General features: G+C 62.8%; 54 protein-coding genes and 1 pseudogene (2 of these 55 cut by a window edge). 26 read left to right on the top strand and 29 right to left on the bottom strand.

All coding sequences use genetic code 11. The annotated features are described in order from the left end of the window. The 6 genes from NKJ80_RS15430 to NKJ80_RS15405 all read left to right on the top strand — a co-directional run. Nucleotides 1-2,090, top strand: partial view of a GcvT family protein gene (locus tag NKJ80_RS15430; RefSeq protein ID WP_352497858.1) — the 3' portion only. It extends 472 nt beyond the left edge of the window; only the last 2,090 of its 2,562 coding nucleotides appear in the window; the start codon falls outside the window, past its left edge; its stop codon occupies nt 2,088-2,090. Nucleotides 2,091-2,228: 138 nt separating this feature from the next. Beyond that, entirely contained in the window at nt 2,229-3,053 is an 825-nt protein-coding gene (locus NKJ80_RS15425) for a M50 family metallopeptidase (protein WP_023710779.1), read from the top strand. Nucleotides 3,054-3,147: 94 nt separating this feature from the next. Continuing rightward, nucleotides 3,148-3,993, top strand: coding sequence for a DUF1194 domain-containing protein (locus NKJ80_RS15420; RefSeq protein WP_023691008.1), 846 nt, complete (start codon nt 3,148-3,150; stop codon nt 3,991-3,993). A gap of 99 nt (nt 3,994-4,092) precedes the next feature. After that, nucleotides 4,093-5,043: an ABC transporter substrate-binding protein gene (locus NKJ80_RS15415; protein WP_023670382.1), complete on the top strand. Its 951-nt coding sequence runs from the start codon at nt 4,093-4,095 to the stop codon at nt 5,041-5,043. A gap of 105 nt (nt 5,044-5,148) precedes the next feature. Beyond that, a complete protein-coding gene (locus NKJ80_RS15410; RefSeq protein WP_352497857.1) occupies nt 5,149-5,922 on the top strand; it encodes an ABC transporter permease in 774 nt (257 codons plus the stop codon). Further along, on the top strand, nt 5,919-6,716 hold the full coding sequence (locus NKJ80_RS15405) for an ABC transporter ATP-binding protein (RefSeq protein ID WP_352497856.1): 798 nt from the start codon (nt 5,919-5,921) through the stop codon (nt 6,714-6,716). The genes NKJ80_RS15410 and NKJ80_RS15405 overlap by 4 nt, the downstream gene beginning before the upstream one ends. A 13-nt stretch (nt 6,717-6,729) precedes the next feature. On the opposite strand, the gene NKJ80_RS15400 is transcribed toward NKJ80_RS15405, so the two are convergent. The 3 genes from NKJ80_RS15400 to NKJ80_RS15390 form a co-directional block, all read right to left on the bottom strand. Continuing rightward, nucleotides 6,730-7,668: a GlxA family transcriptional regulator gene (locus NKJ80_RS15400; protein ID WP_352497876.1), complete on the bottom strand. Its 939-nt coding sequence runs from the start codon at nt 7,666-7,668 to the stop codon at nt 6,730-6,732. A 349-nt stretch (nt 7,669-8,017) separates the two neighbouring features. Then, nucleotides 8,018-8,152: a hypothetical protein gene (locus NKJ80_RS15395; RefSeq protein WP_023691011.1), complete on the bottom strand. Its 135-nt coding sequence runs from the start codon at nt 8,150-8,152 to the stop codon at nt 8,018-8,020. Between the two features lie 365 nt (nt 8,153-8,517). Further along, entirely contained in the window at nt 8,518-8,703 is a 186-nt protein-coding gene (locus NKJ80_RS15390) for a hypothetical protein (protein WP_023691012.1), read from the bottom strand. A 202-nt stretch (nt 8,704-8,905) separates the two neighbouring features. On the opposite strand from NKJ80_RS15390, the gene NKJ80_RS15385 reads away from it, so the two are divergent. Beyond that, nucleotides 8,906-9,805 carry a LysR substrate-binding domain-containing protein gene (locus NKJ80_RS15385; RefSeq protein ID WP_023670389.1) on the top strand — a complete coding sequence of 300 codons (900 nt, stop codon included), beginning with the start codon at nt 8,906-8,908 and terminating at the stop codon, nt 9,803-9,805. Between the two features lies 1 nt (nt 9,806). Here NKJ80_RS15385 and NKJ80_RS15380 read toward each other — a convergent pair whose 3' ends face one another. From NKJ80_RS15380 to NKJ80_RS15335, 10 genes are all read right to left on the bottom strand, one after another. After that, the gene (locus NKJ80_RS15380; protein WP_352497855.1) at nt 9,807-10,772 is read right to left on the bottom strand and encodes an alpha/beta hydrolase; all 966 of its coding nucleotides are present in this window, start codon (nt 10,770-10,772) and stop codon (nt 9,807-9,809) included. A gap of 251 nt (nt 10,773-11,023) precedes the next feature. After that, entirely contained in the window at nt 11,024-11,191 is a 168-nt protein-coding gene (locus NKJ80_RS15375) for a hypothetical protein (protein WP_196813564.1), read from the bottom strand. A gap of 186 nt (nt 11,192-11,377) precedes the next feature. Next, the gene (locus NKJ80_RS15370) at nt 11,378-13,447 is read right to left on the bottom strand and encodes an ASKHA domain-containing protein (RefSeq protein ID WP_023710777.1); all 2,070 of its coding nucleotides are present in this window, start codon (nt 13,445-13,447) and stop codon (nt 11,378-11,380) included. A 7-nt stretch (nt 13,448-13,454) separates the two neighbouring features. Next, nucleotides 13,455-13,805 carry a hypothetical protein gene (locus NKJ80_RS15365; RefSeq protein WP_352497854.1) on the bottom strand — a complete coding sequence of 117 codons (351 nt, stop codon included), beginning with the start codon at nt 13,803-13,805 and terminating at the stop codon, nt 13,455-13,457. A gap of 22 nt (nt 13,806-13,827) precedes the next feature. Continuing rightward, nucleotides 13,828-14,808, bottom strand: coding sequence for a methyltetrahydrofolate cobalamin methyltransferase (locus tag NKJ80_RS15360; RefSeq protein ID WP_023688111.1), 981 nt, complete (start codon nt 14,806-14,808; stop codon nt 13,828-13,830). Nucleotides 14,809-14,888: 80 nt separating this feature from the next. After that, nucleotides 14,889-15,980: a methylenetetrahydrofolate reductase gene (locus NKJ80_RS15355; RefSeq protein WP_023681780.1), complete on the bottom strand. Its 1,092-nt coding sequence runs from the start codon at nt 15,978-15,980 to the stop codon at nt 14,889-14,891. Next, nucleotides 15,977-16,600 (bottom strand): methylenetetrahydrofolate reductase C-terminal domain-containing protein, encoded by a 624-nt coding sequence (locus tag NKJ80_RS15350; RefSeq protein WP_023688112.1) that lies wholly within the window; start codon nt 16,598-16,600, stop codon nt 15,977-15,979. Before NKJ80_RS15350 ends, NKJ80_RS15355 begins: the two co-directional genes overlap by 4 nt. After that, a complete protein-coding gene (locus tag NKJ80_RS15345; RefSeq protein ID WP_023670397.1) occupies nt 16,593-16,895 on the bottom strand; it encodes a virulence factor in 303 nt (100 codons plus the stop codon). The genes NKJ80_RS15350 and NKJ80_RS15345 overlap by 8 nt, the downstream gene beginning before the upstream one ends. A gap of 188 nt (nt 16,896-17,083) precedes the next feature. After that, nucleotides 17,084-17,866 (bottom strand): formyl transferase, encoded by a 783-nt coding sequence (locus NKJ80_RS15340; protein WP_352497853.1) that lies wholly within the window; start codon nt 17,864-17,866, stop codon nt 17,084-17,086. A gap of 110 nt (nt 17,867-17,976) precedes the next feature. Then, complete coding sequence (locus NKJ80_RS15335) at nt 17,977-18,552, bottom strand: DUF4893 domain-containing protein (protein ID WP_023670399.1); 576 nt, start codon at nt 18,550-18,552, stop codon at nt 17,977-17,979. Nucleotides 18,553-18,563: 11 nt separating this feature from the next. Here NKJ80_RS15335 and NKJ80_RS15330 point away from each other — a divergent pair, with 11 nt between their 5' ends. Continuing rightward, nucleotides 18,564-19,202, top strand: a complete 639-nt coding sequence (locus NKJ80_RS15330; RefSeq protein WP_023733764.1) for a hypothetical protein — start codon at nt 18,564-18,566, stop codon at nt 19,200-19,202. A gap of 15 nt (nt 19,203-19,217) precedes the next feature. Here the strand turns inward: NKJ80_RS15330 and NKJ80_RS15325 are convergent, their stop codons facing one another. Further along, complete coding sequence (locus NKJ80_RS15325) at nt 19,218-19,859, bottom strand: DUF1638 domain-containing protein (protein WP_023733763.1); 642 nt, start codon at nt 19,857-19,859, stop codon at nt 19,218-19,220. Between the two features lie 65 nt (nt 19,860-19,924). Between NKJ80_RS15325 and NKJ80_RS15320 the strand changes: the two genes are divergently transcribed. Beyond that, complete coding sequence (locus NKJ80_RS15320; RefSeq protein ID WP_023688117.1) at nt 19,925-20,065, top strand: entericidin A/B family lipoprotein; 141 nt, start codon at nt 19,925-19,927, stop codon at nt 20,063-20,065. Nucleotides 20,066-20,153: 88 nt separating this feature from the next. On the opposite strand, the gene NKJ80_RS15315 is transcribed toward NKJ80_RS15320, so the two are convergent. Beyond that, a complete protein-coding gene (locus NKJ80_RS15315) occupies nt 20,154-20,852 on the bottom strand; it encodes a cobalamin B12-binding domain-containing protein (RefSeq protein ID WP_023688118.1) in 699 nt (232 codons plus the stop codon). A gap of 259 nt (nt 20,853-21,111) precedes the next feature. On the opposite strand from NKJ80_RS15315, the gene NKJ80_RS15310 reads away from it, so the two are divergent. The 7 genes from NKJ80_RS15310 (at nt 21,112) to NKJ80_RS15280 (ending at nt 28,966) form a co-directional block, all read left to right on the top strand. Next, nucleotides 21,112-22,686 (top strand): trimethylamine methyltransferase family protein, encoded by a 1,575-nt coding sequence (locus NKJ80_RS15310; RefSeq protein ID WP_352497852.1) that lies wholly within the window; start codon nt 21,112-21,114, stop codon nt 22,684-22,686. Between the two features lie 89 nt (nt 22,687-22,775). Continuing rightward, nucleotides 22,776-23,462 (top strand): hypothetical protein, encoded by a 687-nt coding sequence (locus NKJ80_RS15305; RefSeq protein ID WP_352497851.1) that lies wholly within the window; start codon nt 22,776-22,778, stop codon nt 23,460-23,462. Between the two features lie 104 nt (nt 23,463-23,566). Continuing rightward, entirely contained in the window at nt 23,567-24,304 is a 738-nt protein-coding gene (locus NKJ80_RS15300) for a dienelactone hydrolase family protein (RefSeq protein ID WP_352497850.1), read from the top strand. A 95-nt stretch (nt 24,305-24,399) separates the two neighbouring features. After that, nucleotides 24,400-25,578: a BaiN/RdsA family NAD(P)/FAD-dependent oxidoreductase gene (locus NKJ80_RS15295; protein ID WP_352497849.1), complete on the top strand. Its 1,179-nt coding sequence runs from the start codon at nt 24,400-24,402 to the stop codon at nt 25,576-25,578. 215 nt (nt 25,579-25,793) lie between these two features. Then, nucleotides 25,794-26,354 (top strand): RNA polymerase sigma factor, encoded by a 561-nt coding sequence (locus tag NKJ80_RS15290; RefSeq protein WP_352497875.1) that lies wholly within the window; start codon nt 25,794-25,796, stop codon nt 26,352-26,354. A gap of 2 nt (nt 26,355-26,356) precedes the next feature. Further along, complete coding sequence (locus tag NKJ80_RS15285; RefSeq protein WP_352497848.1) at nt 26,357-28,459, top strand: vWA domain-containing protein; 2,103 nt, start codon at nt 26,357-26,359, stop codon at nt 28,457-28,459. Nucleotides 28,460-28,699: 240 nt separating this feature from the next. Further along, on the top strand, nt 28,700-28,966 hold the full coding sequence (locus NKJ80_RS15280) for a hypothetical protein (RefSeq protein WP_031202677.1): 267 nt from the start codon (nt 28,700-28,702) through the stop codon (nt 28,964-28,966). 8 nt (nt 28,967-28,974) lie between these two features. On the opposite strand, the gene bmt is transcribed toward NKJ80_RS15280, so the two are convergent. Then, nucleotides 28,975-29,997, bottom strand: coding sequence for a betaine--homocysteine S-methyltransferase (bmt, locus tag NKJ80_RS15275; protein ID WP_352497847.1), 1,023 nt, complete (start codon nt 29,995-29,997; stop codon nt 28,975-28,977). A 114-nt stretch (nt 29,998-30,111) separates the two neighbouring features. Continuing rightward, nucleotides 30,112-30,969 carry a helix-turn-helix domain-containing protein gene (locus NKJ80_RS15270; protein WP_023681768.1) on the bottom strand — a complete coding sequence of 286 codons (858 nt, stop codon included), beginning with the start codon at nt 30,967-30,969 and terminating at the stop codon, nt 30,112-30,114. A gap of 224 nt (nt 30,970-31,193) precedes the next feature. Here NKJ80_RS15270 and NKJ80_RS15265 point away from each other — a divergent pair, with 224 nt between their 5' ends. After that, complete coding sequence (locus tag NKJ80_RS15265) at nt 31,194-32,204, top strand: fatty acid desaturase (protein ID WP_352497846.1); 1,011 nt, start codon at nt 31,194-31,196, stop codon at nt 32,202-32,204. A 91-nt stretch (nt 32,205-32,295) separates the two neighbouring features. Beyond that, nucleotides 32,296-33,123 (top strand): phosphate/phosphite/phosphonate ABC transporter substrate-binding protein, encoded by an 828-nt coding sequence (locus NKJ80_RS15260; protein WP_352497845.1) that lies wholly within the window; start codon nt 32,296-32,298, stop codon nt 33,121-33,123. Here NKJ80_RS15260 and NKJ80_RS15255 read toward each other — a convergent pair. The 4 genes from NKJ80_RS15255 to NKJ80_RS15240 form a co-directional block, all read right to left on the bottom strand. Further along, nucleotides 33,088-34,395 carry a M24 family metallopeptidase gene (locus NKJ80_RS15255; RefSeq protein WP_352497874.1) on the bottom strand — a complete coding sequence of 436 codons (1,308 nt, stop codon included), beginning with the start codon at nt 34,393-34,395 and terminating at the stop codon, nt 33,088-33,090. The genes NKJ80_RS15260 and NKJ80_RS15255 overlap by 36 nt on opposite strands. Nucleotides 34,396-34,450: 55 nt before the next feature. Further along, complete coding sequence (locus tag NKJ80_RS15250; RefSeq protein WP_352497844.1) at nt 34,451-35,980, bottom strand: ArnT family glycosyltransferase; 1,530 nt, start codon at nt 35,978-35,980, stop codon at nt 34,451-34,453. Between the two features lie 84 nt (nt 35,981-36,064). Continuing rightward, a complete protein-coding gene (locus NKJ80_RS15245) occupies nt 36,065-38,635 on the bottom strand; it encodes a GcvT family protein (protein ID WP_023741572.1) in 2,571 nt (856 codons plus the stop codon). A gap of 73 nt (nt 38,636-38,708) precedes the next feature. Further along, complete coding sequence (locus NKJ80_RS15240) at nt 38,709-40,286, bottom strand: trimethylamine methyltransferase family protein (protein WP_352497843.1); 1,578 nt, start codon at nt 40,284-40,286, stop codon at nt 38,709-38,711. Nucleotides 40,287-40,557: 271 nt separating this feature from the next. Between NKJ80_RS15240 and NKJ80_RS15235 the strand changes: the two genes are divergently transcribed. The 5 genes from NKJ80_RS15235 to NKJ80_RS15215 all read left to right on the top strand — a co-directional run bounded on the left by NKJ80_RS15235 (nt 40,558) and on the right by NKJ80_RS15215 (nt 46,773). Next, the gene (locus tag NKJ80_RS15235) at nt 40,558-41,751 is read left to right on the top strand and encodes an MFS transporter (RefSeq protein WP_023688132.1); all 1,194 of its coding nucleotides are present in this window, start codon (nt 40,558-40,560) and stop codon (nt 41,749-41,751) included. Between the two features lie 110 nt (nt 41,752-41,861). Continuing rightward, nucleotides 41,862-43,019 (top strand): MFS transporter, encoded by a 1,158-nt coding sequence (locus NKJ80_RS15230; RefSeq protein WP_023730703.1) that lies wholly within the window; start codon nt 41,862-41,864, stop codon nt 43,017-43,019. 97 nt (nt 43,020-43,116) lie between these two features. Next, complete coding sequence (locus NKJ80_RS15225; protein ID WP_023823065.1) at nt 43,117-45,186, top strand: prolyl oligopeptidase family serine peptidase; 2,070 nt, start codon at nt 43,117-43,119, stop codon at nt 45,184-45,186. Between the two features lie 32 nt (nt 45,187-45,218). Further along, nucleotides 45,219-45,341, top strand: coding sequence for a hypothetical protein (locus tag NKJ80_RS15220; protein WP_023670422.1), 123 nt, complete (start codon nt 45,219-45,221; stop codon nt 45,339-45,341). Nucleotides 45,342-45,393: 52 nt separating this feature from the next. Further along, a complete protein-coding gene (locus tag NKJ80_RS15215) occupies nt 45,394-46,773 on the top strand; it encodes an aspartate aminotransferase family protein (protein WP_023688135.1) in 1,380 nt (459 codons plus the stop codon). A gap of 423 nt (nt 46,774-47,196) precedes the next feature. Here the strand turns inward: NKJ80_RS15215 and mmsB are convergent, their stop codons facing one another. The 3 genes from mmsB to NKJ80_RS15200 all read right to left on the bottom strand — a co-directional run bounded on the left by mmsB (nt 47,197) and on the right by NKJ80_RS15200 (nt 49,759). Continuing rightward, entirely contained in the window at nt 47,197-48,081 is an 885-nt protein-coding gene (gene mmsB, locus NKJ80_RS15210) for a 3-hydroxyisobutyrate dehydrogenase (protein ID WP_023688136.1), read from the bottom strand. A 91-nt stretch (nt 48,082-48,172) separates the two neighbouring features. Then, nucleotides 48,173-48,541, bottom strand: a complete 369-nt coding sequence (locus NKJ80_RS15205; protein ID WP_023688137.1) for a four helix bundle protein — start codon at nt 48,539-48,541, stop codon at nt 48,173-48,175. Between the two features lie 48 nt (nt 48,542-48,589). After that, a complete protein-coding gene (locus NKJ80_RS15200) occupies nt 48,590-49,759 on the bottom strand; it encodes an isobutyryl-CoA dehydrogenase (RefSeq protein WP_023688138.1) in 1,170 nt (389 codons plus the stop codon). Nucleotides 49,760-49,907: 148 nt separating this feature from the next. On the opposite strand from NKJ80_RS15200, the gene NKJ80_RS15195 reads away from it, so the two are divergent. Beyond that, entirely contained in the window at nt 49,908-50,516 is a 609-nt protein-coding gene (locus NKJ80_RS15195; RefSeq protein ID WP_023670427.1) for a dimethylsulfonioproprionate lyase family protein, read from the top strand. A 2-nt stretch (nt 50,517-50,518) separates the two neighbouring features. Further along, entirely contained in the window at nt 50,519-51,994 is a 1,476-nt protein-coding gene (locus tag NKJ80_RS15190) for a cobyric acid synthase (protein WP_286488138.1), read from the top strand. Between the two features lie 107 nt (nt 51,995-52,101). Here NKJ80_RS15190 and NKJ80_RS15185 read toward each other — a convergent pair. The 3 genes and pseudogenes from NKJ80_RS15185 to NKJ80_RS15175 all read right to left on the bottom strand — a co-directional run. After that, nucleotides 52,102-52,320: pseudogene (locus NKJ80_RS15185) on the bottom strand (AraC family transcriptional regulator); the annotation flags it as partial. Between the two features lie 99 nt (nt 52,321-52,419). After that, nucleotides 52,420-52,590 (bottom strand): hypothetical protein, encoded by a 171-nt coding sequence (locus NKJ80_RS15180; RefSeq protein WP_023670429.1) that lies wholly within the window; start codon nt 52,588-52,590, stop codon nt 52,420-52,422. 52 nt (nt 52,591-52,642) lie between these two features. After that, nucleotides 52,643-53,428 (bottom strand): TSUP family transporter, encoded by a 786-nt coding sequence (locus NKJ80_RS15175; protein WP_352497842.1) that lies wholly within the window; start codon nt 53,426-53,428, stop codon nt 52,643-52,645. 195 nt (nt 53,429-53,623) lie between these two features. On the opposite strand from NKJ80_RS15175, the gene NKJ80_RS15170 reads away from it, so the two are divergent. Further along, nucleotides 53,624-54,055, top strand: coding sequence for a TerB family tellurite resistance protein (locus NKJ80_RS15170; protein WP_023688142.1), 432 nt, complete (start codon nt 53,624-53,626; stop codon nt 54,053-54,055). A gap of 115 nt (nt 54,056-54,170) precedes the next feature. Here NKJ80_RS15170 and NKJ80_RS15165 read toward each other — a convergent pair whose 3' ends face one another. Next, nucleotides 54,171-55,793 (bottom strand): ABC transporter ATP-binding protein, encoded by a 1,623-nt coding sequence (locus tag NKJ80_RS15165; protein WP_352497841.1) that lies wholly within the window; start codon nt 55,791-55,793, stop codon nt 54,171-54,173. Then, nucleotides 55,790-55,947: the final stretch of an ABC transporter permease gene (locus NKJ80_RS15160; RefSeq protein WP_352497840.1), read on the bottom strand. Its footprint extends 712 nt past the window's final position; the window shows 158 of its 870 coding nt (coding positions 713-870); its start codon lies beyond the right edge, outside the window — the gene reads right to left on this strand; its stop codon occupies nt 55,790-55,792. Before NKJ80_RS15160 ends, NKJ80_RS15165 begins: the two co-directional genes overlap by 4 nt.

Below are 55,947 nucleotides of genomic sequence, written 5' to 3'. Positions count from 1 at the left end.
GCAAGCTGGTCGACCAGGCGGAAGCTACGGGGAAACTCAAATCCTTCGCCAACACGCCCGCCAAATCTCTCATCGTCGAGGAAGGCCGCATCAAGGGCGTCGTCACCGACCGCGGCACGATCATGGCCGATTATGCCATCGTCTGCGCCGGCATCTGGGGCCGGCTGATCGCCGAGATGGTCGGCGAGGACCTGCCGGTCATGCCGATCGACCATCCGCTGACCTTCTTCGGGCCTTACAATCAATTCGCCGGCACCGGCAAGGAGATCGGCTGGCCGCTGCTGCGCGACCAAGGCAATTCGGCCTATATGCGCGACACCGGCGATCCCAAGACCGCCGAAGGCGGCCAGATCGAATGGGGTTACTACGAAGAGACCAATCCGCGTCTTTGCCATCCGCGCGATTTGCTGGAAAAGGATCAGGCGCGGCTGTCGCCGTCGCAGCGCGATCTCGACATGGAGCAGATCCTGGCGCCGCTTGAGCGCGCCATGGAGCTGACGCCGATCCTGGGCGAACTCGGCTACAATGAAAGCCATTCCTTCAACGGCCTGTTGCAGGTGACCGCCGATGGCGGCCCGTCCATGGGCGAGAGCCAGAAGGTGAGGGGCCTCTGGTACGCCGTCGCCATCTGGGTCAAGGACGGCCCCGGCATGGGCAAGCTGATCGCCGACTGGATGACGGACGGCCGCACGGAAATCGACCATCACGCCATCGACTATGCGCGCTTCTATCCGCACCAGACGAAAGAGCAGTTCATCTGGGATCGCTGCACCGAGACGGCGATGAAGGTCTACAATCCGGCGGTGCATCCGCGCGAGCCGTTCTCCAAAGGCCGCAACATCCGCCGCTCGCCATTCTGGGAGCGCGAGAAGGAGCTTGGCGGTTATTTCATGGAGCTGGGCGGTTGGGAGCGCGCGCATGGCTATGCCGCCAACGAGCATCTGCTGGAGAAGTATGGCAACCGGGTTCCCATACGTGAGAACGAGTGGGACAATCGCCATTTCTGGCGGGTGTCCAATGCCGAGCACCTGGCGATGAGCGAGGATTGCGGCATCGTCAACCTCTCGCATTTCTCGATGTACGACATCGAAGGGCCGGATCATGTCGCGCTGCTGGAGTGGCTGTGCGCGGCCAAGATTGGTGGCGACAACAATATCGGCAAGGGTATCTACACCCACTTCCTCGACGAGGAAGGCATGGTGCGCGCCGATTTCACCGTCATCCGCATGGCCGACCGCTGCCGGCTGATCGACGGCGCCGACGCCGGTCCGCGCGACTTCCGCTACATGCAGCGCACCGCGCAGGACAAAGGCTTTGACGTCACCATCACCGACGTGACGGAAAAATATGTCACCATCGGCATCTGGGGACCGAACGCGCGGGCGACGCTGCGGAAAGTGGTCGAAAGTCCGGATGGTCTCTCGCTCGAGAACTTCCCGTTCGCGGCGATCAAGCCGGTCAGGATCGGCGGCAAGGACGTCACCGCCTTCCGCATCTCTTATGTCGGCGAGCAGGGCTGGGAACTGCATATGCGTTACGAAGACGGCCTGGCCGTTTGGGACGCGCTGCGCTCGACCGGGGTCATGCCGTTCGGCGTCGAGACCTATGCCAACACCCGGCGCATGGAAAAGAGCCTGCGCCTGCAGAACGCCGACCTGTTGACCGAGTACAATCTGCTCGAGGCCGACCTTGCCCGACCGAAGGTCAAGGAGAACGATTTCTGCGGCAAGGCAAAACATGTCGAATACCGCGCCCGCGAACACCAGCCGGCGATCCTGTGCACGCTGGTGATGACGGAAAACGTCGATTCGAAGGGTGTTGCCCGCTATCCCGTCGGCACCATGCCGGTGATGGATCCGAAGACCGGCGAAACCCTTGTCGACGAACTCGGCCGCCGCTCCTTCACCACGTCGATGGCCTATGGCCCGACCATCGGCAAGAACATCGGCCTCGCCTATCTGCCCTGGGCCCATGCCCAGGAGGGCCGCAAGTTTGCCATCGAATATTTCGGCGAGACCTACCCGGTCGAGGTGGCTGCCGTCGGCTACAAGCCGCTCTACGATCCGGAGAATTTGAAGCCGAGGAGTTGAGCGCCGTCGATTTCTCGGCAGCACCGCTCATATTGGTGTGACGCAAAACGAACAGATGAAAGCCCGGCTCCTTGCCGGGCTTTTCTCTTTGTAAGCTGGCAATTCTCGCCTACCGTCGCTTCGGGCGGAGTGAAGCACTTGCGGCGATTTGGCTGGGACAGGAAGAGCGATGCGCTGGTGTTCAGCGTGAATGGGAACATCCCCGTTCTCGTCAGCTGGACCTTTGCCATCCCGGTTGTCCTGCCCTTTCTGCACGAGTGGTCGACGCGTCCCAAAACCGCGCTGATCCACACATCGATCTTTGCCGCACTGTTTTTCGTATCGGTGTTCCTGCACGAACTGGCGCACACATGGGTTGCCCACCGGCAAGGGATCGGCACCAACAGGATTGAGCTTTATCTGTTTGGCGGGGTTGCCTACTTCAAGCGCGGCGCCACGTCGTCCTATGGTTGGGCGTGGATTGCGTTTGCCGGACCCCTGACCAACATCCTGTTGGCGGCGTTTTTCGCTGCTTCCTATTATCTGATCGCCAAACCTTTGGCGCCTGTCGAATCGGACAGCTTGTTCAGTGCGCCGCCTCCAATGCCGATGACTTATCTTGCGTGGACGCTATGGATCGGCGCCATGTTGAATGGAGTACTCGCCGTCCTCAACATTCTACCGGCATACCCTCTGGATGGTGGGGTGATCGCGCGGCATCTGCTTGCGCGGCGCTTCGGCGAGGGGCGGGCGGCGCGTATCGTCGGGTTCTGCGGTGTCGTGCTGTCGGTATTGCGTTTCGCCGTGATCCTGCCCGCCGCGATAGCAGGCATCCTGTTGTGGCTGCCGCCATCATTCAAGCCGAACTGGAGGGCGCTTCGTGGCACCGGCAGAAAGAAGTCCCGTCCAAACCCGGAAGCGGCGAAGGCCGGAGCCGACGACGTGGAATGGCGCGGCAAAGGTGGGCGACCCATCAACAAATGAGGCCGAACCGCGCCGCCGTTTCGGGGTTAGATGTAGAAGCCCTCAGTCCCGGCTTTTTGCTTTGTCAGCAGCCGGTTTTCGCTTACCTTCGGGTATGTCTGCTTTTTCTTGCGCACGACATTTCCTTTCAGGCAGCGCCGCGCTGGCGCTGGGGCTCTGGCTGGTGCCGCCGGTTCAAGCCGCCGAGCCGGTCGACGTCGAGCTGGTGCTGGCCGTCGACGTGTCGCTGTCGATGTCGCCGGGCGAACTTGAAATCCAGCGTCACGGCTATGCTGCTGCGCTGACGCACGACAATGTTCTGCAGGCCATCGCCGATGGCGCCTACGGCAAGGTCGCCGTCACCTATGTCGAATGGGCGGGAGCGACCACGCAGCAGGTCGTCGTGCCGTGGACGGTGATCGCCAGCCGGGCCGATGCCGAGCGGGTGGCCGCGCAGCTTTCCGCCCATCCGCCGGCCAGCGCCCGGCGCACCTCGATTTCCGGCGCGCTGGAATTCGGCAGCGATCTCTTCGCCGAAAGCGGTTTTCAGGGGACAAAGCGCGTCATCGATATTTCCGGCGACGGGCCCAACAACCAGGGCGCGCCCGTCGACATCACCCGCGACGCGGTGGTCAAGCAAGGCATCATCATCAACGGCCTGCCGCTGATGACGCGCGGCGGGTTCGGCGGCGCCTATGACGTCAACAATCTCGACCGCTACTACAGCGACTGCGTCATCGGCGGTCCCGGATCCTTCATGATCCCGGTCAATGACTGGACGCAGTTTCCCGAAGCCATCCGCCGCAAGCTGGTGCTGGAGCTGGCCGGCGCCGCTTCGCCGCAACGGGCGCGCGAGGAGGCCGGGCATCCGCCGGTGGTGCTGGCGCAGGACCGGCCGACCGACTGCCAGGTCGGCGAAAAGATGTGGCGCGACCGCAGCTGGATGTTCGATGCGCGTTAGCGTTCGCATCATCACGCTGCCGTGAAGGGCCGGTTTCATTGACAAGCCCATGGGCGTCTGTGACACAATTCGGCATCCGAAAAAACAAGGGGAACCGACATGAACAAGACCATCGTCGCTGCCGCGGTATTGGCGCTTGCGGCTGCAATATCCGTGCCGGCCGAGGCTGCCACATCGGTCACCATCGGCATCAGCGGATGGACCGGCTTTGCGCCGCTGACGCTCGCCAAGCAGGCCGGCATCTTCGAGAAGCATGGCCTCGACGTGACCCTGAAGAAGGTGCCGCAGGCCAGCCGGCCGCTCGCCATCGCCAGCGGCGATCTGCAATGCGCCGCCACCACGGTCGAGACCTGGCTGGTGTGGAACGCCAGCGGCGTCACCACCAAGCAGATCTTCCAGCTCGACAAATCCTATGGCGCCGACGGCATTGTCGTGCGCAACGACATCAAGACCGTCGCCGACCTCAAGGGCAAGAATGTCGCGTCCTCGGCGCCGGGCACGTCGCCCTATTTCATGCTGGCCTGGGTGCTGAACAAGAACGGCCTGTCGACCAAGGATGTGACCGTCGTCAACCTGGAACCGGATGCGGCGGCGCAAGCCTTCCTCGCCGGCCAGAACGATGCGGCGGTCACCTATGAGCCGTTCATCTCGGCGGTGCGCGACAAGTCCGATCAGGGCCACATATTGGCGACCACGCTCGACTACCCGATGGTGCTCGACACGGTCGGCTGCACGCCTGAATTCCTCACCGCCAATCCCGACGCCGCCAAGGCGTTGGCCGACAGCTATTTCGAAGCGCTCGACCTGATCAAGAGCGATCCGCAGAGATCCTACGAGATCATGGGCGCCGACGTGAAGCAGTCTGCGAAAGAATTCGAGGATTCGGCGAAATACCTGAAATGGGCCGACAAGGCGGAGAACAAGCAGTTCTTCACCAAGGAATTCCAGGACTTTTCCAAGACCGCCGGCGAGCTTCTGCTGCAGATGGGGTTGATCAAGGAAGCGCCAGATGTTGCAGCGCTTGCCGATACCAGCGCGGTGGCGAACTGATAGTCCGGCCTTTGACCATCATGCGGCGGTGCCAGCGCGCCGCCGCTTTCTACCGGGCAACGCGACTGAGCATGGGGACGATCTGACGATGCGGACGATCTGAAGATGCGCCCCTTGCATCCGGTGTCGCCGGGCATTCGAACCGTGCTTGGCATTTCCTTCTTCGTGCTGTTCGTCGCCTTCTGGGCGTGGATCACGCTTGGCGGCCACGTCAACCGCATCTTCCTCGCCGATCCGCTGTCAATGCTGCGGGATGGCTGGCGGCTGCTGGTCGAGGATCGCTTCTGGCTCGACATATTGATCACCATCTGGCGGGTCTTCGGCGGGTTCCTGCTGGCGTCGATCGTCGCCGTGCCGATCGGCATCGCCATGGGCGCCTGGAAGCCAATAGAGGCGTTTCTGGAACCGTTCGTCTCCTTCGCCCGCTACCTCCCGGCTTCGGCCTTCATTCCGCTGCTCATCCTGTGGGCCGGCATTGGCGAGCTGGAAAAGCTGCTGGTCATCTTCGTCGGCTCGGTGTTCCAGATCATCCTGATCGTCGCGGTCAAGGTCGGCGCGACGCGGCGCGACCTGGTCGAGGCGGCCTATACGCTGGGCTCGACCAACAATGGCATCGTCAAACGGGTCATCATGCCGGCCAATGCGCCCGAGATTGCCGAGACGCTGCGGCTGGTGCTCGGCTGGGCCTGGACCTATGTCATCGTCGCCGAGCTGATCGGTTCGTCCTCAGGCATCGGCTACATGATCATCAACAGCCAATCGCGGCTGGCGACAGGGCAGATCATCTTCGGCATCATCGTCATCGGGCTGATCGGATTGTTGTCCGACTTCGCCTTCAAGGCGTTCAATCGCTGGCTCTTCCCCTGGAGCCTGGCATGAGCAAGTTGCTTATCGAAGGCGTCTCGCGAACCTTCGCCGGCGTGCGTGGCGGGCAGCCGGTCAAGGCGCTGATGCCGGTCGACTTTGCGGTCGCCGCCAACGACTTCATCACCATTCTGGGGCCGTCCGGCTGCGGGAAGTCGACGCTGCTCAGGATCGTTGCCGGACTGGAAGCGCCGAGCGAAGGCCGTGTGCTGCTTGACGGCAACGCGGTGACGCAGCCGGGACCGGATCGCGGCATGGTGTTCCAGTCCTACACGCTGTTTCCGTGGCTGACGGTGGCGCAGAATATCGCCTTCGGCCTGCGCGAACGTGGCATGGCCGAAAAGGAGCGAGACGGGATCGTCGCTTCCTATGTCGACCTCGTCGGGCTGAAGGGCTTCGAGAACCATTGGCCAAAGCAGCTGTCCGGCGGCATGCAGCAGCGCACGGCGATCGCCCGGGCGCTGGCCAACGACCCCGAAATCCTGTTGCTGGACGAGCCGTTCGGTGCGCTCGACAACCAGACGCGCGGACTGATGCAGGAACTGCTGCTCGGCATCTGGGAGCGGCGCAAGAAGACAGTGCTGTTCGTCACCCACGACATCGAGGAGGCGATCTTCATGGCTTCGCGGGTGATCGTGATGAGCGCGCGGCCAGGCCGAATCAAGTCGGATGTCGCCATCGACCTGCCCCATCCACGCCACTACACGCTGAAGACCAGCCCGGAATTCTCGGCGCTCAAGGCGCAGCTGACCGAGGATATCCGCGTCGAGGCGATGCGGACGGCGCAGGCGCAGCCCGCCGAAGCCTGAGTGCGTTTTCGGATCAGGCCGCCAGCAGCTGCTTGCGGTCGACGCGCTCCTGCTGCGGCGAGCGGGCGTAGAGTTCGCGGTAGCATTTGGAGAAATGCGAGGCCGAGACGAAGCCGCAGGCGACCGCTACCTCGACCACCGGCATCGACGACTGAATCAGCAGGTGCCGGGCGCGGTCGAGGCGGATTTCCAAGTAGTAGCGGGCAGGGGATCTGCCCATCTCGGTGCGGAACAGGCGCTCGATCTGGCGGCGCGACAGGTCGACATGGTCGGCGATCTCGATCAGCGACAGCGGTTCGGAGAGATTGCCTTCCATCAGTTCGATGATGGTCAGCACCTTGGAATTCTGGACGCCCAGGCGCGCGCGCAGCGGCAGGCGCTGGCGGTCGGTCGGGCTGCGCACGCGGTCGGTCAACACCTGCTCGCAGACGCGGTTGACCAGATTGTCGTCGAAATCGTCGCCGATCAGCTTCAGCATCATGTCGAGGGCGGCGGTGCCGCCGGCGCAGGTGTAGATGTTCTGGTCGATCTCGAAGAGGTCGGCAAAGACATTGGCCTTCGGAAAAGCCTCGAAAAAGCCCGGCAGGTTTTCCCAATGGATGGCGCAGCGCTTGTTGGAGAGCAGGCCCGCGGCGGCAAGGATATGCGCGCCGGTGCACAGGCCACCGACGGCGACGCCTCTGTTATATTCCTCGCGCAGCCAGGCGAAGGCAGACCTGTTCTGGTAGCGCTCGACATTCATGCCGCTGCAGACGATGGCCATGTTCGGCCGATCCGGTCCGGCCATCTTCTTGCGCTCTTCCTCGAGCGAGGTGTTGACGGCGCATTCGACGCCGTTGGAGGCGCGCACCGGCTTGCCGTCGATGCTGGCCAAGCGCCAGCGATAGGCCTCATAGCCAAGCATGCGGTTGGCCGAGCGCAGCGGGTCGAGCGCCGTCGCAAAGGCGATCATGGTGAAGTCCGGGACAAGGAAGAATACAAACGATCGCTTGATCGGATGCTTTACGGCGTTCAAGGGAACCTCACGCAGCCATGGCGCGAACAGGATGTCGCGAACAGCACAGCGACATCAGGAAAAACCATTCCTGTCAATTGGCTAGGGGGCTAAGCGGAAACTATATTTGCGACATGGGTCGCAAATGAGCAATCGTCCGGGATGACAGGCACGGGCTGCCGACGGATTGGGCATGGTTTCGGCGGCATAGGTGCCAAAAACGAGAAACGCCGCTTCGGTCAAGCCGAAGCGGCGCTGTTATCGACTATCGGCAGCGGCAGGGAAGCGCTGAGCGCTAGCCGTTATCTCAGGCAACGAAACCGAGTCGCACCGCATTCATGGCGCCGGTCTGGCCGGGCATGGTGTTGGCAAGGCGCTGGCGCTCGAGAGCGGTCGTCAAGTTGATTTCGCGGCGGGCAAAGAGGCGGGCAAAAAGCTTCATCATCATCTCCTATCGGTTGCTCAGACGGGTCGCCTTCGCTTGATGGAGTGGGGCAGCTCGTTTGCTGGCGTCGATATAGGCCTGCGTGAGCAGAAACTAAATCGCAAATGCGAAGCGCTTGAATGGAAATGCGACATCGTTTGCGACATTATTGGGCATGGTGCCCAAAATTTACGATTACTTACAGCGTGTTACCGGCGACATTGAGGCGCCATGCAAGTGACGCATATACGCCATGCAGCGGCGACATGGCTCTGAAAATCATTTGAATGCAAATAAGTTGGAGAAAAGCCTGCGGGGTAAAATAGAGAAGGCCTGCCGGGCTGGTCTGCGCGGCAGGCCTTCAGCACAAGGTACACAATGGTTTACTTTGCTCCAGCCCAGGATCCGACGCCGCGGCGTGCACCGGTCTTGGTGTCGGCAGCTTCAGGCCAGCCGATATCCTTCTGCAGTTCGATCGGCAGCGAGCGGATCGCACGTTCGGTCTGGAAGCGGGCGCGGGCCGCGCTGAACTCGGTCGCAAGCCGACCGATGGATGACAGGATAGACATTTCATTCTCCTTTGGTTGTGGCACGTCCCGCATGAACGCGTTCCGTCGCCTGGATATTCCGCATCGAGTGCAATTCCGTGTCAGGAGCGTTGGAGCCATGGCACGTCCTGCCTTCGATGGAGTTGACTATCCTCCCAATCTGATGTTCAATCAAACGAAATGGAATGATGCTTCACATCAGAAAAATTGAAGGTCCATCCCGATGAACGCCCCACTCAATCATCCGCTGCCGCTGCTCGATCTCGACGTTTTGCGCACCTTCGTGGCCATTGCCGAGACCGGCAGTTTCACCACGGCGGCCAATGCGGTGTTCCGCACGCCGTCGGCGGTCTCCATGCAGATCAAGAAGCTCGAGGACATTCTCGGGCGCTCTGTTTTCGCGCGGGATGCGCGCTCGGTGACGCTGACCACGGATGGCGAGATGCTGCTCGGTTATGCCCGCCGGCTGTTGTCGATCAACCGCGAGGTGGTGTCGAAGTTCATCATCCCCGAGATCGTCGGCGTGGTGCGGCTCGGCTCGCCGGACGACTATGGCGAGCGCGTGTTGCCGCATGTGCTGAAGCGTTTCGCGCAGTCGCATCCGTCGATTGCCGTCGACGTCACCATCGACCAGAGCAGCAATCTGCGCCGCCGCATGGACGACCGGGCGCTCGACATCACGCTGCTGACCAATTCCTACAAGACCAGCGCACTCGGCGCCGAGGTGCTGCTCACCGAGCCGATCGTCTGGGCCGGCGCCAAGGGCGGCAGCGCGCATCTGCGCGAGCCTTTGCCGGTGTCGCTGTGGGAAGAGGGCTGCGCCTGGCGGGCCGGCGCGCTCGATGCGCTGAGCCGTGAGGGTCGCAACTATCGCATCGCCTATATGAGCGCCCACACCGCCGGCCAGCGCGCCGCCATCATGTCCGATCTCGCCGTGGCGCCACTGCCGAAGTCATTCCTCGGCAACGACATGGTCGAGCTCTGCCCGAAGGACGGCATGCCCGATATCGGCACCTATAATCTGGCGATGGTGGTGTCGCCGGACGCCAGCGCCCCGGTCAAGGCGGTCGCCGACCACATCCGCGCGACCTTCGAACTGTTCCGCGAAACCGGGAAGTTCTGATTTATTCCGCTGCTTCGGCAGGGCGCGCCGCGAGAGCGGGTCGCGCCGTGCGCCGCGCGGTTGCGCGCCGCTTGGTGGGCTCACCTTCAAGGAAGGCGACGATGCTGTCCCTGGCGCGACGCGCCTCCGGCATCTCGATCAGCGGCCAGACGTGGAACATGCCTTCCTCATAGACGACGTCGATATCGACGCCGGCAGCGCGTGCCTTTTTGGCGAAGATCAGATTGTCGGGGCTGAGCAGGTCGTGCGAGCCGGTCAGAAGCAGGGTCTTCGGCAGCACCGAGAGATCGCCATAGAGCGGGCTGATGTGCCAGTCGCTGCGATCAATGCCGGCACTGTACATGCGGATCGCTTCCAGCCCGCCGGAAATGCCGAGCCACGGATCGTTGCGTTCCGCCTCGAACACTTCGGGGTTGGACAGCGACATGTCGAGGCCGGGTGAAATCAGCACGTGGCGCGACGGCAAGGGCAGGCCTTCCTCAGCCGCCATCATGGTCAGCACGACGGCCATGTTGCCGCCCGCGGAATCGCCCATGAAGACGATGTCTTCGGCGTCCGTCTCATCCAGCATCTGCCGGTAGACGTCGCCGACCATGCCGAACATGGCGTGGAAATCATGCTCCGGCGCAATGGGATAGATCGGCACGGTGATACCGAAACCCAAGCGCTCGGCCATCTCGGCGATCAACCCCCAATGATAGGATGTGATCTGGAAGACATAGGCGCCGCCATGCATGTAGAGGATGCGCCTGCGTTCGCCCGCCTTCGGCGCAATCTCGTAGACGGGAAAGCCATCGACGCTGCGCTCGGTGATATCGAGCTGCTCCCGCAGCAATGCCGGGGGATGATGATCCTCGGTCTTGCGGGCATAGGCGATCCAGCGCTGCAGGTTTTCCGGGCTGGCAAATGCCTTCTTGCGGCTGTGCCGGAGGATGAAGGAAACGAGGTGGCTTTTGAAACTGGGCATTCGCGTACACAAGCTCGGCCGCAGCCGACTAAGAGAATTCCCCCACTGTCTCGAAGATCGTACCTCCAGCCGAAATGTCAAGATTCTGGCCCAAGCCAACACGGTTGTTTGATCAGCCAGGTCCGCTGTTTTGCGCAGCGCGGCTCAGCGCCGGGGCAGCAGCGCGGCGCGCAGCTTGACGTCGGTCGCAGCCGGGACCATGCGGCGGCCCCGGCGCTTGGTCAGCAATTTGCACTTGTCGGCGAAGGTCATCAGCGGCCCGAGCCCAGGATCAGACGCGACAGGTTGGTCTGGGCGTCGATGCGCGGCGACACGGGCCAGCCGATGTCCTTCTGGATTTCGGGTGGCAGGTTGTTCATGGCGCGCACGGCCTGTGCATTCTTCATGGCCGCACGAAAACGGCCCAGGGTCTCGAACATCTCTATTCTCCTTTGGAGCGTTGTGGCGGCGGAATAGTCCGGTCCGCCATTCGATGTCCGTTAAATGCTTCACGTCTGTATCGGACGGATTGCGCCAAAACAGCGTTTCGGTTTCCAGATCGGTGCGATCTGGAAACATTTGCATACAAATGAAATTGGGCGAATTGGCGGCTTTCGTAAGGCGGCTTATTCCCGGCTGCGCCTGGCGGCATGGCCTTCGCGCGAACGCCGGCGCGGGGCGGCGTCGCCGGCGACGCCATCCTCGCTGACGGTCTTGCGTGGCGGCAATTTCACCGCCGCCGACAGTTTCGGGAACGGATCGACCTTGTTGGGAAGCGCCATGGCGTAGACGAAATGCTCCTGGAATTTCGGCTCCAGTGCGGTCTCGATCTTCTCGATGTGGCTGACCGTGTCCTCGATCTCGCGGCGATAGCCGCGGTTGAGCAGCGCCATCCGCGCACCGGCGCCGGCGGCGTTGCCGACGGCCGAGACCTTGTCGAGGTCGCAGTCCGGGATCAGGCCGAGCACCATGGCGTATTTCGGATCGATGAACGAGCCGAAGGCGCCGGCGAAATGGATGCGGTCGACGTGTTCGGTGTTCTGCTTTTCCATCAGAAGCTTGGTGCCGGCATAGAGCGCCGCCTTGGCAAGCTGGATGGCGCGCACGTCGGTCTGCGTGATGGTGATCTTGGGTTCGCCTTCCTTCAAGACATAAGAGAAGGTGCGGCCGTTGACCGTGACGCGCGGCGACCGCTCGGCCAGCGACCCGTCGATGACGCCATCCTCGGAGATGATGCCGGCGAGGTACATTTCGGCCACGATCTCGATGATGCCGGAGCCGCAAATGCCGGTGACGCCGGTCGCCTGCACGCTATCCAGGAAGCCGGGGTCGTCGGACCAGAGTTCAGAGCCGATGACGCGGTATTTCGGCTCCAGCGTATCGGGGTCGATGCGCACGCGCTCGATTGCGCCGGGGGCAGCGCGCTGGCCGCCGGAGATTTCCGCGCCCTCGAAGGCGGGACCGGTGGGCGAGGAGGCTGCGACCACCCGCTTGCGGTTGCCAAGCACGATCTCGGCATTGGTGCCGACGTCGACGATCAGCATCATCTCGTCCTGGCGATGCGGGCCTTCCGACAGCGTCACGGCTGCGGCGTCGGCGCCGACATGGCCGGCAATGCAAGGCAGCATATAGAGGCGGGCGCCCTGGTTGAGCTTCAGGCCGATATCGGAGGCCTTGATGCGCACCGCGCCCGAGACGGCGAGTGCGAAGGGCGCGCCGCCGAGTTCGGTCGGATCGATGCCGAGGAACAGATGGTGCATGATCGGATTGCCGACAAAGACGGAATCCAGGATGTCGTTGCGCTGGACATTGCCTTCCGCGCAGACCTTGTCGACCAGGCCCGAGATCGCCTCGCGCACGGCGACCGTCATGCCTTCGCGGCCGTCCGGGTTCATCATCACATAGGAGACGCGGCTCATCAGATCCTCGCCGAAGCGGATCTGCGGGTTGGAGGTGCCCGACGAAGCGGCGACGCGGCCCGACAGCAACGACACCAGATGCATGGCGATGGTGGTCGAGCCGATGTCGCAGGCCAGTCCATAGGCCTCGTTCTTGAGGCCGGGCCAGAGTGCTATGACGCGGGCGATGTCGCTTTCGGCATCCTTGTGGATGGCCGCGGTCGCGGTCCAGTTACCCTTGCGCAGTATGCCTTGCATCTGCGGCATCAGGTAGAAGTCGAATTCGAGGTTTTTAAAGCCCCAATCCTTCATCAAGGCGATCTTGAGGCGGTCGAGATCGCCCAGCGGCTTGTGCATGTCGGGCTCTTCGATCTCGACATAGCACATGCGGATCGCCGCATCGCGGGCGATGACGCGCGTGTCGGCATCCTTGCGGATGGTCTGGGCGTTGATAACCGTGTCCTGCGGCACGTCGATGACGAGGTCGCCGAGAATCTGCGCCGAGCAGGACAGGCGGCGCCGCTCGGGCAGGCCGCGGACGCGCTCATAGCGCTCTTCCTTGGCGCCCTTGGGCGAGATGTGGTCGTTGGACGAGACGATCTTGTGCTTGGCGAAATTGCCTTCCTGCACTTCGATCTGGCAGCGACCGCAGGTGGCGCGGCCACCGCAGACGCTCTCGACATAGACGCCGAGCTGACGCGCGGCATCGAGCACCGGTGTGCCGACGGGAAACCGCCCGCGCTTGCCTGACGGCATGAACAGCACGAGCGGATCAGTAATGTTTGCAGGCGAGTTCATATTTTCATTACTCGACTAAGCCGGCACTGGGAAAAGATTTCACATATGCGAGGCTTGCCAGATAGGAAGCGATGAGCGGCAGCGGATACCATCGCAGCCAAAACATGGAGAAATTGTCCAGTCTTTGCCGGTCCAATGTCCTTGCGGGAATTGCCTCGAGCAGAAGTGGAAATGCGATCAGGACAAACATTAGAAAGGCAGTGGCGTAGATACACAGAACAAAATACCGGAGGTATTCATGACTCAGATAGCCGAAGGCATAGGACCCGGCCAAAAGCATAAATACGCTGCAAAAAGCCACTCGCAGAATTACCTGCCAGTTCGGCATTTCAGGCCTTGTGCGGTCTTGATCTGTCAAGAAAACCGTGTCCTGTCTCGCTCTATCCCCTGGCCATGCGGGCTTCACGGCCGCCGCGACGGCGACCGCCATTGCCATTGCCGCCGCCTTCGCCCGGAGCGTTAACCGCGGTGGGCGCTGCGACCGCCTGGCCGCCTTCGGCCGGCTTGTAGTCCTTGTAGGTCCTGATCCAGTTGGTGCAGTTCTCGTCGGTGCCGTTGAGCACATTGGCGCCGCGCACGGCTTCCATTTCCTGCGGGCGCACCGGGTTCATGATCGCCGAGGTCATGCCGGCGCCGATCACCATCGGGATGAAGGCGGCGTTGATGCCGTGGCGGTGCGGCAGGCCGAACGAGATGTTGGACAGGCCGCAGGTGGTGTTGACCTTGAGCTCTTCACGCAGGCGGCGCAACAGCGCGAAGACCTGGCGGCCGGCATCGCCGAGCGCGCCGATCGGCATCACCAGCGGGTCGACGACGACGTCATGCGCGGGAATGCCGAAATCGGCGCAGCGCTGCACGATCTTCTTGGCGACGGCGAAGCGCACATCCGGGTCCATCGAAATGCCGGTCTCGTCGTTGGAGATCGCGACGACCGGAACATTATACTTCTTGACCAGCGGCAGGATGGCTTCGAGCTTTTCCTCTTCGCCGGTCACGGAGTTGACCAGCGGCCGGCCCTTGGCGACCTTGAGCGCTGCCTCGATGGCGGCGGTCACCGACGAGTCGATCGACAGCGGCAGGTCGACCAGGCCCTGGACGATCTCCAGCGTCTGCACCAGCAGGCCGGGTTCGGTTTCGTTCGGATTAACGGAGGTGACGCCGGCATTGACGTCGAGCATCGTGGCGCCGCAGGCGGCCTGTTCCAGCGCATCCTTGATGACGGTCTCGAAATTGCCGGCGATCATCTCGGCGGCCAGCTTCTTGCGGCCGGTCGGGTTGATGCGCTCGCCGATGACGCAGAAAGGCTGGTCGAAGCCGATGATGATCTCTCGTGTCGCCGAGGCGACGATGGTCCGGGTCATGAAGTCTCTCCGCCTGATATAAAGATTTCTTTATATCGTTGTCTGGTTTCATTCAAGCGAATGGCTGGCCGTCCGCGCTGTCAGTGCGCGGTCTTCACCATATCCACCTGCGTTTCGGTAATGTCGTCGTGGAGTATGCTCTCGAGCCGGTCGGCGACCATCTGATCGTCGTGGCGGATCTCACGTTTCCATGGCTGGCGGCCTTTCAGCACACCCGATTCATCGACGATCTCGGCGACATATTCCTCCTGGCGATAGGCCATCACATGGATGCCGGAGACACCAGGAATTTCCTTCACCTCGTTGATGATGTCGGTGCAGAGCTGCTTGCCTTCCTTCTTCTGGTCCTGGGCGCCTTCCAGCCGCTTGATGATGGCATCGGGAATATGGATCCCGGGCACGTTGGAGCGGATCCATTTGGCCGTCTTGGCCGAAGCCAGCGGGCCGACGCCGCACAGGATGAAAACTTTTTCCGTATGCCCCAAGTCCCGCGCCCTCTGCATGAAGGTTCTGAACATCGGCACGTCGAAGCAATACTGCGTCTGCACGAACTGCGCGCCGGCGGCGATCTTTTTGCCGAGATGGATCGGGCGGAAATCGAAGGGTGGCGCGAAGGGGTTGACGGCGGCGCCGAGGAAAATTTGCGGCGGCGTCGTCAACTTGCGGCCGGACAGAAACTTGCCGTTGTCGCGCATGATGCGGCAGGTTTCCAGCAACGACATGGAATCGAGGTCGAAGACAGGCTTGGCGCCGGGCTGGTCGCCGGCCTGGACGCCGTCGCCGGTGAGGCACAGCATGTTGGCGACCCCCATGGCGGCACCGCCCAGCACGTCGCCCTGGATGGCGATGCGGTTCCTGTCGCGGCAGGCGATCTGCATGATCGGCGCGTAGCCCATGCGGGTGAGCAGCGCGCAAATGCCGACCGACGACATGTGGCAGTTGGCGCCGGAGGCATCGACGGCATTGATGGCGTCGACCCAGCCGTCGAAGATTTTCGCGCGGTTATAGACGTCTTCGGGATCGGCGCTGTCGGGCGGGTTGAGCTCGGTGGTGACCGCGAATTCGCCGCGCCGCAGCACACGCTCCAGCCGGCCACGCGAGGAGTGGCCGGGCAGCGGATCGAGCGGCAGATGGATGCCGGCCGGGTTTTCATCGCGCTGGCGGCCGATCACGCGGCCGCTCCAGTGTTGGCTTTGGCCGCTGCTTCACGGGCCGCTGCCGACTGGGCCGTCACCCGCAGCCAGGCCGAGGTTTCGCGCAGCGACTGGTCGACCGGCTTCTGCACGGTCAGGATCCTGTCGCCATGCTCCATGTTCCGCGAGCCTTCCCAGGCCTTAACCCAGACGCAAGGCATATCGGGCTCGACCTCGCAATTGCCGTTGGCGCGCACACCGCCGCAAGGGCCGTTGCGCAGCTGTTTGGGGCAGTTCATCGGGCACGACATGCCGGTCGAGGACAGGATGCACTGGCCGCACATGCGGCAGTCGAACATGAAGCCCTTGACGCGCCTTTCGACAAACTTGATCGGCGCCTCGACGCGCCCATAGCCGAGGCCTTTCCAAAGCGGATGAAGAAGCAGGAACATGTCGGCGAACCTGGAGTAGAACCATTCGAGCAATCGCGAGTGCCGGATGGACCACAGCCTGATGGCAAACGACCGCTGCACGCGCCGCTGCGGCGACACGTCGGCCGGCTTGTAGTCGGATTTCGGCGCTGCTTTCTTGACCTGAGTGGCCTGGGTAACCGGCTGGGTAACCCTTGGCCCCTCTTTGGCAGGAGTGGTTTCAGACATTTTCTTTCCCGCCCGCCTTGACCAGAGCGACCAGCCGCTCGCGGTCGTATTTCGCGTCGATGTCGCTGAATGCCTTCTCGACCTCGGCTTCGAGGTCGTCGCCGACCGGGATTGGATCGGCCTTGCGCCATTCGGCGAGGTAATCGTCGGTGCCGCCGGCGCCGGTGCGCATGGCGCACATATCGATCGCCTCGGTGAAGCGCAGCGGCAGTTCGCGCTTGGCGTTCTGCCGGCCCTTCTTGACGATGACCTGGGCGGGGATGTCGCGCCAATAGACGACAATCAGATCGGCCATGAATTCTCTCACTCCCTGTAGAGCGCCGTGCGTCCATGAGGGAAACGACGTTCCACCACTTTATCCAGCTGGTGTGAGCATTGCCGGATGCGCAGTGGGGCTGCTTGTTATGGGACGACGCGCGCGCATTCAAAAGCGACGCTATTGAGAGTCGCAAAAAGAAAGGCGAGATTCCGAGGGAAGGCTGGCTACCAAACCCGCTTGGTCAGGCCAGTCCAGAGATAGAACCAGATCGTCGGGTGGTACCATTGTTTCGAGGGCAGGTCCGGCTTGATCGTGGCCAACTTTCCGTCCAAGGCACCGCGGACCGCCTCGACGCAGATGTCACGCGAGAACGCCGCCTGGCGCAACGCATAGCTCGAAATAGTGTCGCCGGGCTCCGGCTTGCCGCGCGCCTGTTTCAACACGCCGCCGGTGTCGCCGCCGGCGTCGACCAGATGCACGGTGGTGCCGAAATTCTGGAGATCGCCGGAGGCCAGCGCCCAGTAGCCGCCATTCATGCCGCGGTATTTCGGCGCGATGCCGGCGTGGTAGTTGAGCACCGGGCAGGGCATTTGCGCCAGCGTCTGCCGGGACAAGAGCCGGCAGCCGGCGAGCAGCACCACGCCCGGGCGGATGTCGGCGATCGCCTGCAGGCAATCGGCTGCGTTGGCGGAGGAGACGTGGATGATCTTTTGTCCCGGCTTCGGCTCGGTCTCAAGCTTCTGATCGGCGATGAGCCGCTCTGCGTGGCCAGCGAAGAAGCGCTTGCCGAGCCTCGTCAACACCATCGTGCCAAGCTGGCCGATGGCCGAAAACAAGCCCTGGCGGCGCGCCCGGCCGAGCAGCAATTGTTTTTTGGATTCAGGGCTTTCGAGGATGACGCTGACAGGACCGAACTGGTCGGCGATGGCGTTGACGATGGCCCAGATGTGCGGTCCGCCTTCGGTGACGATGACGATCGCAGCACTTTTTTCAACCGCTGATGCCATGGCACGCTTTCTTGCCGGCGCGCAACCATTTGCCGTGCGCTGCCCGGCTCAATTCTGTGCCGGGCGAGGTTAAATCTTGATGACCGCCCGGCCAGCGAGAGACCAACGGATCAGCGCTTGAACTCGATGATGTCGAGTTTCGATTCGTAGTAGGGCGCCGGGAATTCGATGCGCCATTCATTGGCGCTGGTGCGGAAGGCATAGCCGACCTGGTCGCTTTCCGGGCCGCTGCCATAGGGTTTTGGCTTGTTGTCATTGACATAGCCGGAGCCGAGATAGATCGCGCGTTTTTCGCTATCGTCGAAGAAACGGCCCTTGGTGCGTTGCGAGCCGCTGACCTTTTCCAGCTGCCAGCCGGAGCCATCGTCCGTGACCTTGCACTTGAACCAGCCATAGATGACCAGCGGGCCGGTCAGGCCCACCTTGATGGTTCGGCATTGCCAGTTGCCGCTCAGGTCCTTGTCGGAAAAGGCCACTATCGGCTTTGCCAGCAGCGCGTCGAGTTGGCTGACCTCAGCCGGGTCTCCCGCTTTTGCCTCGGCCAGCGCCGCCTTGCGGGTCTCGCCATATTTGTCGAGGCGAACCTTGTCGGCAGGCGTGATGATCTTCTGCACCTCGCCGTCGGCGCGAGCGGGCAAGACGAGGCAGAGGAGGCCAAGGGCGGCAAGCAGGACGCGAGGGGTCATCGGTGGTATCCATGTTGGCGCGGCTGGAGCAGCCGATTCTATCTTCCAGTGCACACTTACCCATTCGCGGCGGCCTGTCATCCGTGCTTAAACAGCGGTATGTTCCGCGGGAGGTGCGCGTGGGGGTTACAATCCATTTTGAGGGACAACTGCGCGGAGAGGAACAATATGTTGCGCTGTTGCAGGAAGTTGAAGCGCTTGCCATCGCTCGAGACTGGCGATTTCGGCCGATAGACGAGGCCGAAATGGTTCTCAACCGGGTCATCGACGAACGCAGCGTTGACTATATCGGCCCGGTCTTGGGGATAGAATGCCAGCCGCATCCCAAGTCGGATCGCCTAAGGTTCGAGTTCGACAGGGACCTCTTCATGCAGCAATATTGCAAGACCCAGTTTGCGGGGTCGGAGGCGCATATCGAGATCATCGAGTTGCTTCGCAAAGTTGCTCCTTTTTTCGACAAGTTCGACGTCTTCGATGAAGGCGAGTACTGGGAACTGGGCGACCGCACAATTCTGCAGGTCAATCTCGACACAGTCGACGCTCTGCTTGCAGAGGCTTTGCGCAAGGATCCAACTGCAAGAGGGCCGATCCGGTTAGACAACGGCCGCGTTGTCGATTTCGTGTCGGATCCGCAACCGGAGAGCAAATAATCCGAAGTCGGGCGCCTAACGCAATTCTTCTGGATGTGCCGCCACCCGCGCCAATTCAGCCGTCAGGTCGCCATAGCCGGTCGAGCGGCGCTCATAGGCGAGGCCAAGCATCTTCGCGGCCTTCTCGGCGACCTTGTCGAGTTCCGGATCGTCGGTCTGGGCGATGTAGATCAGCTTCTGGTAGTTGCCGAAATAGTCCTTGATCAGCTCCGGGTGCTTGTCGAGGCCGAGCGGCTTCATGAAGAAGGCGTCGAACTGGCGGCACAGGAAATCGGTCATGTAGAACGACATCATGTCGTCGTCGGCGACCTTCGCATAGGCGTCCATGCCCTGGTAGAAGGCAAAGCAGTGCGGCCCGGCCATGCGCTCGACGCCGTGCTTCTCCAGGACCCGGTCGAGCATGCCGCCGGTACCGCAATCGGCATAGCCAACGAAGATGTTGCTATAGCCTTCCGCCTTGGCCTTTTCGATCGCCTTGTCCATCGCCGGTGCGATGCGGTCGGGGTAGAAATGGAACTCCGCCGGCAGGCAGGTCAGGTCGAGATGGTCGAGCTTGAGCTGCTCCTTGACGGCCAAAACTTCGCGCGCAATCATTCCGCAGGCGATGACTAGCAGCCTGTCGTCCTGATTCGGTTTCGTTTTTTGCATTCTGGCCATAGAACCCGGTCGAAGCGGCCTTCGTTGCTGTGGGGCGAATCTATCGAGAGAGGGATAAACCGTCCATGAAACTGTTACGCGTTGCGCCGATTGCAATCCTTGCCTGCATCCTGGCGCTTACGGCCTGTGCCAACACCGTCCGTGGTGTCGGCCGGGATATCAAATCGACTGCGAAAGCCGTCGACGACACCGTCACCAAACCCTGACGCAGCCATCCGTTCCAATAGCTGGAACAAAAAAGCCGCGCTGCAAGGCGCGGCTTTCGATTGTGGCCCAGACGCCTTGCGGAACAGATCAGGCTGAAGCGCGCACGTTATGCTTGCGCTTCATGAAGTCCTTGGCGGTCTCGACCGCCACAGCCGCGTCGCGGCAATAGGCATCGGCGCCGACGGCCTTGCCGAATTCCTCGTTTAGCGGCGCGCCGCCGACCAGGACGACATAGTCGTCGCGGATGCCCTTTTCCTTCATCGTGTCGATGACGACCTTCATGTAAGGCATGGTCGTGGTCAAAAGCGCCGACATGCCGATAATGTCGGGCTGGTGCTGCTCGATGGCGTCGAGGTATTTTTCCACCGCATTGTTGATGCCGAGATCGATGACGTCGAAGCCGGCACCTTCCATCATCATGCCGACGAGGTTCTTGCCGATGTCGTGGATGTCGCCCTTGACGGTGCCGATCACCATCTTGCCCTGCTTCGGCGCGCCGGTGGCGGCCAGCAGCGGGCGCAGGATGAACATGCCGGCTTTCATCGCGTTGGCCGACAGCAGCACCTCGGGAACGAACAGGATGCCGTCGCGAAAGTCCTCGCCGACGATGCGCATGCCTTCGACCAGAGCTTCGGTCAGCACCTTGTAGGGCACCCAGCCGCGCTCGAGCAGGATGTTGGTGCCTTCCTCGATCTCTTCCTTCAGTCCGTCATAGAGATCGTCGTGCATCTGCTGCACCAACTCGTCGTCGGAAAGCTCGGAGAGGATGATCTCGTCGTCGGCCATTTTTCTCGGGCTCCTTGCCGCGCGGATGCGATCACGGCGGCTTAAAATAATCGCGTCAATACCTAACCCGGCGGGGGCAGGTATCCATAGCTGATTTGCGACTTCCCGCAAAAGGAAAGCGACCGCAAATCTATTGGAATTCTTGTCGATTTTGCGACAGGCGTTGGCGCTGGCGGGCCGTTTCGAATAGGGTGCATGGCTACGATCCGGGCGAGAAGCCGCCTACGCGGCCGCAAACGGTTTTTAGGGAAAAACGATCATGAGTGAAAACGCGTCAGTCGACCAGGAAGCGTCCAATGCGCGACGTGGACGTGCTGCCAGCGGCGGCGCGGCTGCAAGGCGGGCGGCGCGCTCGGGCGGCGGACCGGGCACCCAGCTCACCTATATCAAGCGCAAGATCAACATCTATGAGGTCCTCAACGAGGAAGGCCTGGCGATTATCGAAAACAACACCGATGCGGTGCTGGAAGAGATCGGCATCATCTTTCGCGACGACGCCGAGGCGCTGCAGCTTTGGAAAGAGGCGGGCGCCGACGTCAAGGGCGAGCGCGTGCATTTTCCCAAGGGCCTCTGCCGCTCGCTGCTGAAGACCGCGCCGCCCATCTACACCCAGCATGCGCGCAACGCCGAACGTTCGGTGCAGATCGGCGGCAACGCCACGGTCTTCGCGCCGGTCTATGGTCCGCCCTTCGTACGCGATCTCGACGGTGTCAGGCGCTACGCGACGATCGAGGATTTCCGGAATTTCGTGAAGCTCGCCTATATGGCGCCGTCGATTCACCATTCGGGCGGCACGGTTTGCGAGCCGGTCGACGTGCCGGTCAACAAACGCCATCTCGACATGATCTACAGCCACATCAAATATTCGGACAAACCGTTCATGGGTTCGGTGACGGCGCCAGAGCGGGCCGAAGACACCGTCGCCATGGCCAAGATCGTGTTCGGCGACGATTTCGTCGAAAACAACACCGTGCTGACCAGCCTGATCAACGCCAATTCGCCGATGGTGTTCGACGAAACCATGCTGGGCGCGCTGAAGGTTTATTCGCGTCACAACCAGGCTTGCATCGTCACGCCGTTCATCCTTGCCGGCGCGATGAGCCCGGTCACGGTGGCCGGCACGCTGACGCAGGTTCTGGCAGAGGTGCTGGCCGGCGCCTCTTTCACGCAGTTGATCCGTCCCGGCGCGCCGGTGCTGTTCGGCACCTTCGCCTCGTCGATCTCCATGCAGTCTGGTGCGCCGACCTTCGGCACACCGGAGCCGTCGCTGGTTTCCTACGGCGCCGCACAGCTTGCCCGCCGGCTCGGTCTGCCGTTCCGCACCGGCGGCTCGCTCTGCGCCTCCAAGGTTCCGGATGCGCAGGCCGCCTACGAGAGCGCCAACACGCTCAACTCGACCATTCTTGCCGGCACCAATTTCGTCCTGCATTCGGCCGGCTGGCTCGAAGGCGGACTGGCGTCCTGCTACGAAAAATTCATGATGGACATCGATCAGCTCGGCATGACGCAAAAGTTTTCCGAAGGCGTCGACCTCTCGGAAAACGGCCAGGCGATGGACGCCATCCGCCAGGTCGGCCCGGGCAGCCACTATCTCGGCTGCGACCACACCCAGGCCAATTTCCAGACCGCCTTCTACCGCTCCAGCATCGCCGACAACAATTCCTACGAGCAGTGGCTGGCCGAGGGCGAGAAGACAGCGCCGCAGCGCGCCAACGAACTCGCCCGCCGCTGGCTGGAGACCTATGAGGCGCCGTATCTCGATCCGGGCATCGACGACGGGCTGAAGGACTACATCGCGACGAAGAAGGCGTCGATGGCTGACGCCTTCACCTGAAAGGAGCCCGAGTCAGGCGGGGCTAAAGTCGCCAACATCATCCACAAGGAAGTCTGGCGGAGCGCTTTCTCCGACCCGGACAAGAAGGGATGATTGCGCGGCGCCGGGCTGACGAGATAGCGGCCGCGCTTTCCGCCGACGGCCTCATGCTGCGCGGCGGCTTCAATTTCGCAACAAGCGAAACGCCGCCGCATGGCCCTTCAGTTGCCCCCGCCAAATCCGTGCTGTTGGTGGGGCAGGCGGGAGCGGCACCCTGGCCGCATTTCCTGCGCTGGCGCGACCGGCAACCGCAAACCATTGCTAATCCGCTCGACACATGGTCGCGCGCAGTGATCGGTGCGGTGGCGGAGAAATTCGGCGCGCGCGCCGTTTCGCCTTCGGACAGACCTTATCTGCCGTTCCAGCAATGGGCGATGCGAGCGGAGGGGCTGAGACCGTCGCCGCTGGGCATCCTGATGCATCCGCAGTACGGGCTCTGGCATGCCTATCGCGGCGCGTTGCTGTTCGAGGATGAGATCGCGCTTCCTGAACGTCGCGAAGCGATTCACCTTTGCGACGCCTGTGTTGCAAAACCTTGCCTGAAATCCTGTCCGGTTGACGCCTATTCCGCGGATGGTTTCGCTCATCAGGCTTGCCTGGCGCATGTGCGGGGATCGAAGGGCGAACCATGCCGCGACGGCGGCTGCCTCGACCGCAACGCCTGTCCGTATGGCACGGCCCATCGCTATCCGCCTGAGGTTCAGGCCTTTCACATGACGGCGTTTGCCGGCCTGTAGCCGGGTCGAAAGCCCGCACAAAGTGTTGAACGGGATTGTCAGGGAACGGCTTGCCCTGACGGTGCCTGCTTATATGTATCGCACGACATTTAACGGAGCGGGCCATGGCGAAGCAGGACATTGAGATCAAGACCGGGGACGGCGTGGCGAAAGCCGGGCTGTTCCGCTCGGCGACCGCTTCCTCGTCCAGGGCCGGCATCATTCTCTATATGGACGCTTTCGGTCCGCGACCGGCGCTCGACGCAATGGCGGAACGGCTGGCAGGCGAGGGCTATGCCGTGCTGGTGCCGGATCTTTTCTATCGCAAAGCACCCTACGGGCCGTTCGAGCCCAAGACCGCTTTCGTCGTCGAGGAGACCAAGGTCGCGCTGACGGCGTTGGTCCACGGCACGACACAGGACATGACCATCCGCGACAGCAGGGCGTTCCTCGACACGCTTACCGCTGAAGGTGTCACCGGACCGGTCGGTGTCGTCGGTTACTGCATGGGCGGGGCGCGGGCCTTGAATGCGGCTGCAACCTATCCCGATCGCATCGTGGCGGCGGCAAGCTTCCATGGCGGCAATCTGGCCAGCGATGCCGCCGACAGTCCGCACCGCAAGGCTGCAATGATCAAGGCGCGGGTCTATGTCGGAACGTCTGGGGTGGACCGCAGCTTTCCGCCGGAGCAGTCGGCGCGACTGGCCGAGGCGCTGCGCGTGGCGGAAGTCGACCACGTCATCGAAAACTATGCCGGCATGGCGCATGGCTGGTGCGTGTCGGATCACAGCGTGTTCAACGCGGCCGGCGCCGAACGTCATTGGAAGCGATTGACGACGCTGTTCGCCGAGACGCTGATCTAACGAGGCGTTGCCTGAAGTCGCAACGAACGGGTAGAGACTGCACGATTGGCGCGGCCTGTTAAAACAGCGCCAGTCGAGCGGGAACGAACAGCCTGATGCAATCCTATGATGTCGTGGTGATCGGCGCCGGTGCGGCCGGAATGATGTGCGCCATCGAGGCCGGCAAGCGCGGCCGCTCGGTCCTGGTGCTCGATCACGCGGCAAAGCCCGGCGAGAAGATCCGCATCTCCGGCGGCGGCCGCTGCAATTTCACCAACATCCATGCGAGCCCGAAGAATTTCATCTCGGGCAATCCGCATTTCTGCATCTCGGCGCTCAGCCGCTACACGCAGCGCGATTTCATCGAGTTCGTCGAACGCCACGGCGTCGCCTATCACGAGAAGACGCTGGGACAGCTGTTTTGCGATGGCTCGGCGCGGCTGATCATCGACATGCTGGTCTCCGAAATGCAGGATGGGGGCGTGGAACTTGCGCTGTCGACCGAGGTGAGGAACGTCAGCAAGGCCGCGGACGGTTTTGTGCTGACGCTCTCCACTGGCAGCGTCGCCTGCAATTCTCTGGTCGTGGCTTGCGGGGGCAAGTCGATCCCCAAAATGGGCGCGTCCGGTTTCGGCTACGAGCTTGCTGCGCAATTCGGCCTTGCGGTGGTGGAAACACGGCCGGCGCTGGTGCCGCTTACCTTCGACGCAAGAACGCTGGAGCGGCTGGCGCCTTTGGCCGGCAATGCCGTCGATGCCGAAGTCGCCTGCGGCAAGACGCGGTTTTCAGAAGCGATGCTGTTTACGCATCGCGGCTTGAGCGGGCCTTCCATCCTGCAAATATCGTCCTATTGGCGCGAGGGCGACGAGATCCGCATCGCCATGCTGCCGGGGAGGGATGTGGCGGAACTGCTTCGCGCCGCCCGGCGCGTCAACGGCAGGCAAGCGGTGCAGACGGTGCTTGCAAACCATTTGCCGAAGCGCCTTGCGCAAGCAGTCGCCGAGCGCAGTGGGATCGATGGCAATCTCGCTGATTTGACAGACCTGCAAATGAAAACCGTCGAAGCCGCCGTCAACGACTGGCGCATCAAGCCGGCCGGCTCCGAGGGTTACCGCACGGCGGAAGTGACGCTTGGCGGTGTCGATACCAACGGGCTCGATCAGAAGACGATGCAGGCGAAATCCGTGCCGGGGCTGTTTTTCATCGGCGAAGTCGTCGATGTCACGGGCTGGCTGGGCGGCTATAATTTTCAGTGGGCTTGGTCGTCCGGCTGGGCCTCGGGCCAGGTGTGCTGATATTCAGGTGAGGCCGGCCTGCAAACGACGGCTTTCTGTGCTTCCGGTGCTCGCGTACCAAAAGTACGCTCCGCTCCGGTTCTCGAAATCCATCGTTTTCGGCTCGGCCTGACCTGAATCTCAGCGCACCTGTTGCGCGTGTATCCGTCGCCTCGGAAAAAAATCTTTCCATAACCCCAAGGATTGGCCATTAGCCTTCGTCCAACAGGCAAATGATGGCGATGATGCTGGATGAAAGCGAAGCCTCCGACGCCGAATTGATCGGGCGGGCGAAGGGCGGAGACAGGGGTGCCTTCGGCAAATTGCTGGAGCGGCACTACGACTTCGTCTATCGCGCCGCCTATCGCTGGTGCGGAAAGAAGGCCGATGCCGAAGACATCGCCCAGGAGGTCTGTGTCCGTCTCGGCAAGGCGATCCGCGACTACCGCGGCGGCGGCGCGTTCACGACATGGCTCTATTCCGTGACGCTGAACGCGGCGCGCGACATGATGCGCAAGACCACGCGCGAAAACGTCAAGGCCGAGGCTTTCGGCGCCTACAGCATGATTTCGGGAGAGGCCTCGGCCGAGCCCGAAGATCCCTCTGAGGCGCTCTGGGCAGCGGTGCGGCAATTGCCGGACAAGCAGCGCGACGCAGTACTTCTGGTCTATGGCGAAGGGTTGAGCCATGCGGCCGCCGCCGAGGCGATGGCAATCTCGGAGACGACGGTTTCCTGGCACATCCATGAAGCGAAGAAACGGCTGAAGACGTTGATGCGTTCAGCCGGGGAAGTGTGACCATGGTCGACGACAACGAACTCAACAGGCTGCGCGACGCAGCAGTACCGGCGCCGGGCGAAAGCGCGAAGGCACGCGCCTTCGAAGCCGCCATGAGCGCCTATGATCAGGAAAATATTTCTGCCGTCACCCAAGGATCGGTCGGCGGGCTTCGTCTCACAGAGCGAGCACAAAAGCTCTGGAGCGAGATCATGCAAAAGAAACTCATCGCCACGCCAGCCATTGCCGGGCTCGTCGCCCTGCCGATCGCCGGATACGCCACCTTCCACATGCTGAGGGAACAGCCGTTGCCATTCGGTAGCGACGAGAAGATCACTGAGACGCTGGCCGACAAGCCGGCAACCAATGGGCCGGCGATCAACGCGCCGGTAAAAGACAAGCAGGCGCCTGAAGGCGACAAGAAGGCCGACGCCGATGTGCGAAGCCGCGACACCACCACGCCACCCGCGCCGCCGAAGCCCGAATCGACCGTTGCTGTCGCCCCGGCGCAGCAGGATGCGCTGGGACGCGGCGTGTTGGCCGAGCCTGCGCCAGTTGAGAGCCGCGAGTTTTCGCTTGACGGCACCGCTGCTCCGGCCGGCGGCGCGCGGGTGAACCGCATGGCCGGCGCGACCGAATCCAAGTACCTGGCACAGCCTTCGACGATGCCGGCCGACCAGATTGCGCCGCAGGAGCCAAACCGCGACCGCGTCGAGGATTTCAAGACCAATCCGGTGCATGCAGCCCTTCAGGATCCGGTCTCGACCTTCTCGATCGACGTCGACACGGCTTCCTATTCCTTCGTCCGCGGCTCGCTGAAGCAGGGCTACCTGCCGCAGGCCGATACGGTCCGCGTCGAGGAGATGGTCAATTACTTCCCCTATGACTGGAAGGGTCCGGACTCGGCTTCGACGCCGTTCAACTCGACCGTCAGCGTCATGCCGACGCCGTGGAACGGGCACACCAAGCTGATGCACGTCGCCATCAAGGGCTTCGACATCAAGCCGGTCGAGCAGCCCAAGGCCAATCTGGTGTTCCTGATCGACGTCTCGGGTTCGATGGATGAGCCGGACAAGCTGCCGCTGCTCAAGTCGGCTTTCCGGCTGCTGGTCAGCAAGCTCAAGGCGGACGACACCATCTCGATCGTCACCTATGCCGGTGACGCCGGCACCGTGCTGATGCCGACCAAGGTCACCGAGAAGGACAAGATCCTCAACGCCATCGACAATCTGCAGCCGGGCGGCTCGACGGCCGGCGAGGCGGGTATCAAGGAAGCCTACAAGCTTGCCCAGCAGTCCTTCGTCAAGGACGGCATCAACCGTGTGATGCTGGCCACGGACGGCGACTTCAATGTCGGCCAGACCGATGACGACGATCTGAAGCGACTGATCGAGCAGGAGCGCAAGACCGGCGTCTTCCTGTCGGTGTTCGGCTTTGGACGCGGCAATCTGAACGACCAGATGATGCAGACCATCGCCCAGAACGGCAACGGCACCGCCGCCTATATCGACACGCTGGCCGAGGCTGAGAAGGTTCTGGTCGAGGATGCCTCCTCGACGCTGTTCACCATCGCCAAGGACGTCAAGATCCAGGTCGAGTTCAATCCGGACAAGGTCTCGGAGTACCGGCTGATCGGCTATGAAACCCGCGCCTTGAACCGCGAGGACTTCAACAATGACCGCGTCGATGCCGGCGATATCGGCTCCGGTCATTCGGTGACGGCCATCTACGAGATCACGCCGAAGGGCAGTGGCGGCGAGCAGATGGATCCGCTGCGCTACGGCCAGGCCGCGGTCGACAATGGCGGCGTCGCCAACGCCGACGAATATGCCTTCGTGAAAATCCGCTACAAGCTGCCGAACGAAGACGTCTCGAAGCTGATCACCACGCCGGTGACGTCGGCCAACGAGGTCGCGTCCTTCGACCAGGCCAGCACCGACCAGCGTTTCTCCGTCGCTGTCGCCGCCTTCGGCCAGAAGCTGCGCGACGAGGATGCGACCGCGAAGTTCGGCTACGACAAGATCATGGAGATTGCCACCGCCGCCCGAGGAGCCGACCCGTTTGGGTACAGGTCCGAGTTCCTTTCGCTTGTGCGCCTTGCCTCGGCGCTCGGCGGTAACCGGTAGTGGCAATACAGCCGGTTCCTTTCAGACGGGGGTCGTTCTGATACGGGGAACCGGCTACGGGCGGGTGAGGCAGGCCGGCGGGGGAAACCCTGCCGGCCTTTTTTCGGATCGATTGATCCGAAGCGCACCGATGATCCGCCTGATCGTTAAATTGCGCGGCTTTTCCGGAACGTCATCGCAATGCCCTGCTATTATTGCATGGGGTCGGGACTGGGCTTGGGGAGCCGGGAATTGCAGATCATGAACATTGGAAACACGACGCCGGCGGTGAGACACACGCAGGCGTCGGGAACGCTGTCGCCAGAATCCAGGCGCATCATGGATGACGTTGACGCAGCCCGGAATACCGCAAAGTCGGCGCTGACCAATGACCGCTTTCGCGTCATGCTGGAGCAGATCGGCAATCCGCAGTCGTCGGGTGACCTGGTGACGATGAGTGGCAACGCCAACGGCACCGCCCTGGATTTCAAGACGGCGCTATCGCGTTACGCTGAAAACAGCGAATAAGTTCGATATCAGGCCCGGCTGCGGCGGCGTTCGCGGCGGGCTTCGCTGGTCTCGGCGGTGTTTTCCGTCGCCACCTTGTTGCGCATCGGACCGATGCGCTCGACGATCGCCGCGACGGTCGGGCGTTCGGATTTGGTGTGCGCGTCGAGCGCCTTGCGCATGGCGGCAAGGTGCTGGAACGACGTGCCGCAGCAGCCACCGATGATCTTCGCGCCGCCATCCACCGCCAGCCGGACATAGTCGGCCATCAGCTCCGGCGTGCCGGAATAATGGATCTCGGTGCCACGAAATTCGGGAATGCCGCAATTGCCCTTGACGATCACCGTCGCTTCCGGCTTCGCCTCGGTCATGTCGAGCAGCGAGGCCAGGATGTCGGAGGCGCCGACACCGCAATTGGCGCCGACACCGAGCGGTGTCTCTGAAAGTCCGTCGACGACGCCGTGGATATCCCTGGGCAGCAGGCCCATCATGGTGCGGCCGGCAGTGTCGAACGAACCGGTATAGGTGTAGGGCAGGCCGACGCGGATGGCGGCCTCCGCCGCGGCGCGGATTTCGTCCGGCGCAGACATGGTCTCGATCCAGGCGACTTCGGCGCCGCCTTCCTTCAAGCCTTCGATCTGTTCGGCGAAGGCCTCGACCGCCTCGTCATAGGTCATGGCGCCGAGCGGCACCAGCAACTCGCCGGTCGGCCCGACCGAGCCGGCGACGATGACTTTCCTGCCGGCCTTGTCGGCGACCGCCCGGGCAATCTCTGCGGCGCGCTTGTTCAGCGCATGCACGCGGTCCTGCGCATGGTGCAGCTTCAGCCGGTGGCGCGTGCCGCCGAACGAGTTGGTGAGAATGATATCGGCGCCGGCGTCGACGAAATTCTGGTGCAGGCTGGTGATGGTGTCGGGCGCTGTCTCGTTCAGCAACTCGGGCGCTTCGCCGGCCTCCAGACCCATGGCGAACAGATTGGTGCCGGTGGCGCCATCGGCGAGCAGCACGCCCTTTTCGGCCAGCAGAGCATCGATGGGATTGTTCGCGGTCATCGGATCGACTTTCAGATATTTGAATGGAATAAGGATATAAAGAAGTCTTTATGTCCAGTCAATGTGTTTGCAACCTGCAATGCCGCGCGGCGCACCTTTCCGGGGCGTTGGCGATCAGGCAGAACCCGACGGAAATGACGCGCCGGCCAGATTGCGCGCGTAGGCGGCGGCCTCATGCGGGTTGATGTCGGCGGCCCGGATCAGATTGTCGAAATGCTGGGTCAGCGCCTGTACCGGCTGGGTGGCATTCAGCACGACATACATGTCGCCGACATAGATGGCGGCGCGGTAGGGACCGAAGATTGTCAGCGGGATCGAATAGCGCATGCGGCCGTCATAGAGGAACAGGCGGAAGGTGGGGTAGAGATCGTCAAGCAGCGTCGCCATATGGGCAAGCTGCTGCCGGCGGTCAGCCTCGGGAAAGCGGTCCCAGACGCCCAGGCCGCGGGCAAAGATCTCAAGCGTATGGCGCGGCATGCAGACCTCCATGTCGGTCTCAGGGCGCCGGTTGTACTCGATGCGGTACTGCGTCTCGCTCGCCTGCGCCAGACGGCTGCGGTTGGTGATGTTGGCTTCGTAGTCGACCAGCTGGCGTGTGCGCAGGAGGTCGGGAATGCCGGCCGGCACATAGCGGATCTTGGTGCCTGCGGCTTCCGCGAACCATTTGGCGAGCAGCGTGCGGTCGAAGCCGTCGGGCGCCTCTTCGATCTCCAGGCTTTCGCGGATTTCGCCGGTGACGCCTTCGTCCTGGGAGAGGCCGAGCAGCCAGTCGAGCGAGATCTTGAATTCGGCGGCGATGTTGAGCAGCGTTTCGGCGCGTGGCAGGCGCGTCGAGGCGCCGGACATCAGTTGCGAAAGCGCCGACCGGTCGATGCCGACTGCTGACGCGAAAGCCGACTGGTTGAGATCGGACCGTGTCAGGAGCAGCTTCAGGCGCTCCCGGAAGATTGCCGAAAGGTCCCGTTTGTCCACTGTTCGTTCTCCGCACTCTCTTAGGAAAAATTTGCGCCCGAGCCGTCGAATCAGCACTTCGTGCGTAAATGAATCCGTAGGGTTGTTTACAATGTATAACATCTGCGGTCAAAAATGCGCAATCGCAACATTTTGTACACTTTGTCTCATTGAGCGGAATCGCTTCTCCTGACACTATGCTGTCAGTAACCAATTCCGGCGACTGAGGGACAGTGGTCGATAGCATGACAGGCAAGCGCATCAAGCGACGCGACGCAGCGGCCATCGAGTGGCCGACCGTGGTCCTCGCTTTCTTCTGTTACGGAATGTGGCTCGCTGCCGGGCTCCTGCTCTGGCCCTCTTATCCGATCCCGGCACTTCTTCTCCTCGGCTTCATCCTGGCCTTGCAGTCGTCGATCATGCACGAAGTGCTGCATGGCCATCCGACGCGCAGCGCACCCGTCAACGAAGCCTTCGTCTTCCTGCCGATCGGCCTGGTCTGGCCGTTCCGTCGCTTTAAGACGCTTCATTTGCGCCACCACGCCGACGAGCGCCTGACTGATCCGCTCGACGATCCCGAGAGCTATTACCAAGCGCTGTGGATGCATGACGGTCTGCCGCCGACGATGAAATTCCTGCTCAAGATCAACAACACCATGGCCGGCCGTTTCTTCCTCGGCCCCTGGCTGTCCTGCATTGGTTTCTTCGTCGACGACGCCAGGCATGTGATTGCCGGCGACAAGGCGATCGGCAAGGCATGGCTGCTGCATGCGATCGGCCTCGCCATCGTGGTGCCGATCGTGCAGTTCGGCTTCGGCATTCCGGTATGGCTCTACATTCTGGTGCCGGTCTGGCTCGGCCAGTCGCTGATCGCGGTCCGGACTTTCGCCGAACATCAGTGGTCCGAGCACCCTGAAGGACGCACGGTGATCATCGAGCGCTCGCCGCTGTCGTTCCTGTTCCTCAACAACAATCTGCACTTCGTTCACCACAAGACCCCGACCGTTGCCTGGTACAGGCTTCCAAAACTGTTTGCCGACCGCCGCGACGAGTGGCTGCGGATGAACAATGGCTACGCCTATCCGAACTATTTCGCTCTGATCAAAGCCTACGCATTCAAGGCCAAGGAGCCGATCGTGCACCCGGTGCTGCGCCGCCAGCCCGAGCCGGGCAGGGCGTTCAAGCCGCGCATCAGGGCGCGCAGCATCAGCGGGCTTGGCAGCGCGCCGGTTCCGGCCGAGCCGCCGAAGGAATAATCCCCGGACTTCCCGAACCCGTGTCGGCCAATTCTGATTGGACGCCGCGTTTTTGCGATCCGTTCCCGAGCCATGATGATTGAGTGTCGGCATGAGTGATTTGGTTGCGGCATTGCCGATGTATGACTGGCCCGAAGTGCGCGGCGAGGTCGACGCGCAATGGGCAGCGTTGCGCGATGCTTTTCGGCACAAGGGCGTCGATGGGCCGCAGACAATCGTGCGCCGCAATGGCGACCTGCCGCCGGTGCCGGGCGGTATCCACGACGCCGAGGGCAGACTGATCGCGCCCGATCCGGCGACACTGCCGCCGGACGAACTCGACCATCACCAGCTTTGGCTGCATCCGGCGCTGCTGTTCGCGCAGACCTGCTGGGGGCCGATGGAACTCGGCCTGAGCAAGCATGTGCAGGTGGTCGGCCAGCCGAGCTACGACGCTTACGAGGGCGGCGAAGGCGAACTCTATTCGAGCGCGCTGGTGATGGGGACGGGCGAGGGACCGGAGGTTCGCTCGCCCGCGGATGGCAAAGCCTCGCTGCCGCTCGATCTGATGCGCGGCAAGCGTTTTACCTACAACAGCCTCGATTCGATGTCGGGCATCATTGCACTGGCGCGCGATCTGCAGGCCGCCGGCGAAAGCCTGGATATCTTTTCCTCGCGCAGCGAAAGCGGTGGCCATCGCGGCTCGATCGTCGCGGTCGCCGAGGGCAAGGCGGATATAGCTGCCATCGACTGCGAAAGCTGGGCGCTGGCGCAGCGTTTCGAACCTGCGGCAAACGCCGTGAAGGTCGTCGGCTGGACGGCAAGGCGCAAAGGCCTGCCCTACATCACCGCCAGGACGACGCCGGAAAAGACGCTCAAGGCTCTGCGCGAGGCGCTTGCCGGATCAGCCGAGCAGCCTCGCATCCAGCTTGTAGGTTGAAAGCTGCTCGTTACCGGTCGCGGTGATCAGGATCTGTTCCTCGATCTTGACGCCCTCATGTCCGCCGAGACGGCCGATATAGCTTTCCACACACAGCACCATTCCCGGCTCCAGCGCGCCGTCGGGCGTGTCCGGCGTCCAGTCGCTTGCATGCGGCAGGGTCGGGTACTCGTCGGCCAGGCCGACGCCGTGATAGAGCACGCCGTAGCGTGTCGGGAAGCAATCTCCCGGCGGCACCACGGAGCGTTCGACCAGGTCGCGAAAGGATATGCCGGGCTGCATCAATTGCGTGTTGTGGGCGATCTGGTCGGCGGCGATGCGGAACAGGTCGCGCTGCTCGTTCGACGGCCTGGCGTCACCGCAAAGCCAGGTGCGGGAGAGATCGGCGCAGAAGCCGTAGGGACCGATCAGGTCGGTGTCGAAGGCGACGAGGTCGCCTGCTTCGATCACGCGCGATGAGCATTCCTGGAACCACGGATTGGTGCGCGGCCCCGAGGCCAGCAGCCGGGTCTCGATCCATTCGCCGCCGCGCGCAATGTTGCCGCGGTGCAGTTCCGCCCACAATTCGTTTTCGGAAATGCCCGGCGTCAGCGCCTTCTCCATTTCACCCATCGCCGCCTCGCAGGCGACGATGGCGCGGCGCATGGCGAGGATCTCGTCCGGCGATTTGATCAGCCGCGCATTTTCCATCACCGCTTCGCCATTGCCGATCGAAATGCCGAGGCGGGCGAGTTCCTCGACGCCTTCCGGGTTGATGTGGTCGACCGCAATGCGGCTGTTGCCGCCGCCATGCTCCTTGACCAGATCGGCGATGCCGGCCGCCCAGCGGCGGACTTTGTGCTCGGTCAGCTCGCCGCCATAGAGGTACATCCACGACACTGCCGGCCGCACCTCGTCGACGACGCCGGAATGGTCGGACAGATGCTCGCAGGAGAAATAGTCGAACAGCACCACGGGTCCCTCAGTGGCGATGAAGCAGTGGCGGGTCGGATTGTGCGCGACCCACAGCTGCATGTTGGTCGAATCGGTGGCGTAGCGGATGTTGACGGGGTCGTAGAGCAGCGCGCCGGCGTAGTTTCGGCGCTTCAGTTCGGCTCGGATGCGCTCGAGCCGGTATTGGCGCATAGCGGCAACATCGGGCGCGGCGATGCCTGCCGCTTGCCATTCGGTTTCAGCCAGCGCGCCATAGCCCAGCACATGCTGGTTCAGCGACGCCGCTTTTTGGCGCGAGGTTTTGCGCAAGGCTTCGACCGAGCCGGGCTCGAACGGCATGATCTTGCGATGACGACCGAACCCTTGTTTCTCCACCCGACGCCTCCCTGCCGACTTACTGTGGCGCTGCGCCCGCGGCCGCTTTCTTCAGCCGCGTGACCGTCAGCGTGCGGGTCGGCGGCTCGCTGTCGAACAGCATCGGAACGACCAACTGCTGCGGCGAGCCGTCAGCGACATAGCCGGCCTCGCTCAAGGCCCGCAGGATGCCCTCGGGAGGTTCCTTGTCATTGGCCATCACGAGCACCGCCGGCTCGATCAGCAAATGGCTGAAGTCCGGCATCTCGTCGTCGAGCACGACCAGATCGGGATCGACAAGACGCAGATTTCCCACCCAGTGCCAGCTCGATATCGCCGTGCGAACCGGACCGTTTGCCGTCAGCTGGCCATAGAGCGACTGGTAGTCGACACGCACGATGCTGCCGCGGCTGTCGCCGCCATTGAGGTGCGTGTACCAGGTCACCGGCAGCACGAGGATGGCAAGCGTTGCGCCGACAAAGACGACGACGTCCTGCACCTTCCTTCCCTTGTCGCCTCTGGCATCCATCCGCAAGGCCAGCGCGACCGGCAGCAACACAAGGATGGGAAGCATCCAGCGATCGCGAAATTGCGTCGTCCCGCTCGCCAGGACGAGCACGATGGTCATCGCCAGGGCAAAAGCGATGGTGCGCCACACCAGTTTCTCGGTCCATGGCGCCGGTTGCAGCGCGGGCGCTGGCTTTTTCCATGCGATGAGCAAAGCCGCGACGAATATGCCGGCCGGCAACACGGCGAAATACAGGATAGCCTTGCCCAGTCCGCGCATTCCGTAGAATGCGGTTTGTATGGCGCTTTCTCCTCTGCCCATGCCGAAGCCGCCGCTGTGCGACAGCAACTGGTCGGTGTAGGTCAGGTTCCAGTAGAGCGTCGGCAGGCAAAGCAGCACCGCCACGACAAGGCTGATCGAAAACCGGCGGTTGAGGATGACGCCGCGCGTTTCGCGCAGCGACAGGGTGGACAGCATCAGCGCGCCGAGAAAGATCGCGTTGTTGTATTTCGACAGGATGGCGGCGGCCATCGCCACGCCAAACAGCACATAGGTGGCCAGCGAACGCCGCTGCACCAGTTCAACGAGCGCAAGAAACAGCACCACTGAAAAACAGAAAGCGGCGATCGAGTGGGTGAGGGCGTGCTGCATCTCCCACACCATCTGCGGAAACAACAGCAGGCCGAACAATGCGGCGGCGCCAGCGCGGCTGGAATAGCCCAGGCGGCGGACAGCGATGAAAACCGACGCCAGCGCCGCTCCGATCAGCAGGTACTTCACGATCTTGAGCGCCAGGATGTTCGTTCCGACCACGGCGGCGACGAGGCGGGCAAGCCAGGTGTAGAGCGGCGGCTGCGAGCCGCCATAGCCAGCCCAGAGGTAGTGCATGTACATCAGCTGTTCGGAATCGTCGACGCCGACACCGGTTCCTACGACATGGGACAGCAGCGCCATCACCACGATCTGGACGACGCAATAGACCGCGACGCAGACCAGTGCGGCGTTGAAGGGACCGACCTTGCCTTCGCCGAGCCAGTCCGTCCATTTCTCTAGATACTGCAAGGGGATCGTCTTCTCATCGAGGGAAAATGCCTGCGGCCAACTGCCGAAGGCCCCTTACACGATCTCACGCTCCCTGTCGCCTTTTCAGGTCCGCATCTTCTCGCCGCTGGGGTCGAAGGGCGCCTCGACATTGACGCGCGCCGGACGCCGGTGGCCGAGGATCTCGATCTCGAACAGTCCGGCACTTTCGTCCTCGGCGAGTGCCGCCGGCACATAGCCCTGCGCCATCGACTTCTGCACATAGTGCGCATAACCGCCCGAGGTGACCCAGCCGACCACGCGCCAGTCGCCGTCGACGATGCCGCGCACGGCGGAAGCGCCTTCGGCAGCCTTCGAGCCACGCACTTCCTTGCCCGCCATGTCGAAGCGTGGCGCGCCATAGCCATGCGGCTTTTCCACCGTGCCATAGTCCTTGCCGACCTTGGCCCAGATCGGCTCGTCGCCCATGACATCGGCGTCGGCCGCATCGACGATAAAGGAAACGCGGCGCAGTTTCGGCCCTTCCGCCTGTTCCTTGGCGGCGGCCTCGCGACCGATGAAGTCGTTCTTCTCCAGCTTGATGAAGCGGTCCATCGCGCCTTCGAACGGCCCGTAGATCGGGCGCAGCTCGCGGTACCAGGTCGGGAAGTTCTTCTCCAGGCGCATGGAGAGCAAAGCGCGCATGCCGAAATCGACGAGGCCGAACTCCTCGCCGGCGTCCTTGATCGCCTTGTAGACCAGGCGCTCATAGGCCGGCGCCATCCAGATTTCATAGCCGAGATCGCCGGTATAGGTGATGCGGTTGACCATGCAGGGCGCGCCGCCGACCGCCATTTCGCGGAAATCCATGAAGCGGAAAGCTTTCGTCGAGATGTCGACATCGACCAGGTTCTGCAAGAGGTCGCGCGATTTCGGCCCGGCGATCGACAGGCCGACGAGCGTCTGATCGAAGCGGTGGATGCGCACCGAACCATCCTTCGGCAGGTGCTTTTCGAACCAGCGCATGTGGTATTTCTGCGCGGCGGAAGAGCCCCAGATCATAAATCTGTCTTCGCCTGCCTTGGCGATGGTGAAGTCGCCGATCAGCTTGCCGAATTCGTTGATCATTGGCGTCAGCACGATGCGGCCGATCTTCGGCATGCGGTTGGTCATCAGCCGGTTGAGGAAATCCTCAGCCGCAGGTCCCGACACTTCGTATTTGGCGAAGTTGGCGATTTCGGTGACGCCGACGCGTTCGCGCGTGGCGCGCACTTCCTCGCCGATAGGACCGAAATCGTTTGAGCGGTGGAAGGAGACGACGTCCTTCGGCTCCTTGCCCTTCGGCGCGAACCACAGCGGGGTCTCCAGGCCCCAGCTATCGCCCATGACGGCGTTGTTGGCGAGCATCGTGTCATAGAGCGGGGTGGTTTGTGCAGGGCGCGCAGCCGGCAGCTCTTCATTGGGGAAGCGGATGGAGAAGCGGCGCGAATAGTTTTCGCGCACCTTTGCGTTGGTGTAGCGCAGGCCGGCCCACTCGCCGAAGCGGGCGACATCCATGCCCCAGACGTCGAAGCCGGGATCGCCATGCACCATCCAGTTGGACAGCGCGAGGCCGACGCCGCCGCCCTGGCTGAAGCCGGCCATGACGGCGCAGGCGCACCAGAAATTGGTCAGGCCCTGCACCGGCCCGACCAGCGGATTTCCGTCGAGCGCGAAGGTGAAGGGGCCGTTGATGATCTGCTTGATGCCGGCTTTCTCGATGCCGGGGAAATGCTTGAAGCCGATCTCCAGCGACGGCGCGATGCGGTCGAGGTCGGGCGGCAGCAGTTCATGGCCGAAATCCCACGGCGTATTGACCGGCGACCATGGCTTGCAGGCCTTTTCATAGGTGCCGAGCAGGATGCCGTTGCGCTCTTGGCGGGTGTAGATCTCGCCCTTGAAGTCGAGCACGCCGATCATCTCGCGGCCGGTCGATTTGTTGAATTCCTCGACCTCGGGCATCGGCTCGGTGAGCAGGTACATGTGCTCCATGGCCAGCACCGGCAGTTCGACGCCGACCATGCGGCCGATCTCGCGCGCCCACAGGCCGCCGCAGTTGACGACATGCTCGGCGTGGACGGTGCCCTGTTCGGTGACGACGTTCCAGGTGCCGTCAACTTCCTGCGTCAAGTCGACGACGCGGTTGCGCAGCACGATCTCGGCGCCCAGCTTCTTGGCCGCCTTGGAGTAGGCGATCGTCGTGCCGGAGGGATCGAGATGGCCTTCGACCGGATCCCACATGGCGCCGACGAAATTGGTCTCGTCCATCAGCGGGAACATCGCCTTGGCTTCGGAGGGCGTGATCAGCTCGGTGTCCATGCCGAGATAGCGGCCCTTGGCGTGTGCCAGGCGCAGAAAATCCATGCGCTCGGGCGTATCGGCCATCATCACGCCGCCGGTCAGATGCAGCGAGCAGGACTGGCCGGAGATTTCCTCGATCTCCTTGTAGAGCTGCACCGTATAGGCCTGCAGTTTGGCGACGTTGGGATCGCCGTTCAGCGTGTGGAAGCCGCCGGCTGCGTGCCAGGACGAGCCGGAGGTGAGCTCGGACCGTTCGATCAGCATGATGTCGGTCCAGCCGGCCTTGGCCAGGTGATAGAGCACCGAGCAGCCAACGACGCCGCCGCCAATGACAACCGCTTTTACATGAGATTTCATGAGAGATAGGTCCGTTTTTGCGTAAATTGAATCAGGTGTGTCGGTTGGCAGGATGCCGTCAGTTGCTTGCCGATCAAAAATCGGTCGGCGCGCCGCCTTCGGACGTGCGCTTTTCGACGAAGTCGTTGAGCTCTTCGCGGATCGCCGGGTCCATATAGGGTTCCTCGTAGGATGCCAGCCGCTCCTTCCAGACCTTGTTGGCCTTTTCCAGCGCGGTCGGCGATCCGGCTTCGGCCCAGGTCTCGAAATTGCGCCAGTCGGAGAGGATGGGCGAGTAGAAGGCTGTCTTGTAGCGGTCCTGCGTGTGCTGGGTGCCGAAGAAATGGCCGCCCGGGCCGACCGACTGGATGGCGTCGAAGCCGAGCGCTTCGTCGGACAGGTCGAGCGGGGTGAGGAACTCGGCCACCATCTGCAACAGGTCAATGTCCAGCATGGTCTTCTCGTAGGAACAGCGCAGGCCGCCTTCGAGCCAGCCGGCGCCGTGCATCATCAGATTGCCGCCGCCCTGGATGGCGCCCCACAGCGAGAACACACTTTCATAGGCTGCCTGCGCGTCGACGGTGTTGGCGGCGCAGGTATTGGAGGTGCGGTAGGGGATCTTGTAACGGCGGGCAAGCTGGCCGCCGACAAGCTGCGCCTTCATATATTCAGGCGTGCCGAAGGCCGGCGAGCCCGACTTCATGTCGACATTCGAGGTGAAGCCGCCATAGCCAACCGGCGCGCCCTTTCTCACCATCTGGGCAAAGGCGATGCCGGACAGCGCCTCGGCATTTTGCTGCACCAGCGCACCGGCGATGGTCACCGGCGCCATCGCGCCTGACAGGGTGAAGGGCGTGATGACGACGACCTGACCCTTGCTCGACATCTGGATGATGCCTTCCATCATCGGCACATCCAGTTTCAGCGGCGAATTGGTGTTGATGATGGTGAAGACGGACGGCTCTTCGAGCATCTGCTCATGGCTGATGCCGCGGGCGATCCTGGCGATCTCGATGCCGTCGACATTGCGCTCCTTGCCGAGCGAATAGATGTGGAACACCTTGTCGGTCAGCGTGGCGAGGTCGCGGATGCATTCGAGGTGGCGCACGGAAGGATGGATGTCGGTCGGCTCGACCGGATAACCGCCGGTGCAGTTCAGGATGTTGTGCATCTGCGCCAGGCGCAGGAAGTTGCGGTAGTCCTGCTGGTTGCCCGGACGGCGGCCGCGATCGAGGTCGGAGCAGTTCGGTGCCGACGCCATCATCGACAGGATCACATTGTTGCCGCCGAAGCGCACATTGTGCGCCGGGTTGCGGGCATGGAGCGTGAATTCCGACGGGCAGTTGGAGATGAGATCGAGGATCATGTCGCTGTCGAAGCGCACGCGCTCGCTGCCCTCGCGGACATCGGCGCCGTTTTCCTTCATCATGCGGCGCGCTTCGTCATGCAGCACGTCGACGCCTATTTCCCTCAAGACGCGCAGCGAGGCGAGGTGGATCGATTCCAGCTCGTCGTCAGAGACCAGCTTGGTCGGCGTTAGCGGATTTCTCAGTTGCCGAAAAGCCGGCTGTTCGAAGGCGGCCGAGCCGCCGGCGCGCTTGCCCGCACGGCCACCGCGACGGGCCCGGTCGGTTGCCAAAGGCGGTTCGGCTGGATGCAGGGCGGCGGTCATGATGGTCCTCGTACGATGCTGGTAGCGGGCGGCATAATGGACCGGCGGCTGTCCGACCATTGCGGAGGCGGCGACCACTAGGACGAGGGAAGCGACATGCCCGAACGGCAGTCCGATAGTTGACAACCTTGCCGGGGATTAGCGGACAGGACGCGCCCACTGCGGCTCTTGGCGCAAGGGGATTTCAGGCGCGGCCCTTCCTTTCCCTAAATCGAACCGCTAGCTCAGTGGTTTGCCGCTGGATGGGCCGGCAATTCATGTGGAAGGCATCATGGCTGCGACCGGTTCGAGCGATGGCGAAGCGGGGACGCAATGGGCGGCGCTTGCCGGCGTAACTGCCGCCCTCGCGATGTTCGGTGCGGCGCAAGGGCTGAGCTCGCCGCTGTTTACGCTGCTGATGCAGAAGCAAGGCATGTCGCCGGCGCTGATCGGCTTGTCGGCAGCGATGATGCCGCTTGGCCTGATCCTTTCGGCCTCGTTCGTGCCGGCAGCCATTCGGCTGGTCGGCGCGCGCAACCTGGCTGTGGGTTGCTCATTGATTGGGGCGCTGTGCTTCCTCGGCATCGGCTACCTGCAGGACTGGGTGGGCTGGTTCGTCATCCGCTTCATCATCGGTATCGTCATCAACCCGCTCTATATACTGGGCGAAGTATGGGCGCTGTCGCTGGCGCCGCCGTCGCGCCGCGGCAGGGTGATGGGGGCATTCAACACCGTGCTGGGCGCTGGCTATGCTGCGGGGCCTTTGGTCCTGACCGCGGTAGGGATATCGGGCTGGGTTCCTTTCCTGGTCGGCATGGCCGGCTTCATCCTGTGCGCCGCGATCCTTCGTGCTGTTTCCTCAAGCCTCGCCGGCTTCGAGGATGACGGCCAATTGCCCGGCGGCTTTTTCGGTTTCGCCAGGCTGGCGCCGGCGCTGTTGTTTGCCGTGCTGGTTTCGGCGGCGGTCCAGCAGGGCACCTACGCATTGATGCCGGTCTTCGGTGCTGCCTATGGCCTGCCCGAAAGGACGCTGGCGGCCCTGGTGATGGCACTGTCGCTGGGAAACATCTTCCTGCAAATCCCGCTCGGCCTGCTTGCCGAGCGTTTCGGCGGGCGGGCGATGATCATCTTCTGTGCGTTGGCGACAACGGCCTGCGCGGTTTTGCTGCCGTTGTTGATCACGACGCCGGCGATCTGGCTCGTCCTTCTCGTCATGGGAGCGGTCGGCTATGGCGTCTACACCATGGCGCTGGTGGAGCTCGGCAGCCGCTTCAAGGGAACCGTGCTGGTCGCCGGTAACGCCGCCTTTGCCTTGATGTGGGGCGCCGGCGGCATTGTCGGCCCGCCCGGCGCCGGTGCGCTGATGCAGGTCATCGGTCCGCTCGGCCTGCCGGTGGTGATCGCCGGACTCGACGCGCTGCTGGTGAGCTTCGCGCTTTACCGATCGTTCAAGCGCCAAACTCCTGACAGGCCCAAAAACTCCTGACAGGCCCAAACTCATGACAGGCCTTGTCTGGAGCAAACGGTTTTTACCGGGGCGGGGCTTACCCGCGTCGGACAGAAAAGCTAGTCCTGAGCCTGGTTTAGGTGCCAATGATGAACCTGGCGGAAGCTGACAACGAGAAGATGCAGTGGGCGGCGATCAGCGGCGTGATCGCGACCGTCTCGGTGTTCGCCATCGCGCAAGGCCTGTCCTATCCGCTGCTGAGCTTCATCCTGCAACGCCAAGGCGTTTCGCCGGCCATCATCGGGCTCTCGGCGGCAATGACGCCGATCGGCTTCATTGTCTCGTCGCCGCTGATCCCGGCACTGGCGCGCCGGTTCGGGGCAGGGCGCACCGCGCTTACCTGCGCGGCGCTTTCGGCTATTGTGCTTGCGCTGATCGGCTGGACCCAGAATGTCTATCTGTGGTTTCCGCTGCGCTTCTTGATCGGGGTGGTGACCAACCCGCTCTATGTCTTGAGCGAAATCTGGGTCATTGCACTGGCGCCGCCATCGCGCCGCGGTCGCGTCATGGGTGTCTATTCAACCATCATCTCGGCCGGCTTCGCTGCCGGGCCGCTCTGCCTGCTCGTTGTCGGCACCGTGGGATGGCCGCCATTCCTGGTGGGGATCGCCGCCTTCATCTTCTGCGGCGCCTGCCTGGCGCTGGTGCTGCCGCAACTGCCGAAGGTCGACGAAGCCGGGCGCAGGGTTTCGGTCATGGGCTTCATGCCACTGGCATGGCTATTGCTGTCGGCGGTGGTCGTTGCCGCCGGTTTCGAACAGGGCGTGCTGGCGCTGCTGCCGGTCTACGGCACGCACTATGGCATCGCGGAAGCGCGCATGTCGGCGCTGCTGTCGGTGATGATCGCAGGCAACATCGCCATGCAGGTGCCGCTCGGCTTGCTGGCGGAACGGCTGACGGCGCGTCTGGTGCGATTCATCTGCGTCGTGGTGACGGTGCTGGGCTGCGCCCTGTTGCCGCTGCTCATCGAGACGCCGCTGATCTGGCCTTGCGTCTTTATCTGGGGCGCGGTCTCCTATGGCATCTACACCATGTCGATCATCGAGCTCGGCGAGCGCTTTACCGGCTCGGCGCTGGTCGCCGGCAATGCCGCCTTCTCCCTGATGTGGGGCATCGGCGGCATCGTGGTGCCGCCGCTGGCGGGTGGCGTCATGGATGTGATCGGCGCCTCCGGTCTGCCGATCACGCTGGGCGCGATTTGTCTGGCACTGGCTGTGGCCACGGTCCTGCGCCGGCGGATGGTTTGAGGCCGCATTCCCCCGATGACCTGACGTACCATCTTGAATAAAACCGCTTGCAACGCGATGTAGGCAGGGCTGCCCGCCACTAGCCTGGAGACCATGCGTGACCCAATCGACGACAAAACGCCAGACGGATGCCACCGCGGAGGACAAGTTCCTCTGGCTGGAGGACCGGACCAGCAAGGAATCGCTCGACTGGGTGCATCGCCAGAACCAGATCACCGTGGCCGAACTACAGGGCGATCCGTCCTACCAGGCGGCCTTCGAGACGGCGCTCGACCTGATGACGGCCGAGGACAACATTGCGGTCGGTGCCGCGCTCAACGGCCAAGTCTATAATTTCTGGCAGGACAAGACCAATGTGCTCGGCCTCTGGCGCCGCACGACGGTTGCTTCCTACAAGACCGAGAAGCCTGTGTGGGAGACGATCATCGACTTCGACGTGCTGTCGGCCAAGGAGGGGGTGAAGTGGGTGTTCAGCGGCGCCAGCCGCCTTTACCCCGATTTCAACCTTTGCCTGGTGGCGATGTCGCCGGATGGCGGCGATGCGAGCGAGATGCGCGAATTCGACATCGAGACCAAATCATTCATCGAGGGCGGCTTCCGCGCTCCCGCCTCGAAATCCGGCTTTTCCTGGCTGGACAGGGACACGGTCATTGTCTCGGCTGCCTTCGATGAAGACGACAAGACCCAGTCCGGTTATCCGCGCGTCGTCAAGCTGTGGAAGCGCGGCACCCGGTTGGAGGAGGCGACGCCGATCTTCGAGGCCGAGAAGCAGGATCTCGCGGCCGGCGCGGGGGTCGAGCATGATGGCGACAGGCAGTATTTGTTTCTGGCCCGCACGATCGCCTTCTTCTCCTCGCACAGTTTTCTGCGCCTGCCGTCGGGCGAAAACCGGCGCATCCCGCTGCCGGACGATGTCACCGACACCGCGCTGTTCAAGGGCCGGTTCGTGTTCGGGGTGCGCAGCCCATGGACGGCGCCGGGCGGCACTGAGTGCTTGCCGGACGGCCTCTATTCCTTCGATTTCGAACACTGGATGGACACCGGCGACCTGGGCCCTGTTGAAACCATGCTCGCGCCAGCGCACCGTGTTTCGGTCGCCGGCATTGCCCGCACTCAGGACCGGCTGTTCATCAATCTGATGGACAATGTGCGCGGCAAGGTCGTTGTCGCCGAGCGCAGCGGCGACCGCTGGTCGCTGAAGCCGGTGGCGCTGCCCGAGAACGGCAATGTCGGCATCGCGCATGCCGAGCATTTCGGTTCCAGCGTCTCCTTCTCCTTCACCGATTTCCTGACGCCGAGTTCGATCATCTGGTCGGACGATGACGGGGTGACGCTGGCCACCGTGAAATCGCAGCCGGCGCGGTTCGACGCCGCGCCGCTGGTCTCGGAACAGTTCGAGGCGCGCTCGAAGGACGGCACCATGATCCCGTATTTCGTCGTCAGGCGGCGCGACCAGAAGGGTCCGGTACCGACGCTTCTCTATGGTTATGGCGGCTTCGAAATACCGCTGCTGCCCGGCTATGCCGGCGTGCGCGGCAGGCTGTGGCTGGAGAAGGGCAATGCCTATGTGCAGGCCTGCATTCGCGGCGGCGGCGAGTTTGGGCCGGCCTGGCATCAGGCGGCGCTGAAGGGCAATCGCCAGACTGCCTTCGACGATTTCGCCGCGGTGGCGCAGGACGTCGTCAGGCGCGGCATAGCCACGGCTGCTTCCCTCGGCATCCAGGGCGGCTCGAATGGCGGCCTGCTTACCGGCGTTTCCCTGACGCAGCATCCCGAACTGTTCGGCGCCGTCATCATCGAGGTGCCGCTGCTCGACATGCTGCGCTACACCGAACTGCCGCCAGGCGCCTCGTGGATCGGCGAATATGGCGATCCGGCAAAACCGGAAGAAGCCAAGTGGCTCGCCGCCTATTCGCCGTACCATCATGTCTCGGCCGATGCCGTCTATCCCCCGGTGCTGCTCACGACATCGACCGCCGACGACCGCGTCCATCCCGGCCACGCCCGCAAGATGGCGGCGAAGCTGCAGGAAGCAGGTCACGGCAAGACGTTGTTCTTCGAGGAGACGGAAGGCGGCCATGGCGGTCGCGGCGACCGCCGGCCGCAAGCGGCGCAAACCGCCATGAAATACGTGTTCCTGCAAAGGGTATTGAGCGGCACCGCTTGAATTCCGGGCCTCGGGCGGCATAGACTGCCGCCATGGTCTACATGAGCACATCCGGCGCCTTCGGGGTCGCGGTGACACCGTCGCCGCGCACGCTGCGCGCCGAACTGCTCAGGCTGTGCGCCCGCATCGGCTATTCGCCGCCCGCCGTCCTCTGACGAAGTCGCCCCGGCAGCTTGCCGGTTTGATTCCAGAGGAAAGAGCAAACCCATGACTTACCAGAATTATTCGCTGAAGCAGCTTCAGCAGATTGACGCCGCGCATCATCTGCATCCCTTCACCGACCACAAGGAATTGCGCGAGACCGGCTCGCGCATCATCACCCACGCCAACGGCCCGTTCATCTACGATGCCGACGGCACCGAAATACTCGACGGCATGGCCGGGCTGTGGTGCGTCAATGTCGGCTATGGCCGCGACGAGCTGGCCGACGCCGCTTACGCGCAGATGAAGGAATTGCCCTACTATAATTCCTTCTTCAAATGCTCGACGCCGACGCCCGTGCTGCTGTCGAAGAAGCTGGCCGAGCTGGCGCCCAAGGGCATCGCCCAGGTGTTTTACGGCTCCTCCGGCTCGGAGGCCAACGACACGGCGCTGCGGCTCGTGCGCCACTATTGGGTGCTGGAAGGCAAACCGGAGAAGAACCGCATCATCTCGCGCAAGTCGGCCTATCACGGCTCGACCGTCGCCGGCACGTCGCTCGGCGGCATGGATTCGATGCACAAGCAGCTCGGCGGGGCGGTTCCCAACATCGTCCATGTGATGATGCCCTATGCCTATGAGTTGGCGCTGCCTGGCGAAAGCGACCATGATTTCGGCCTGCGCGCGGCCAAGGCGGTCGAGGATGCCATTCTGGAGGCCGGCGCCGACAAGGTGGCTGCCTTCATCGGCGAGCCGGTGATGGGAGCGGGCGGGGTGAAAATACCGCCGATGAGCTATTGGCCGGAAGTGCAGCGCATCTGCCGCAAATACGATGTGCTTTTGATGCTGGACGAGGTCATCACCGGCTATGGCCGCACCGGCGAATGGTTTGCGGCGCAGACCTTCGGCATCGAGCCCGACACCATCACCACGGCCAAGGCACTGACCTCGGGCTATCAGCCGCTGTCGGCGCTGCTGGTCGGCGACCGTATCGCGGCGACGCTGGTCGAAAAGGGCGGCGAATTCTACCACGGCTATACCTATTCGGGTCACCCGGTGGCCTGCGCGGTGGCGCTGAAGAATCTCGAGATCATGGAGCGAGAAGGCCTGGTCGACAGGGTCAGGAACGACACTGGACCTTACTTCGCCCAGGCGCTGCAGGAGCGCATTGCCGGCCACGAACTGGTCGGCGAGGTGCGATCGATCGGGCTGATGGGCGCGGTCGAGATCGTCAAGGACAAGGCGACCAAGGAGCGCTTCCTGCCGGCGGGCAGTGCCGCCGTCACCGTCCGCGACCACGCCATCGCGCAAGGCCTGATGCTGCGCGCCACCGGCGACACGATGATCCTGTCGCCGCCGCTGATCTGGACCCGCGCGACGATCGACATGGCTTGCGATCGCATCGCCAAAGCGCTGGATCTGGCGCAAGCGGATTTGCGCAAGAAGTAGATGGACGACAGCCGGACGCCTTGCAATCAGGGCGCCCGGACTGTGCGCCTGCTTATCGTCAGGGTCGAAGGGGTCAGCGCACCGATCGTGCTGGTCAATGAAGACCATCAGGCAATTCCGAACGCTGCAATCGGAATATAATTCAGATCGAACAGTATAGGACTGCAAAACGCAAAAACCGCGCTCCATCGGAACGCGGCTTTGCCAGATACGCATGGCATTTCGCCAACAATAGACTTGCGAAACTTACGGGCTCCGGTACGCGAGACCTGATCCGGAGCGCCGGGCGGATGCGATATGTCCGCCTCGCCATCCGTTATATAGGCACATCGTTACCGCCGGGTTATCGAGAGCTTAAGCAAATCTAAATTTGCAATTTTTCCGCGCAATAAAAATCGAGAAAAGCGCTGCCAAATTCGAAACTTATAGAGAACTGCCGCGAAGGAAATTTATGATGCCGGAAAAATCCGATCCGCCATTTCCCTGGGCGTTGAACAGCGCATAAAGCTGGGCCGCTTCGGCCCCCATTGGCGTCACCGCGCCGGCGCTTTGGGCCGCCTCCTGCGCCAGTTTCAGGTCCTTCAGCATGAGTGCCGCGGCAAAGCCCGGTTTGTAGTCGCGGTTGGCGGGTGAGGCCGGCACGGGACCCGGCACCGGGCAATAGGTGGTCAGCGACCAGCACTGGCCCGACGAAGTCGAGGCAACGTCGAACAGGGCCTGATGCGAGAGGCCGAGCTTTTCGGCCAGCACGAAGGCCTCTGCGACGCCGATCATCGAAATGCCGAGCATCATGTTGTTGCAGATTTTGGCTGCCTGACCGGCGCCGTCGTCACCGCAATGGACGATGCGGCCTGCCATCGGCTTCAGGACCGGTTCGGCCTTGGCGAAGGCATCCTTGGCGCCGCCGGCCATGAAGGTCAGCGTTCCCGCAGCAGCACCGCCGGTGCCGCCGGAGACGGGGGCGTCGATCGAATGCAGCCCGTGCTTCCTTGCTACGGCATGCGCCTTGCGGGCCGACTCGACATCGATGGTCGAGGAATCAATGAACAGGGCGCCTGGTTTGGCCTTGGGTGCGATGTCCTCGTAGACCGAGAGCACGTGCTTGCCGGCGGGAAGCATGGTGATCACGACATCGACGTCCTTCACCGCGGCAACAGCATTAGCCATGACGGTGACACCATGCTCGCGCGCGACGGTCAGGTTCTCCGGCATCAGGTCGAAGCCATGTACCGTATGACCCGCCTTGACCAGATTGGCGGCCATAGGATTGCCCATATTACCCAAGCCGATGAAGGCGACAGTGGTCATAGCGGTGCTCCATGATGAGTAGGCAGTAGGCAGTAGGCAGTAGGCAGTAGGCAGTAGGCAGTAGGCAGTAGGCAGTAGGCAGTAGGGCGACCTATTCGGGTGCGAGTTTGAGAATAAGTTGGCGAAGCATTTTTCCGATGGCCTCGGCCGCCAGAAGCAGGTGCTCAGCTTGCCCATGCGTGGCAACGCCAATGCGTTGAGCGATTTGGAGGTGTGTCTCGAACTCCTTAAGCGAGCCTTGGGCTATCCTGAGAAATTGCTGATAGGAGCCTCGGTTGTCTCGGCCATAGCCTTCCGCGATGTTTGCAGGGATAGAGGTTGCTGAACGGCGGATTTGGCTGGTCAGCCCATATAATTCCTCTTTGGGCCATGTCTTGGTCAATGAGTAGGTGCTGATAGCCAGATCCATCGCCTGCTGCCATACGATAAGATCCTTGTACGAGTTGACCTTGCCGGTCATCTTTGCCTACTGCCTACTGCCTACTGCCTACTGCCTACTGCCTACTGCCTACTGCCGTCCGATCAACGCCCGCGCGATGATGACGCGCATGATCTCGTTGGTGCCTTCGAGGATCTGGTGGACGCGCAGGTCGCGCACCAGTTTTTCGATACCGTAATCATGAAGATAGCCATAACCGCCATGCAGCTGCAGCGCCTCGTTGGCGACGTTGAAGCCGATGTCGGTGACGAAGCGCTTGGCCATGGCCGACCATTTGCCGGCATCCGACGCCTTGCGGTCGAGTTTCGAGGCGGCGGCGTAGAGAAAGATCCGCGCTGCCTGCAATTCGGTCTCCATGTCGGCCAACCTGAACTGCAGCGCCTGGAACTGGTTGATCTTCGAGCCGAAAGCCTTGCGCTCGGCGGTATAGGACAGCGCCTTGTCGAGCGCAGATTGCGCGCCGCCGAGCGAACAGGCAGCGATATTGAGGCGGCCGCCGTCAAGGCCGGCCATGGCGATGCCGAAACCTGCGCCTTCCCCCGACAGCAGGTTTGCAGCCGGCACCTTGCAGTCCTCGAAGATCACCTGGCGGGTCGACTGCATGTGCCAGCCCATCTTGTGCTCGTTGGCGCCGAAGGAGAGGCCGGGCGCATCCTTCGGCACGACGAAGGTGGAAATGCCCTTCGGCCCGTCGGCGCCGGTGCGCGCCATGACGACATAGAGGTCGCTGTCGCCGGCCCCGGAGATGAACTGCTTGGCGCCGTTAAGCACATAGTCGTTGCCGTTCTTCACCGCGCGCGTCTTCAGCGCCGCGGCATCCGAGCCTGAACCCGGCTCGGTCAGGCAGTAGCTCGCCAGCCATTCCATCGAGGTCAGCTTCGGCAGGAAGCGTTGGCGCTGCTCGTCGTCGCCGAAGCGGTCGATCATCGACGCCGCCATATTGTGGATCGAGATGAAGGAGGAAAACGCCGGATCGGCGTGCGACAGTGCCTCGAAGATCAGCACGGCGTCGAGCCGGCCGAGCGCCGAGCCGCCGACATCGTCCCTGACATAGATGCCGCCGAGGCCGAGCGGGCCGGTCTCGCGGATTACATCGGCAGGAAAGTGTCTTGCCCGGTCCCATTCGAGCGCATTGGGCGCAACGCGATCGGCGGCGAAGGCCTGTGCCATCTCCTGGATGGCGCGCTGTTCCTCGTTGAGCTCGAACTGGCTGGTGCTCGCATCGACCGCGGCGTCCATGGCGTGCTCCCTGTGTTCCCCAGCTGGGGTTGGCTTGCTGGCCTGTTGTTTTTGGCTTTGCGCGCCGCTCAATCTAGACCAATGATGCCGCCGCGCAACCCGGCTCGCCGCGCAGCCGCTGTGCATGAATGGATCAAGGGAGCATTGCGTGCCGACATATTTCGACGAATTGCTCGACCGCTTCCATGCCTATCTCCGGGGCGTGGACAACGCGCTGGTGCGGGACGCCGTGACCCGGATCGGCTGGAATATGACGGCGCGCGTGCTCGAAGCGCATCCGCTGCCTTGCCTTGGTCTGCTCGACCGCATTGTCGAACTGGCGCCGCCGGACCCGCAGCCTCTGGTGCAACTGCTGGCGGAGCGTCGTGACGATCTGTGCTGGGGGCAGACCTACAACGCGAGCGATTTTGGTGAAGCGTTCTTGCAGAAATACGGCTGGCTGGAGGTGTTTGGCACGCGCGGCCATTTCGCCAATGAAGAGGTCGCGGCCGGATTGCTGATCCTGGGGCCCGGCATCACCTATCCCGACCATCATCACATTGCCGAGGAGATCTACATTCCGCTGACCGGCGGCACCGAGTGGCGCATGGGCGAAGGCGGCTTTCACACCCGCCAGGCGGGCGAAATTATCCATCACGCCTCCAATGTCAGCCATGCCATGCGCACCGGCAGCGAAGCGTTGCTGGCGCTCTACATCTGGCGCGGCGGGCCGCTGGCGCAGAAATCGACCGTTTCCGGCGCGCAGGGCAGGGGCTGAGCATGGCCAAGGCGATCATGCTGCAAGGCACGGGTTCGGATGTCGGCAAGACGGTGCTGGTGGCGGGGCTCTGCCGCGCGGCCAGGAATCGCGGGCTGAAAGTCAGGCCGTTCAAGCCGCAGAACATGTCGAACAATGCCGCCGTCGCCGACATTCCGGGCGACGACCGCCCCGGCGGCGGCGAGATTGGCCGTGGGCAATGGCTGCAAGCGCTGGCGTGTGGTGTTCAGCCGACCGTGCATATGAATCCGGTGCTGCTCAAACCCCAGAGCGACATCGGTTCGCAGGTGATCGTGCAGGGCAAGGTGTTCGGCGAGGCGCGAGCGCGCGACTACCAGACAATGAAAGCGGGGCTGATGGACGCCGTGCTGGAGTCCTGGACGAAGGTCGGTGAGGGCGCCGATCTGGTCGTCGTCGAGGGCGCCGGATCGCCGGCCGAAATCAACCTGCGCAGCCGCGACATCGCCAATATGGGCTTTGCCACGCGCGCCGACGTGCCGGTCATCCTGGTCGGCGACATCGACCGCGGTGGCGTCATCGCTTCGGTCGCCGGCACGCATCTGATCCTGCCGGAGGGAGACAGGCGCATGATCGTCGGCTACCTCATCAATAAGTTCCGCGGCGATGTCTCGCTGTTCGACGACGGCATCCGGTCGATCGAAAGCTTCACCGGCTGGCGCTGCTTTGGCGTCGTGCCGTGGCTGAAGGCGGCGGCGCGATTGCCTTCGGAGGATTCGGTCGTGCTCGAACGCCTGGCATCGGGCGAGAAGCGGGCGTTGAAGGTCGCCGTGCCGATGCTTGGCCGCATCGCCAATTTCGACGACCTCGACCCGCTCAAGGCCGAACCGCAGGTCGAAGTGGTGTTTGTGCCGCCGGGGCAGCGCTTGCCGGAGGATGCCGGCCTGGTGGTCATTCCCGGTTCCAAATCGACGATCGGCGATCTCATGAAGTTCCGCGAGAATGGCTGGGATCGCGATCTCCTCGCGCACCGCAAACGCGGCGGCCATATCGTCGGCATTTGCGGCGGCTTCCAGATGCTCGGCCGCCTGGTGCGCGATCCCGATCGCATCGAGGGCAGCGTCACCGAGGCGGAAGGTCTTGGTCTGCTCGACATCGAGACGGTGATGGAGCCGGAAAAGACGGTGCGCAATGTCAGCGCCCGCTCAGTGCCGTTCGGCCTGGCGCTCGAGGGCTACGAAATCCATCTCGGCCGTACCACCGGGCCGGACATGGCGCGGCCGTCGGCTGTGATCAACGGCATCGACGACGGTGCCATTTCCGCCGATGGCAAGGTTTTTGGCACCTATCTGCACGGCCTGTTTTCCGCCGACGCTTTCCGAGCGAGATTCCTGGAAAGCCTCGGCGTGAAAGGCGGCGGCGTCGACTATCGGGCGGAGGTGGAAAACGCTCTGGACGAGATCGCAACCGAACTGGAGCGCCATCTCGATTGCGATGCGATTTTTGGGTTAGCGAGGTAGGGCCGCCCATCGTTTCGTCATCCTCGGGTCTGCGCTTCCGCTTCGTTTCCACTCCGTGGATGTCGAAGTTCGGGCGCTTTCGCCGACCTTCGACGCGGCGCTGAAGGACCAAGGCCGATGGCGAAGGATTCTGCGAAACTGATCACCAGCGGGACGGTGAGCGAGGCGTATTCGACATTGCGAAAATGGCCGGGCGCCGTTTCGCGATAGCCACAAATGTCGGTGACCGCGTTCTGCAGCCGCAGGCCCGGCGCGCGCCGCACCATCTCGAACCGGTCGGCTACCGGGCGGTGCTGTTGATCGTGGCGCTCCGTCTCGCCGGACATGGTCATCCTTCCGCGCGGAAGAGCCTAACGGACCATGCATCCAAAGCAAAAGCGCCCGGCTTTTGACCGGGCGCTTCGAATTGCAGAAGTCTCGGGTGCCTAGGCGCCGCGCATCAGGCAGGCGGCGGCAAGCACAATGTATGCGATGAGGACAATCCACACCGCAGCCAGAGGAATGAACGCAAGAACGCCAAGCGCGGCGAGCACGCCGATGATGGCGATGACTAGGGATATGATGAAAACAAGCTGAGTGGGTGCACTAAGATTCATGTGTGGTCCCTCCAACATGATTCGTACAACGGCATCCTATCAGGCGTGAGGCTTATACACCAATCAGCTGGCGCAATGGGTTCGCCGGGTCGGCCAGCAGCTTCACCGCCAGCGCCAGGCAGATGATCACCAGCAGCGGCTTGATCAGCCGGACGCCGATGCGGATGGCAAGGCTGGCGCCGAGCCGGGCGCCGAGGAACTGGGCGACGCCCATCATCAGCCCGATCTTCCAGTAGACGACGCCGGCGATGGCAAAGACGATGAAGCCGCCAATGTTGGAGGCGAAATTGAGCAGCTTGGTGTGTGCCGTCGCCTTGAGCACGCCGAAGCCGGCAAGGCTGACGAAGGCCAGCATATAGAAGGAGCCGGCTCCCGGCCCGAACAGCCCGTCATAGAAGCCGACCAAAGGGGCGATGATCAGCCCGAACAGGAAGGGCGACAGGCGCTCGGCGCGGTCGACATCGTTCATGTTGGGTTTCACGGCGAAGTAGATCGCGATGGCGATCAAAAGCAGCGGCAGCAGCGCCCGCAGGAGATCACCTGGCACGAATGCCGCCAGCAAGGCGCCGACGGCACTGCCGGTAAGGGCCAGAAGCGCCGATGGCAGCTGTCGACGCAGATCGACATGGCCATTCCTGGCATAGTGGATGGTCGCCGAAGCGGTGCCGAAAATGCCCTGCAGCTTGTTGGTTCCAAGTGCTGCGACCGGCGGGAATCCGGCAAGCAGCAGGGCCGGGATGGTGATCAGCCCGCCGCCGCCGGCTATCGAATCGACAAAGCCGGCTGCAAAGGCGGCGAAGGCAAGCATGATGACGGTGTGGGTAGCGAGGTCGAGCATCGGGATTTCTGAACATTCCGGCGGGAAAGGTGATGCCGCGCCTTCTCATGGCCATCTGGTTTGCGCAAGGCCGATTCCGCGCTACGTCCATCCAAGCGCGTTGCGCTTGGATTTCCTGTGGTGCATGTCATTATCCCAATACCGCTGGGCAATTTTGGGTCATGTGCACTGGGCGGACTCGGAAAAGGGATACTGTTGGCGATGGCATTGCTCGACCAGATACGCTCGATCTTCGATGGTGACCCCGGCGTGCGCAAGGTTGCCGACGACCCGGTGCTGTCGGCGGAACTCTTGATGCTGTTTCGCATGATCCTGGCCGACGGCTCGGTTTCGGAGAGCGAGATGGTCGCCTTCCGGCGCATCTGCAAGGACGCCTTCGGCATCCCGGAAACCAGCATCGACGCGGTCATCGAATATCTCAATGATTTCGGCTACGAGACCAACGGTTCGCAAGCCATTGCGCTGTTCCGCGATCTCGATGTCGAACGGCGCAAGTTGCTGGCGCTCCACATGGCGGAGATCGCCAAAGCCGATTCCAAACTGGCAGAGAGCGAAGTGCGGCTGTTGCGCCGCACGCTCGATTTGCTCGACATCAGCCCGGTCGATGTGGTGAAGCCGGAGGAGTGAGGCAGACCAGGGGCAACGGCCGCCCGGCCGGGTCCCCGCTGCTTCGCAGCGTCCCAGCGTTCGTGACCTTTCATCGTGCCACTGGCACGATGAATTCGCTGCGCGAACCGGTCACTCACCCCTGTTCCTGCATACGGTGAGCGATCGCCCGATGCAGATCGGGCGCAGCCGCGACCAGCGCCCTGGCCGCCTCCGACTGCGGATGATCGAGCACGTCGCCGGTCTTGCCGCGCTCGACGATCCTGCCGTCATGCATGACCAGCACCTCATCGGTGATGGCGCGGGCGACGGTCAAATCGTGAGTGATGAAGAGATAGGCGATGCCGAGCTTCTGGTTGAGCTCTGCGAACAGATCGAGGATCTGGGCGCGGATCGAGACGTCGAGCGCCGAGACCGGCTCGTCGGCGACGACCAGCTTCGGCCTGGTGATAATGGCGCGGGCGATCGACAGGCGCTGGCGCTGGCCGCCGGAAAACTCATGCGGATATTTGTCCATGTCGCTGACGCCGAGGCCGACCTCGTGCAGCGCATGCGCCACCATCTCGCGCCGCTCGGCCGGTGTCGGCTTCTTTTCCAGTACATGCAGCGGCTCGGCGACCAGTTTCTCGACCTTCTTGCGCGGGTCGAAAGAGCCGTAGGGATCCTGGAACACCACCTGCATGTCGCGCCGCGCGGCTTTGAGCTCCGCCTCGCTTTTGCCGGTGATGGTCTCGCCGCGAAAGCGGATCGTGCCCGAGGTGGATTTGTCGAGCGCCAGGATCATGCGGGCAAGCGTTGACTTGCCGCAGCCGGAGCGGCCGACCAGCGCCACCGATTGGCCCGGCGCCAGCGACAAGGACACGTCGTCGACGGCGCGGATCGGAGACGCTGACTTGAACAGGGAGGTGCGCCGGCCCGGATAGTCCCGTGTCACGCCTTCGACCTCAAGCAGCGGTTTGCCCTGGCCGGCGGCGTGAACCTTGGCGCGGGCGGGCACGTGCATGGAGGCCAGCGCCAGCTGGCGCGTGTAGGGATGCAGCTGTTCCGACAGCGTGCGTGCGGTGTCGCCGGCTTCCATCACCTCGCCATGGCGCAGAATGGTGATGCGGTCGGTCATTTCGGTGACGACCGCGAGATCGTGCGAGATCAACAGCAGGCCCATGCGGTTTTCGCTGACAAGGCCGCGCAAGAGGTCGAGGATCTGCGCCTGCAGCACCACGTCGAGCGCCGTGGTCGGCTCGTCGGCGATGAGCAGCTTGGGTTTCAATGCGCAGGCAATGGCGATGACGACGCGCTGGCGCTGGCCGCCCGACAGTTCGTGCGGATAGCGCGACAGCGGGAATTTGGCCTCAGGCAGGCCAACGCGGTCGAGCATTTTGCGCGCCCGGTCTTCGGCGTCGGCACGGCTTGCCCTGGTGTGCCAGCGTATCCCTTCAGCGACCTGCTCGCCGATGGTTTTTACCGGATTGAGCGCCGTCATCGGTTCCTGGAACACCATGCCGATGTCGTCGCCGCGCAGCGCGCACATCTGGTCCTCTGTGGCCGCAAGGATGTCGATGCCGTCGAAGGTCACGCGGCCGGCGGCGCGCGCAGCATGCGGCAGAAGCTGCATGATGGTCAGCGCCGTCATCGATTTGCCCGAGCCGGATTCGCCGACCAGGCCCATCACCTCGCCGGGCGCGACGGAGAGGTCGACCCCTTTGAGGATCGACGTGTCGCCGATCGCCAGCGACAGGTTCTCGATCTGCAGCAGGCTCATCGCTGCCGCCGCGATTTCGGGTCGAGTATGTCGGCGATGCCGTCGCCGAGCAGATTGAGCCCAAGCACGGTGACGACAATGGCCATGCCGGGGAAGATGGCCATCCACGGCGCCACCACCATGCGCGTCTGGGCGTCGAACAGCATGCGGCCCC

Source organism: Mesorhizobium sp. M0030 (assembly GCF_040323695.1).
Taxonomy (GTDB): Bacteria; Pseudomonadota; Alphaproteobacteria; order Rhizobiales; family Rhizobiaceae; genus Mesorhizobium.
The sequence above is the reverse complement of the archived record's forward strand: the minus strand, read 5'-3'. Positions and strand labels throughout refer to the sequence as shown.

What these genes read in the sequence shown, in the direction of transcription:
- NKJ80_RS15420 (WP_023691008.1), top strand. Translation starts at nt 3,148, where the DNA reads ATGTCTGCTTTTTCTTGCGCACGACATTTCCTTTCAGGCAGCGCCGCG.
- NKJ80_RS15415 (WP_023670382.1), top strand. Translation starts at nt 4,093, where the DNA reads ATGAACAAGACCATCGTCGCTGCCGCGGTATTGGCGCTTGCGGCTGCA.
- NKJ80_RS15410 (WP_352497857.1), top strand. Translation starts at nt 5,149, where the DNA reads ATGCGCCCCTTGCATCCGGTGTCGCCGGGCATTCGAACCGTGCTTGGC.
- NKJ80_RS15405 (WP_352497856.1), top strand. Translation starts at nt 5,919, where the DNA reads ATGAGCAAGTTGCTTATCGAAGGCGTCTCGCGAACCTTCGCCGGCGTG.
- NKJ80_RS15400 (WP_352497876.1), bottom strand. Translation starts at nt 7,668, where the DNA reads ATGATCGCCTTTGCGACGGCGCTCGACCCGCTGCGCTCGGCCAACCGC.
- NKJ80_RS15395 (WP_023691011.1), bottom strand. Translation starts at nt 8,152, where the DNA reads ATGAAGCTTTTTGCCCGCCTCTTTGCCCGCCGCGAAATCAACTTGACG.
- NKJ80_RS15390 (WP_023691012.1), bottom strand. Translation starts at nt 8,703, where the DNA reads ATGTCTATCCTGTCATCCATCGGTCGGCTTGCGACCGAGTTCAGCGCG.
- NKJ80_RS15385 (WP_023670389.1), top strand. Translation starts at nt 8,906, where the DNA reads ATGAACGCCCCACTCAATCATCCGCTGCCGCTGCTCGATCTCGACGTT.
- NKJ80_RS15380 (WP_352497855.1), bottom strand. Translation starts at nt 10,772, where the DNA reads ATGCCCAGTTTCAAAAGCCACCTCGTTTCCTTCATCCTCCGGCACAGC.
- NKJ80_RS15375 (WP_196813564.1), bottom strand. Translation starts at nt 11,191, where the DNA reads ATGTTCGAGACCCTGGGCCGTTTTCGTGCGGCCATGAAGAATGCACAG.
- NKJ80_RS15370 (WP_023710777.1), bottom strand. Translation starts at nt 13,447, where the DNA reads ATGAACTCGCCTGCAAACATTACTGATCCGCTCGTGCTGTTCATGCCG.
- NKJ80_RS15360 (WP_023688111.1), bottom strand. Translation starts at nt 14,808, where the DNA reads ATGACCCGGACCATCGTCGCCTCGGCGACACGAGAGATCATCATCGGC.
- NKJ80_RS15350 (WP_023688112.1), bottom strand. Translation starts at nt 16,600, where the DNA reads ATGTCTGAAACCACTCCTGCCAAAGAGGGGCCAAGGGTTACCCAGCCG.
- NKJ80_RS15345 (WP_023670397.1), bottom strand. Translation starts at nt 16,895, where the DNA reads ATGGCCGATCTGATTGTCGTCTATTGGCGCGACATCCCCGCCCAGGTC.
- NKJ80_RS15340 (WP_352497853.1), bottom strand. Translation starts at nt 17,866, where the DNA reads ATGGCATCAGCGGTTGAAAAAAGTGCTGCGATCGTCATCGTCACCGAA.
- NKJ80_RS15335 (WP_023670399.1), bottom strand. Translation starts at nt 18,552, where the DNA reads ATGACCCCTCGCGTCCTGCTTGCCGCCCTTGGCCTCCTCTGCCTCGTC.
- NKJ80_RS15330 (WP_023733764.1), top strand. Translation starts at nt 18,564, where the DNA reads ATGTTGGCGCGGCTGGAGCAGCCGATTCTATCTTCCAGTGCACACTTA.
- NKJ80_RS15325 (WP_023733763.1), bottom strand. Translation starts at nt 19,859, where the DNA reads ATGGCCAGAATGCAAAAAACGAAACCGAATCAGGACGACAGGCTGCTA.
- NKJ80_RS15320 (WP_023688117.1), top strand. Translation starts at nt 19,925, where the DNA reads ATGAAACTGTTACGCGTTGCGCCGATTGCAATCCTTGCCTGCATCCTG.
- NKJ80_RS15315 (WP_023688118.1), bottom strand. Translation starts at nt 20,852, where the DNA reads ATGGCCGACGACGAGATCATCCTCTCCGAGCTTTCCGACGACGAGTTG.
- NKJ80_RS15310 (WP_352497852.1), top strand. Translation starts at nt 21,112, where the DNA reads ATGAGTGAAAACGCGTCAGTCGACCAGGAAGCGTCCAATGCGCGACGT.
- NKJ80_RS15305 (WP_352497851.1), top strand. Translation starts at nt 22,776, where the DNA reads ATGATTGCGCGGCGCCGGGCTGACGAGATAGCGGCCGCGCTTTCCGCC.
- NKJ80_RS15300 (WP_352497850.1), top strand. Translation starts at nt 23,567, where the DNA reads ATGGCGAAGCAGGACATTGAGATCAAGACCGGGGACGGCGTGGCGAAA.
- NKJ80_RS15295 (WP_352497849.1), top strand. Translation starts at nt 24,400, where the DNA reads ATGCAATCCTATGATGTCGTGGTGATCGGCGCCGGTGCGGCCGGAATG.
- NKJ80_RS15290 (WP_352497875.1), top strand. Translation starts at nt 25,794, where the DNA reads ATGGCGATGATGCTGGATGAAAGCGAAGCCTCCGACGCCGAATTGATC.
- NKJ80_RS15285 (WP_352497848.1), top strand. Translation starts at nt 26,357, where the DNA reads ATGGTCGACGACAACGAACTCAACAGGCTGCGCGACGCAGCAGTACCG.
- NKJ80_RS15280 (WP_031202677.1), top strand. Translation starts at nt 28,700, where the DNA reads ATGAACATTGGAAACACGACGCCGGCGGTGAGACACACGCAGGCGTCG.
- bmt (WP_352497847.1), bottom strand. Translation starts at nt 29,997, where the DNA reads ATGACCGCGAACAATCCCATCGATGCTCTGCTGGCCGAAAAGGGCGTG.
- NKJ80_RS15265 (WP_352497846.1), top strand. Translation starts at nt 31,194, where the DNA reads ATGACAGGCAAGCGCATCAAGCGACGCGACGCAGCGGCCATCGAGTGG.
- NKJ80_RS15260 (WP_352497845.1), top strand. Translation starts at nt 32,296, where the DNA reads ATGAGTGATTTGGTTGCGGCATTGCCGATGTATGACTGGCCCGAAGTG.
- NKJ80_RS15255 (WP_352497874.1), bottom strand. Translation starts at nt 34,395, where the DNA reads ATGCCGTTCGAGCCCGGCTCGGTCGAAGCCTTGCGCAAAACCTCGCGC.
- NKJ80_RS15245 (WP_023741572.1), bottom strand. Translation starts at nt 38,635, where the DNA reads ATGAAATCTCATGTAAAAGCGGTTGTCATTGGCGGCGGCGTCGTTGGC.
- NKJ80_RS15240 (WP_352497843.1), bottom strand. Translation starts at nt 40,286, where the DNA reads ATGACCGCCGCCCTGCATCCAGCCGAACCGCCTTTGGCAACCGACCGG.
- NKJ80_RS15235 (WP_023688132.1), top strand. Translation starts at nt 40,558, where the DNA reads ATGGCTGCGACCGGTTCGAGCGATGGCGAAGCGGGGACGCAATGGGCG.
- NKJ80_RS15230 (WP_023730703.1), top strand. Translation starts at nt 41,862, where the DNA reads ATGAACCTGGCGGAAGCTGACAACGAGAAGATGCAGTGGGCGGCGATC.
- NKJ80_RS15220 (WP_023670422.1), top strand. Translation starts at nt 45,219, where the DNA reads ATGGTCTACATGAGCACATCCGGCGCCTTCGGGGTCGCGGTGACACCG.
- NKJ80_RS15215 (WP_023688135.1), top strand. Translation starts at nt 45,394, where the DNA reads ATGACTTACCAGAATTATTCGCTGAAGCAGCTTCAGCAGATTGACGCC.
- mmsB (WP_023688136.1), bottom strand. Translation starts at nt 48,081, where the DNA reads ATGACCACTGTCGCCTTCATCGGCTTGGGTAATATGGGCAATCCTATG.
- NKJ80_RS15205 (WP_023688137.1), bottom strand. Translation starts at nt 48,541, where the DNA reads ATGACCGGCAAGGTCAACTCGTACAAGGATCTTATCGTATGGCAGCAG.
- NKJ80_RS15200 (WP_023688138.1), bottom strand. Translation starts at nt 49,759, where the DNA reads ATGGACGCCGCGGTCGATGCGAGCACCAGCCAGTTCGAGCTCAACGAG.
- NKJ80_RS15190 (WP_286488138.1), top strand. Translation starts at nt 50,519, where the DNA reads ATGGCCAAGGCGATCATGCTGCAAGGCACGGGTTCGGATGTCGGCAAG.
- NKJ80_RS15180 (WP_023670429.1), bottom strand. Translation starts at nt 52,590, where the DNA reads ATGAATCTTAGTGCACCCACTCAGCTTGTTTTCATCATATCCCTAGTC.
- NKJ80_RS15175 (WP_352497842.1), bottom strand. Translation starts at nt 53,428, where the DNA reads ATGCTCGACCTCGCTACCCACACCGTCATCATGCTTGCCTTCGCCGCC.
- NKJ80_RS15165 (WP_352497841.1), bottom strand. Translation starts at nt 55,793, where the DNA reads ATGAGCCTGCTGCAGATCGAGAACCTGTCGCTGGCGATCGGCGACACG.